This window comes from Moritella sp. (assembly GCF_013215705.1).
Lineage (GTDB): Bacteria > Pseudomonadota > Gammaproteobacteria > Enterobacterales > Moritellaceae > Moritella.
In genome coordinates, this window is sequence record NZ_JABSQR010000029.1 from 1 (window position 1) to 57,671 (window position 57,671).

54 protein-coding genes, 3 pseudogenes and 1 riboswitch (1 of these 58 running past the window's edge) are annotated in these 57,671 nt (G+C 39.0%); of the genes and pseudogenes, 33 read left to right on the top strand and 24 right to left on the bottom strand.

Going from position 1 to position 57,671, the window contains the following annotated elements; translation table 11 throughout:
- Positions 1 to 525: transposase (locus HRT96_RS17250; protein ID WP_293159203.1), on the top strand; the 525-nt coding region annotated here is incomplete at its 5' end.
- 321 nt (positions 526 to 846) lie between these two features.
- Here the strand turns inward: HRT96_RS17250 and HRT96_RS21995 are convergent.
- The 6 genes and pseudogenes from HRT96_RS21995 to HRT96_RS17270 all read right to left on the bottom strand — a co-directional run bounded on the left by HRT96_RS21995 (position 847) and on the right by HRT96_RS17270 (position 5,392).
- Positions 847 to 1,044: a transposase domain-containing protein gene (locus HRT96_RS21995; protein WP_366931184.1), complete on the bottom strand. Its 198-nt coding sequence runs from the start codon at positions 1,042 to 1,044 to the stop codon at positions 847 to 849.
- 9 nt (positions 1,045 to 1,053) lie between these two features.
- Positions 1,054 to 1,859: pseudogene (locus HRT96_RS22000) on the bottom strand (IS66 family transposase); the annotation flags it as partial.
- 11 nt (positions 1,860 to 1,870) lie between these two features.
- A complete protein-coding gene (locus HRT96_RS22005; RefSeq protein ID WP_366931183.1) occupies positions 1,871 to 2,389 on the bottom strand; it encodes an IS66 family transposase zinc-finger binding domain-containing protein in 519 nt (172 codons plus the stop codon).
- Positions 2,390 to 2,497: 108 nt separating this feature from the next.
- The gene (gene tnpB, locus HRT96_RS17260; RefSeq protein WP_112712075.1) at positions 2,498 to 2,845 is read right to left on the bottom strand and encodes an IS66 family insertion sequence element accessory protein TnpB; all 348 of its coding nucleotides are present in this window, start codon (positions 2,843 to 2,845) and stop codon (positions 2,498 to 2,500) included.
- Positions 2,845 to 3,144, bottom strand: a complete 300-nt coding sequence (locus HRT96_RS17265; protein ID WP_293159208.1) for an IS66 family insertion sequence element accessory protein TnpB — start codon at positions 3,142 to 3,144, stop codon at positions 2,845 to 2,847. Before HRT96_RS17265 ends, tnpB begins: the two co-directional genes overlap by 1 nt.
- A 244-nt stretch (positions 3,145 to 3,388) precedes the next feature.
- Positions 3,389 to 5,392, bottom strand: coding sequence for a DUF2971 domain-containing protein (locus HRT96_RS17270; RefSeq protein ID WP_293159210.1), 2,004 nt, complete (start codon positions 5,390 to 5,392; stop codon positions 3,389 to 3,391).
- Positions 5,393 to 5,723: 331 nt separating this feature from the next.
- On the opposite strand from HRT96_RS17270, the gene HRT96_RS17275 reads away from it, so the two are divergent.
- Entirely contained in the window at positions 5,724 to 5,978 is a 255-nt protein-coding gene (locus tag HRT96_RS17275; protein ID WP_293159212.1) for a PapB/FocB family fimbrial expression transcriptional regulator, read from the top strand.
- 111 nt (positions 5,979 to 6,089) lie between these two features.
- Positions 6,090 to 6,380 (top strand): hypothetical protein, encoded by a 291-nt coding sequence (locus HRT96_RS17280; RefSeq protein WP_293159214.1) that lies wholly within the window; start codon positions 6,090 to 6,092, stop codon positions 6,378 to 6,380.
- A 22-nt stretch (positions 6,381 to 6,402) separates the two neighbouring features.
- Here the strand turns inward: HRT96_RS17280 and HRT96_RS17285 are convergent.
- The 5 genes and pseudogenes from HRT96_RS17285 to HRT96_RS17305 form a co-directional block, all read right to left on the bottom strand.
- Positions 6,403 to 7,601, bottom strand: a pseudogene (locus HRT96_RS17285) (IS256 family transposase).
- Positions 7,602 to 7,776: 175 nt separating this feature from the next.
- The gene (locus HRT96_RS17290) at positions 7,777 to 8,226 is read right to left on the bottom strand and encodes a hypothetical protein (RefSeq protein WP_293159216.1); all 450 of its coding nucleotides are present in this window, start codon (positions 8,224 to 8,226) and stop codon (positions 7,777 to 7,779) included.
- Positions 8,223 to 8,546, bottom strand: coding sequence for a phage holin family protein (locus HRT96_RS17295; RefSeq protein ID WP_293159218.1), 324 nt, complete (start codon positions 8,544 to 8,546; stop codon positions 8,223 to 8,225). The genes HRT96_RS17290 and HRT96_RS17295 overlap by 4 nt, the downstream gene beginning before the upstream one ends.
- Positions 8,546 to 9,586: a phage portal protein gene (locus HRT96_RS17300; RefSeq protein ID WP_006032002.1), complete on the bottom strand. Its 1,041-nt coding sequence runs from the start codon at positions 9,584 to 9,586 to the stop codon at positions 8,546 to 8,548. Before HRT96_RS17300 ends, HRT96_RS17295 begins: the two co-directional genes overlap by 1 nt.
- Positions 9,586 to 11,385 (bottom strand): terminase family protein, encoded by a 1,800-nt coding sequence (locus HRT96_RS17305; protein WP_293159221.1) that lies wholly within the window; start codon positions 11,383 to 11,385, stop codon positions 9,586 to 9,588. Before HRT96_RS17305 ends, HRT96_RS17300 begins: the two co-directional genes overlap by 1 nt.
- Before the next feature lie 190 nt (positions 11,386 to 11,575).
- On the opposite strand from HRT96_RS17305, the pseudogene HRT96_RS17310 reads away from it, so the two are divergent.
- The 7 genes and pseudogenes from HRT96_RS17310 to HRT96_RS17340 all read left to right on the top strand — a co-directional run.
- A pseudogene (locus HRT96_RS17310) lies at positions 11,576 to 12,281 on the top strand (GPO family capsid scaffolding protein); the annotation flags it as partial.
- A gap of 1,598 nt (positions 12,282 to 13,879) precedes the next feature.
- Positions 13,880 to 14,215 carry an STAS domain-containing protein gene (locus HRT96_RS17315; RefSeq protein ID WP_293159223.1) on the top strand — a complete coding sequence of 112 codons (336 nt, stop codon included), beginning with the start codon at positions 13,880 to 13,882 and terminating at the stop codon, positions 14,213 to 14,215.
- A gap of 21 nt (positions 14,216 to 14,236) precedes the next feature.
- The gene (locus HRT96_RS17320; RefSeq protein ID WP_293159225.1) at positions 14,237 to 15,361 is read left to right on the top strand and encodes a hypothetical protein; all 1,125 of its coding nucleotides are present in this window, start codon (positions 14,237 to 14,239) and stop codon (positions 15,359 to 15,361) included.
- Positions 15,358 to 17,463 carry an SLBB domain-containing protein gene (locus tag HRT96_RS17325; protein WP_293159227.1) on the top strand — a complete coding sequence of 702 codons (2,106 nt, stop codon included), beginning with the start codon at positions 15,358 to 15,360 and terminating at the stop codon, positions 17,461 to 17,463. The genes HRT96_RS17320 and HRT96_RS17325 overlap by 4 nt, the downstream gene beginning before the upstream one ends.
- Entirely contained in the window at positions 17,460 to 18,179 is a 720-nt protein-coding gene (locus HRT96_RS17330; RefSeq protein ID WP_293159229.1) for a chromosome partitioning protein, read from the top strand. The genes HRT96_RS17325 and HRT96_RS17330 overlap by 4 nt, the downstream gene beginning before the upstream one ends.
- Positions 18,179 to 19,669, top strand: a complete 1,491-nt coding sequence (locus HRT96_RS17335; RefSeq protein ID WP_293159231.1) for a SpoIIE family protein phosphatase — start codon at positions 18,179 to 18,181, stop codon at positions 19,667 to 19,669. The genes HRT96_RS17330 and HRT96_RS17335 overlap by 1 nt, the downstream gene beginning before the upstream one ends.
- A 36-nt stretch (positions 19,670 to 19,705) precedes the next feature.
- The gene (locus tag HRT96_RS17340) at positions 19,706 to 20,050 is read left to right on the top strand and encodes an Hpt domain-containing protein (protein ID WP_293135465.1); all 345 of its coding nucleotides are present in this window, start codon (positions 19,706 to 19,708) and stop codon (positions 20,048 to 20,050) included.
- Here the strand turns inward: HRT96_RS17340 and yvcK are convergent.
- From yvcK to narQ, 4 genes are all read right to left on the bottom strand, one after another.
- The gene (gene yvcK, locus HRT96_RS17345; RefSeq protein WP_293159233.1) at positions 20,022 to 20,933 is read right to left on the bottom strand and encodes a uridine diphosphate-N-acetylglucosamine-binding protein YvcK; all 912 of its coding nucleotides are present in this window, start codon (positions 20,931 to 20,933) and stop codon (positions 20,022 to 20,024) included. The two genes, HRT96_RS17340 and yvcK, sit on opposite strands and share 29 nt — an antisense overlap.
- A gap of 149 nt (positions 20,934 to 21,082) precedes the next feature.
- Positions 21,083 to 21,658, bottom strand: coding sequence for an LON peptidase substrate-binding domain-containing protein (locus HRT96_RS17350; protein ID WP_293159235.1), 576 nt, complete (start codon positions 21,656 to 21,658; stop codon positions 21,083 to 21,085).
- 133 nt (positions 21,659 to 21,791) lie between these two features.
- Positions 21,792 to 22,439 carry a two-component system response regulator NarL gene (gene narL / locus HRT96_RS17355; RefSeq protein WP_293159237.1) on the bottom strand — a complete coding sequence of 216 codons (648 nt, stop codon included), beginning with the start codon at positions 22,437 to 22,439 and terminating at the stop codon, positions 21,792 to 21,794.
- The gene (gene narQ, locus HRT96_RS17360; protein ID WP_293159239.1) at positions 22,432 to 24,150 is read right to left on the bottom strand and encodes a nitrate/nitrite two-component system sensor histidine kinase NarQ; all 1,719 of its coding nucleotides are present in this window, start codon (positions 24,148 to 24,150) and stop codon (positions 22,432 to 22,434) included. The genes narL and narQ overlap by 8 nt, the downstream gene beginning before the upstream one ends.
- Positions 24,151 to 24,308: 158 nt before the next feature.
- Positions 24,309 to 24,456, top strand: a riboswitch (molybdenum cofactor riboswitch).
- Here narQ and moaA point away from each other — a divergent pair.
- The 12 genes from moaA to moaE all read left to right on the top strand — a co-directional run bounded on the left by moaA (position 24,444) and on the right by moaE (position 32,929).
- A complete protein-coding gene (moaA, locus tag HRT96_RS17365) occupies positions 24,444 to 25,421 on the top strand; it encodes a GTP 3',8-cyclase MoaA (protein WP_366051692.1) in 978 nt (325 codons plus the stop codon). It overlaps the preceding riboswitch by 13 nt.
- 353 nt (positions 25,422 to 25,774) lie before the next feature.
- Entirely contained in the window at positions 25,775 to 26,257 is a 483-nt protein-coding gene (gene napF, locus HRT96_RS17370) for a ferredoxin-type protein NapF (protein ID WP_293159243.1), read from the top strand.
- A gap of 46 nt (positions 26,258 to 26,303) precedes the next feature.
- Positions 26,304 to 26,576, top strand: a complete 273-nt coding sequence (locus tag HRT96_RS17375) for a chaperone NapD (RefSeq protein ID WP_006031963.1) — start codon at positions 26,304 to 26,306, stop codon at positions 26,574 to 26,576.
- Positions 26,573 to 29,059, top strand: a complete 2,487-nt coding sequence (gene napA, locus HRT96_RS17380) for a periplasmic nitrate reductase subunit alpha (RefSeq protein WP_293159247.1) — start codon at positions 26,573 to 26,575, stop codon at positions 29,057 to 29,059. The genes HRT96_RS17375 and napA overlap by 4 nt, the downstream gene beginning before the upstream one ends.
- A gap of 89 nt (positions 29,060 to 29,148) precedes the next feature.
- Positions 29,149 to 29,616 (top strand): nitrate reductase cytochrome c-type subunit, encoded by a 468-nt coding sequence (locus HRT96_RS17385; RefSeq protein ID WP_293159249.1) that lies wholly within the window; start codon positions 29,149 to 29,151, stop codon positions 29,614 to 29,616.
- A 30-nt stretch (positions 29,617 to 29,646) separates the two neighbouring features.
- Positions 29,647 to 30,219, top strand: coding sequence for a NapC/NirT family cytochrome c (locus HRT96_RS17390; protein ID WP_293159251.1), 573 nt, complete (start codon positions 29,647 to 29,649; stop codon positions 30,217 to 30,219).
- A 21-nt stretch (positions 30,220 to 30,240) separates the two neighbouring features.
- Positions 30,241 to 30,375 (top strand): TIGR02808 family protein, encoded by a 135-nt coding sequence (locus HRT96_RS17395; RefSeq protein WP_293159253.1) that lies wholly within the window; start codon positions 30,241 to 30,243, stop codon positions 30,373 to 30,375.
- A 149-nt stretch (positions 30,376 to 30,524) separates the two neighbouring features.
- On the top strand, positions 30,525 to 31,049 hold the full coding sequence (locus HRT96_RS17400) for an RNA methyltransferase (protein WP_293159255.1): 525 nt from the start codon (positions 30,525 to 30,527) through the stop codon (positions 31,047 to 31,049).
- A 161-nt stretch (positions 31,050 to 31,210) separates the two neighbouring features.
- Positions 31,211 to 31,717 (top strand): molybdenum cofactor biosynthesis protein B, encoded by a 507-nt coding sequence (gene moaB / locus HRT96_RS17405; protein WP_293159257.1) that lies wholly within the window; start codon positions 31,211 to 31,213, stop codon positions 31,715 to 31,717.
- Between the two features lie 15 nt (positions 31,718 to 31,732).
- Positions 31,733 to 32,209 carry a cyclic pyranopterin monophosphate synthase MoaC gene (gene moaC / locus HRT96_RS17410; RefSeq protein WP_293159259.1) on the top strand — a complete coding sequence of 159 codons (477 nt, stop codon included), beginning with the start codon at positions 31,733 to 31,735 and terminating at the stop codon, positions 32,207 to 32,209.
- An 18-nt stretch (positions 32,210 to 32,227) separates the two neighbouring features.
- Positions 32,228 to 32,473 (top strand): molybdopterin synthase sulfur carrier subunit, encoded by a 246-nt coding sequence (gene moaD, locus HRT96_RS17415; protein ID WP_293159261.1) that lies wholly within the window; start codon positions 32,228 to 32,230, stop codon positions 32,471 to 32,473.
- Positions 32,474 to 32,929 carry a molybdopterin synthase catalytic subunit MoaE gene (moaE, locus tag HRT96_RS17420; protein WP_293159263.1) on the top strand — a complete coding sequence of 152 codons (456 nt, stop codon included), beginning with the start codon at positions 32,474 to 32,476 and terminating at the stop codon, positions 32,927 to 32,929. It abuts the gene before it with no gap.
- A gap of 143 nt (positions 32,930 to 33,072) precedes the next feature.
- On the opposite strand, the gene HRT96_RS17425 is transcribed toward moaE, so the two are convergent.
- Positions 33,073 to 34,413: a DEAD/DEAH box helicase gene (locus HRT96_RS17425; RefSeq protein ID WP_293159265.1), complete on the bottom strand. Its 1,341-nt coding sequence runs from the start codon at positions 34,411 to 34,413 to the stop codon at positions 33,073 to 33,075.
- Positions 34,414 to 34,621: 208 nt separating this feature from the next.
- Here HRT96_RS17425 and HRT96_RS17430 point away from each other — a divergent pair, with 208 nt between their 5' ends.
- The 3 genes from HRT96_RS17430 to HRT96_RS17440 all read left to right on the top strand — a co-directional run bounded on the left by HRT96_RS17430 (position 34,622) and on the right by HRT96_RS17440 (position 40,976).
- On the top strand, positions 34,622 to 35,260 hold the full coding sequence (locus tag HRT96_RS17430) for a deoxynucleoside kinase (RefSeq protein ID WP_293159267.1): 639 nt from the start codon (positions 34,622 to 34,624) through the stop codon (positions 35,258 to 35,260).
- A 203-nt stretch (positions 35,261 to 35,463) separates the two neighbouring features.
- The gene (locus HRT96_RS17435; RefSeq protein WP_293159269.1) at positions 35,464 to 37,197 is read left to right on the top strand and encodes an autotransporter assembly complex family protein; all 1,734 of its coding nucleotides are present in this window, start codon (positions 35,464 to 35,466) and stop codon (positions 37,195 to 37,197) included.
- Positions 37,197 to 40,976, top strand: coding sequence for a translocation/assembly module TamB domain-containing protein (locus tag HRT96_RS17440; protein ID WP_293159271.1), 3,780 nt, complete (start codon positions 37,197 to 37,199; stop codon positions 40,974 to 40,976). The genes HRT96_RS17435 and HRT96_RS17440 overlap by 1 nt, the downstream gene beginning before the upstream one ends.
- A 67-nt stretch (positions 40,977 to 41,043) precedes the next feature.
- Here the strand turns inward: HRT96_RS17440 and cspD are convergent, their stop codons facing one another.
- Positions 41,044 to 41,265 carry a cold shock domain-containing protein CspD gene (cspD, locus tag HRT96_RS17445; protein WP_198435395.1) on the bottom strand — a complete coding sequence of 74 codons (222 nt, stop codon included), beginning with the start codon at positions 41,263 to 41,265 and terminating at the stop codon, positions 41,044 to 41,046.
- A gap of 264 nt (positions 41,266 to 41,529) precedes the next feature.
- Between cspD and clpS the strand changes: the two genes are divergently transcribed.
- From clpS to HRT96_RS17460, 3 genes are all read left to right on the top strand, one after another.
- Positions 41,530 to 41,844, top strand: a complete 315-nt coding sequence (gene clpS, locus HRT96_RS17450) for an ATP-dependent Clp protease adapter ClpS (RefSeq protein ID WP_293138647.1) — start codon at positions 41,530 to 41,532, stop codon at positions 41,842 to 41,844.
- A 42-nt stretch (positions 41,845 to 41,886) separates the two neighbouring features.
- A complete protein-coding gene (gene clpA / locus HRT96_RS17455) occupies positions 41,887 to 44,160 on the top strand; it encodes an ATP-dependent Clp protease ATP-binding subunit ClpA (protein ID WP_293159273.1) in 2,274 nt (757 codons plus the stop codon).
- Between the two features lie 82 nt (positions 44,161 to 44,242).
- Positions 44,243 to 44,608, top strand: coding sequence for a hypothetical protein (locus tag HRT96_RS17460; protein ID WP_006031941.1), 366 nt, complete (start codon positions 44,243 to 44,245; stop codon positions 44,606 to 44,608).
- Between the two features lie 131 nt (positions 44,609 to 44,739).
- Here HRT96_RS17460 and HRT96_RS17465 read toward each other — a convergent pair whose 3' ends face one another.
- A complete protein-coding gene (locus HRT96_RS17465) occupies positions 44,740 to 45,588 on the bottom strand; it encodes a S1-like domain-containing RNA-binding protein (RefSeq protein WP_006031940.1) in 849 nt (282 codons plus the stop codon).
- A gap of 262 nt (positions 45,589 to 45,850) precedes the next feature.
- Here HRT96_RS17465 and rluF point away from each other — a divergent pair, with 262 nt between their 5' ends.
- Both rluF and HRT96_RS17475 read left to right on the top strand, forming a co-directional pair.
- On the top strand, positions 45,851 to 47,086 hold the full coding sequence (gene rluF / locus HRT96_RS17470; RefSeq protein ID WP_293159275.1) for a 23S rRNA pseudouridine(2604) synthase RluF: 1,236 nt from the start codon (positions 45,851 to 45,853) through the stop codon (positions 47,084 to 47,086).
- A 9-nt stretch (positions 47,087 to 47,095) separates the two neighbouring features.
- The gene (locus HRT96_RS17475; RefSeq protein WP_293159277.1) at positions 47,096 to 47,758 is read left to right on the top strand and encodes a hypothetical protein; all 663 of its coding nucleotides are present in this window, start codon (positions 47,096 to 47,098) and stop codon (positions 47,756 to 47,758) included.
- 65 nt (positions 47,759 to 47,823) lie between these two features.
- Here the strand turns inward: HRT96_RS17475 and HRT96_RS17480 are convergent, their stop codons facing one another.
- Both HRT96_RS17480 and HRT96_RS17485 read right to left on the bottom strand, forming a co-directional pair.
- Positions 47,824 to 48,876, bottom strand: coding sequence for a hypothetical protein (locus HRT96_RS17480; RefSeq protein WP_293159279.1), 1,053 nt, complete (start codon positions 48,874 to 48,876; stop codon positions 47,824 to 47,826).
- A gap of 3 nt (positions 48,877 to 48,879) precedes the next feature.
- Entirely contained in the window at positions 48,880 to 49,359 is a 480-nt protein-coding gene (locus tag HRT96_RS17485; RefSeq protein ID WP_293159281.1) for a hypothetical protein, read from the bottom strand.
- 95 nt (positions 49,360 to 49,454) lie between these two features.
- Between HRT96_RS17485 and HRT96_RS17490 the strand changes: the two genes are divergently transcribed.
- Entirely contained in the window at positions 49,455 to 52,166 is a 2,712-nt protein-coding gene (locus tag HRT96_RS17490) for an ATP-binding protein (protein WP_293159283.1), read from the top strand.
- Between the two features lie 18 nt (positions 52,167 to 52,184).
- Here the strand turns inward: HRT96_RS17490 and HRT96_RS17495 are convergent, their stop codons facing one another.
- Positions 52,185 to 52,976 (bottom strand): ion transporter, encoded by a 792-nt coding sequence (locus tag HRT96_RS17495; RefSeq protein WP_293159285.1) that lies wholly within the window; start codon positions 52,974 to 52,976, stop codon positions 52,185 to 52,187.
- A 111-nt stretch (positions 52,977 to 53,087) separates the two neighbouring features.
- On the opposite strand from HRT96_RS17495, the gene HRT96_RS17500 reads away from it, so the two are divergent.
- Positions 53,088 to 53,411: an NGG1p interacting factor NIF3 gene (locus HRT96_RS17500; RefSeq protein WP_293159287.1), complete on the top strand. Its 324-nt coding sequence runs from the start codon at positions 53,088 to 53,090 to the stop codon at positions 53,409 to 53,411.
- A 52-nt stretch (positions 53,412 to 53,463) separates the two neighbouring features.
- On the opposite strand, the gene HRT96_RS17505 is transcribed toward HRT96_RS17500, so the two are convergent.
- From HRT96_RS17505 to HRT96_RS17515, 3 genes are all read right to left on the bottom strand, one after another.
- The gene (locus HRT96_RS17505; RefSeq protein ID WP_293159289.1) at positions 53,464 to 54,201 is read right to left on the bottom strand and encodes a copper homeostasis protein CutC; all 738 of its coding nucleotides are present in this window, start codon (positions 54,199 to 54,201) and stop codon (positions 53,464 to 53,466) included.
- 237 nt (positions 54,202 to 54,438) lie between these two features.
- The gene (locus HRT96_RS17510) at positions 54,439 to 56,121 is read right to left on the bottom strand and encodes a long-chain-acyl-CoA synthetase (protein ID WP_293159291.1); all 1,683 of its coding nucleotides are present in this window, start codon (positions 56,119 to 56,121) and stop codon (positions 54,439 to 54,441) included.
- A 3-nt stretch (positions 56,122 to 56,124) separates the two neighbouring features.
- Entirely contained in the window at positions 56,125 to 56,577 is a 453-nt protein-coding gene (locus HRT96_RS17515; RefSeq protein WP_293159314.1) for a hypothetical protein, read from the bottom strand.
- Between the two features lie 83 nt (positions 56,578 to 56,660).
- On the opposite strand from HRT96_RS17515, the gene HRT96_RS17520 reads away from it, so the two are divergent.
- Positions 56,661 to 57,671, top strand: the 5' portion of a protein-coding gene (locus HRT96_RS17520) for an AraC family transcriptional regulator (protein ID WP_293159293.1). It continues 99 nt past the right edge of the window; only the first 1,011 of its 1,110 coding nucleotides appear in the window; it begins with the start codon at positions 56,661 to 56,663; the stop codon falls past the right edge of the window.

Consider the following 57,671-nt stretch of genomic DNA (forward strand, 5'->3'; position numbering starts at 1 on the left):
ATTCAAATTGGTATCAAATATAGCCCACCGAAGTCCCTAGAACAGCAGGCTATGCAATCTTTGGAAAGCAGCCGTCGCTTCCTATCTCGAAATTTAGTTTCACTTGGTCAGCACATTAGAGGGTCACTCTTGGGTTACGGAGTTGCTAACCCCAAGGGTGAAAAAGGGTTGAAAGCATCAGTTCAAACTGTTTCAGATGGAGAAACAAATATCCCTGCTAATGTCATCGGTGTGATGGCTATCCTTTGGGAGCAATACAAGCAGCTTAAAAATGAGTTGAAGGATTTTGAAAAAGAAAAAAATGCTTTAACGCGACAAATTGAACCGTGCAAAAGGTTGATGAAAATTGAAGGTGTTGGCGAGGCCATTGCAGCTATGCTTTACACAACGTTAGGAGATGGGAAACAGTTTAAAAATGGCCGTCAAGCTTCTGCGTTTGTTGGGCTTACACCGAAGCAACATAGTTCGGGTGGCAAAGTATTCATGATTGGTATTGATAAGAATTACGGTCTCTGCTGTATCTAGGCGCAATGTCGCATCTTGGAAGGTTACCTGAAAAACCGAGAACGCAAAAAGATGCTTGGCTGCGTCAGATCGTTGAACGGATTGGCTTCAAGAAAACGTGTATAGCACTGGCTAACAAAATTGTTAGAACTGCATGGGCAATACTTCGATATGAAACTGAATATAAACCTATTTTACTCGCAGCATAATGACCATAATAATTTAAAATTTTACAAAATGATGATGCATAAAAGGTAAGACCAACCTACTGAAAACCTGGCCAAAGTGTAATGCTAGAAAAGCTGTTAAGCCGATAGGACGTAAGCGTCTGGGCAACACCACCTAGCTACGCTTAATATTCCATGGCAGTAATGCGTCAATATCATTCGGGTTTTCAGCAATCTGCTGTAAGCAGCTTGCGATATAATCATGCACGATGAGATTATTCGCTTTCGCTGTTTCAACCAAACTATATAAAATGGCACTCGCGTTAGCACCTGTATTGGTGTACGAGAATAACCAGGCCTTACGCCCTATCACAAAGGGCTTTACTGCACGTTCTGCGCGATTATTGTCAATGCTCAATCGACCATCTTCAAGATAGCGCTGGAATTTTTCAAATTGGTTTAAGCTGTAGCTAATCGCTTCGCCAAGTTTGCTTTTGGGTGGGATTTTTCTTTGTGCTCGATGAGCCAGTCATATAATATTTTTACAATCGGCTTGGCTTGTGATTGCCGAATGGTAAATTTGTCTTCGACTGATTTTCCTTTAATGCGTTTTTCTATTCCATATAACTTACCAATTAAATTTAATGCGACATCCACTTTCCCTGTTTTCTTTTTGCTTTGTACCTTTTTAACATCGATGAATTTACGGCGGATATGCGCAAGACAGGCAACCAATGTTGCTTGCGTTGATTCATAAGCTTTATATCCATCAACGTGCATGTAACCTTGGTAACCATCAAGAAAATCGATCGTACATTGGGCTCTACGACTATTGTGATAATCGAATAACACTATATTGGTGTTACTGCCTAATGCATCTGTTCCACAGCAATATACCCACATATAGCTTGTCGCTTTTTCTGCTTTGATTACTTTTAGTGGCGTCTCGTCCGCATGTATACTTGGCTCTGCGATCAATGTTTTTTTCAAGCGCATGTATAAAGGTTCAAGTAATGTTGCGGAACGTAATATCCAGCTCGACATTGTTTGCCGACTCAACGTGATGCCGATGTCACTCAACATTGTTTCTTGTCGATAAAGCGGTAAACCAAATTGATATTTACAGGTGATGATTTGGCTCAACAAGCTCGCGGTAGCAATACTTTTAGGGATTGGTGTCGCTGGCATCGGGGCCGTTTTCACATCACTTTCAATCCCATTTTTTCACAATGTCGGCAGGTATACTTCGGGCGAATGGTTTTGATAACTTTAATATGAGCGGGGACAAATTCAAGGCTTTCGCTGCTACTTTCGCCCATTTTATGTAAAGGATTTCTGCAACAATCACATATTTTATCCGTGTCATCAATATCAATGATAACGTCTTTTCGTGGGAGTTCTGGCGGTAGTGGTTTACGCTTTGGTTTTACTTTTTTTTCTGTTTCGCTCTCGGGTGTGACGCTTGTTAATATTTGGTTGTCTTGTTCATCAAGCGTGACTTCGGCTTCATTGAAAATTTCATCGGCACCAGGCATTTTTTCTGATTTTTTGCCGTATTCGTTAGCCAGTTTTATATTATAACGTTCGAGTAATTCTTGATAAATAGCGTCTTTTTCATTGAGCTCTTCATCTTTTTTGATGATGACAGCCTGCAACTCAAGCAGCATTTTCTTGAGTTGTTCAGGGTCGTCTGGTAATAAGTTCGCATCAAGTTTCATCTGCTCATTTTAGCAAATTTATCAAAATGATACCGCATTTGACGGTAATGAGTATAAAGGGGGTGCGTCAACGATCGTTGACTACTAGATATGACAATTTCAATCGCGTTAGATCATCGATTGATACTGTAACTCTTGGTGACCAAGCACATCAAATCCTGATAGCAGCCACTTAAATTGTTCATCCGTTAATTCAAATTCATTGCAATCGATGTTACTCGGCCATTTGAACTTTTGCTTTTCGAGGCGTTTATACCAAAGCGCAAAACCAGTCTTATCCCAATACAATATTTTTAGTTTGTCTTTGGCTTTATTGCAAAATACAAACAGTTCTCCCGTGTAAGCGTTACGATTAAGCTCATCTTCAACAATGGCTGCTAACCCATTTATTGATTTACGAAAATCGACGAAATCACGATGTAAAAAAACGGCGGATGGTTTAATAAAGAGTTTCATTAGCTTAACTCACGCAGTATTTGAGCCAAGTATGTCGCGGGTGTTGCTGCAGGAAAACTGACGTTTGCCTTACCAACCGTGAGTGTGATTGATGGCTGCTGCTCTTCAATAAATTCTATCTGCTGGGTCACTTTAGCGCGAACAAAGCTGTTGGATGTTAAGCCTAGTTTTTTCTTGAAAGCGTAGAAACTGGAGCTTGGCAATTGATGTTGTTGGCAGTAATCGGATATCGTTAAACCACTGGTTTGTTGATTTTGTATTAGGGTCTGCCATTGTGTTTCGTTACGCGTTATTTTCATTGTTATTTCCTTTTGTTTGACTTGGAAGTAACATAACTGAGATCAGAAATTAGATGAAGGTGTTGTTGGCCAGACGCTTACAGTGTTCGGGTGCCAAGTGTGGCTACACGTTCATTGTTGATCTGTTATTGATTGGACGAGTTCGGAAAATGCTAGTGGAAAGACAGTGAGAATTGTTTGGATAGGCCTGATGGAAGAGGTTAGTTAGGCATATTGACTTGAGAGCAATATGCCTAGTGTTCACTTATCGATAGTTGACGTCAGAAAATACAACGCTTGTTGTGTCTCCAAAGCCATTTTTCTTCAACCGATATCTCAAATTCCATAATGCAACCCGCCTATCTTGTACTTTAGGACCAATAACAATTTTTGATGACGCATTTTTAAATAAGAATGGTGTTGTTTCACAATATAGTCGCCCAGGCTTTCTCTCGTCTAGTTTTACGTCATCTAAAGACATTGCTTGAATTACACGGACTTCTCTTTCTGTTGAATATTGTTCATCCTTATATAGATACATAACTTCTAACAAAGTGGCATATAATACGTAATAGATTTCATTTTTAGCCACTTCATTAAGTTTTGATAATTTATCCTCAATTTTTTTTAAGGGGATATTTAATCTTTCAATTGTTTTTAATTTATTTTTATCGTCATAGAAAACATGGAATAAAATAGGAGGTGTATTTGGTTGAGTATTAAGGTGATTTTTTTGTATATCATTCATATCTATATGTTTTGCAAAGGTATCTAGAGTTTGCCGGCTAGAAATTTCTTCTATACCACCGCTTGGGAAAGTCGTGACAATACTAAAGCCGTCACCGTCATTACCATATGCGCGCCATAGGTCTAAACGGTCAGATGATTCAGTAAAATAAAGTGAGTAGATAGATGGAGGCACTGAATTAATTGTGTTCGTTTCATTTGAAAAGATGGTATTTTCAAAAATATCATTTAAAAATACATTAGAGTTTTCTGAACTAGTACTTTTGACATTCATCAATGAACGTCCTTCAGTTGGGTCATTCATATAATCTACATTATACAGTCTTAGTACATTATTTTCTTTAGCTGTTTCCGGGATAATATTTTCAATAGCAGGCCACGAGGTAAAATGAGCTAGAGGAGACTTTTTAGTGTAAATATGACGTTCTTTGATAGCCCTAATGGTATCTTCTAATTCTAAGAAGTTGTCTTCTAATTTATCTAATTTATCTAATTTATTAAATAATTGGGCGATTAATTTATGCGGCATATGCAAAGCAGCCCTAGCATGACCTTTACCTGCAGCTTCAGTAAATAAGCTTATTGATTTTTTTCTGTCTTTAAGAATATCGTCATGGCTATATATTAGGGCAAGGTTATAAATGGCATCTAAATTATCTAAGGTGCTGGCTTGCTGTAATAAATCAACAGCTTGATCCATGTTTTTAATTACGCCATTACCATTTCTATACATTCCGGCAAGAGTATTCATGGCATTTGAATTACCTAACTTGACGGCTTGCTGGAATAACTTTACAGCTTTCTTTAGATCCTTTGAGATGCCGTCACCATTTTTATACATCACAGCAAGGTTATTTGTGGCATTTGAATTATTTAATTTTGCACCTTGCTGGCACAGAGCGAATGCTTTGTCTAGATTCTGCTCAACACCCTCACCATCCTTATACATCATGGCGAGGTTATTTATGGCTTCGTCATAACCTAAGTCCATAGATTTTTGGTAAAATACGGCCGCCTGTTGTAAGTCTTGCTCGAAGTAATCCCCAGTTTGATACATCACAGCAAGATTATAAGCAGCTTTTGCATTACCTAGGTCCACTGATTTTTGGAGCAGAATGGCTGCTTTTTGCTTATTTTTTTCAATGTGTATGCCGTCATAATTCATTAAAGCAAGGTTATACGCTGCGGTTGGATGATTAGCATCAACGGATTGCTGTAATAATTGAGCTGATTTTTTCATGTCTAACGGTACACTATCTGCTTTAAAGTACATTTCAGCCAGATCGTAAGCTGCATTTCCATTACCTGCATCAGCAGCTTGTTGTAATAGCATAACTGCTTTTTCCGTGTCTTTTTTGACCCCATCACCATTTTTATACATAAAAGCAAGATTATTAATGGCAAATTTATAGCCTGCGTTAGCAGCTTCCTCAAATAACTCGGCTGCCTTTTCCTTATTTTTCTTGACGTCAGTACCGAAGTAGTAATTTATAGCAAGATCAAAAATTTCTTTTGCACTCATGTTACTGGTTCCATTACCACTCATTCTTTATATCATCCGATGTATAATTTTAATTTTATTTCAATAGCTTGAATTATATATTAAATGTGTTCGCGCACCAATAGGATTCACTCCTCTTCGCCTACCGCGTTTTCGCAATTTTTTTGCGTTTTTGACATGACGATGGACACGCTGATATTGCTCAAGCCTTATTTATAAAGGATCTTAACGATCATTTAAGGATCGCTAATGTCAAAGTTGTGACATTGTTTGCCACTAAATGACAGACCACTCAGGTTTATCTAAGCGATAAACATTAATTTGCCCCAATCAGTTAAGTGATGTTAATTTTATGAAGTTTTTAACGAAAGGTTTAGAGCCTGAAAAACGAATCAATCTGCTTTTACAGTTAACCAAAATTGGTAGTGAAAATATTAAAAGTGCATTGGTTGACCATCTAACTAAAGGATTAGCTGAAAATGATGCAGCCATGTTGAATGATGTATCACAACAGAACTTTAACCGGGCATTAAAGCGATTGAATGGTGTTGCTGGTGTTGTTGAGCAGATTAAAGAGATGGATTGGAATGATAAAGTAAACGCTTGATTTATTATTAAAAATAATTATAGTTGCAGGGTCGCAAAAACGATTTAGATCACTCGGCCTTTATCAGGGCGAGTGACATCCTTATAAAGGCCATTTTATGAGGACAGTACGATGCTTGAAGTAGTAAACAACTCACCATATTCAAAAAAAGCCTATAGTGAAAAAATAATAGAATGGCTATTTAAAGAAAAGAGAATATCAGGGCCCACTAAAATACATGGTTCTAAGTTATTTTCAGGTGTGAGAGCTCAACTAAACTGTAATTATCATTATTTGTTTATTGCAAGTAATGGCGATTACCTTTTTTTTCATAAAGATAGGATAAAAGAAGTTTTTAGTGACGATATTTATTGGCAGATAAATCATAAAGAAACTGGATATGAGTATTCATCGGCCCTGTAAATGATTCTGTGTAATTACAGTTTTAGAGATGATCTTTTAATCGGTCTTCAAATTCAATGATAAAACGATTCATCGCTGCTTTCCAGTTATGGATCGGCATTGACCATTTTTTTGAAGCTGAACGGATCGCCAAATACACTACTTTTTTAGCTGAATCATCGCTTGGAAATACCTTCCTGTTCTTAACTGCTTTACGAATAACGCTATTGAGCGATTCAATGGCATTCGTTGTGTAAATTGCTTTTCTGATATCCTTAGGATATCTGAAAAACGTATTTAGATTCTCCCAATTACTAATCCATGACTTTGATATTTATCATCCCAACGTTCTGAAAATGCATCTCGTTCCATTAAGGCTATATCTTCAGTATCTGCCTGATAAATTCGCTTAAGATTTGCGGTTACTGCTTTATAGTCTTTCCAGGATACAAATCTAAGTGAATTTCTAATCATATGTACGATACAAAGCTGAATATGGGTTTCTGGATAAACTGTGTTAATTGCATCTGGAAAGCCTTTCAGGCCATCTACACACGCGATTAGGATATCCTCAACACCACGATTTTGTAATTCTGTTAATACATTCAGCCAAAATTTAGCGCCTTCATTCTCAGCGAACCACAAGCCTAACAGTTCTTTTTCACCGTCAAGATTGATGGCTAAAGCGAGAAATACGGCTTTGTTAATGACGCGATTGTCTTGACGTATTTTAACTACAATACAATCTAAATAAACGATAGGATAGATGCTATCTAGCGGTCGATTTTGCCACTCGTTAACTTCTTCCATTACAGCGTTGGTTACTTTGGATATCAGGGTTGGAGAAATCTCTGCGTTGTACATTTCTTTAAAGGAATCAACAATATCGCGGGTTGTCATCCCTCGGGCGTAAAGGCTCAGGATCTTATCATCCATCGACGTAAAACGTGTTTGGTTTTTCTTCACCAGCTGAGGTTCGAAGCTACCTTCACGGTCTCTTGGCGTATCAAGTTGAAATTGACCATCTTCAGTTTTTAGCGTCTTGGAAGTATGACCATTCCTATAATTTATTGAAGAGTCTTTTTGGTTTTTTTCATAACCAAGGTGCTCGTCTAACTCTGCATTGAGCGCTGCTTCAACGGTGATCTTAGTTAACATTTGACTAAAATCGAGTAGATCTTGTTGGGATTTCAAGCCTTTTGCGGCTTCCTTTGCAAAGGCTTCAAGTTCTTGCTTTGTCATAATTACCTATCCTTAATATGATTAAGTTAATAATAGGTAATTACACAGATTTCGGGACAGGGCCTATTCATCGTTTTCACCACGTTATCTTAGGTTGCATACAAAAATTGATCAAGCGTGTTTTAGTTTAGTTAATTAAATTAAACGACAGCACTGCCCAACGCAGTGCTGTGTACTAACCCTTAACCTTGTCTCCCTTCATCCCCCAGAACGCCCTAAACAATCGCATTAACCCCAGCGTTGAAACAGCAATCCCCACAATTACAAATTCAAAGTACCAGGGCGCGCCTTTATAACCCATCGCCTGCCAACCATCAGCCATATACGGCTGCAGCTGTGGCACAAAGTGGGCAATGAATAATCCTAAAAACACCGTAATAATAATTTCATCCATTATCGATTCGCGCCGGTTCTTCAACACCTGCAGATCATAATCAGCGTCGTTACCTTCCTGGTTAGCCAAGCGTTTAGCTTCCGCATCCAACTTGGCCAACTTAAGGTTACCTTCTGCAGTCGCAATCGATGCCGCCATTTCTGCCGCAATACGTTTACGCTCGCGATAGCTCCCCGACAAATCTGCAATCGGTGCCGAAATAAAACTAAATAACGAAGTAAGCCAACTCATGATTTATTCCTCATAATAATATCCAAAAAGTGCTTAGGGTCTTTTGATACGGCTTTAGCCAGTGCATTTAAGCCGGTTAAAATATGCGGCGCAACATACGCCGCAATGCCAATAATCCCCGTTTTTAAATCATCATTCAGACCAAGCCAAGTGCAAAAGATTTCCGCAATGTAAGCTGACAAAATGGCCATCAGCACCGACATAAAATAATGAAAAAAGGTAATACGGGTACCAGACATATACATTTGCGTTGCCGCGGCCAGTAACGACAACAAACACAGCTGCCCCCACTGACGAATAAAAATAATCAGTTCTTCCATCAGTCTTCACTCCTCGGGTTTAAGTCGGAATACTCTGGCACTGAAAATTCAATATGCAGTGCCGCGGGTAAATACTCGTTAATCTCCATCATATCTTGCTGCATAGGCACCACTTCATTGTTGTAATACGCGCGAGTGATTTTATCTAGGTCACCAAAGCCCGGACTATCACCGGATGTTTGCCCGCTTAATGCTTCTTGGGCGCGATGCATACTCAACATATCGTTTAACGTCATCTTCTTAATGCGCTCAAATTCATCCTTGGTCGATATATCACCCACCGGAATAATCTTAATTGCCTTCTCTGCATCAGCCTTACCACTGCGGTTATTAATAAACAGACTGCGGAAATTACCCACACCGCGAGAATCTTTGATCGCTGCTTTCAAATCATCTTCATCTTCGGTCGATAAATTGGGATCCGCCATCGAAAAGATAAACCCCATGTGTGCGCCGTTCTTGTAATACTTACGGCGGAACAGGGTGGCATCTTCATTCAATAACGCAGACTGAATACCGCCATAATATTGAGGGATTCCATAGATACCCTGGTTCGGGTCGTATTCTTTTAGGTGGATAACTTCGCCTTTCTTAAAACGCAGGACCTTGCCATTACTTAACCGTTGCGCATAAACACCAGGTGTCGAGGTATAGCGCATAGATAGCGCAGGTAAATGCCTTAATTTAATGACGTTACCGAATGCATTTTTAATGATCTGCAAATATGCATTCGCCGCCCAACAATAATCAAACGCAAACTTCTTAAAGGTGCGCTGCGTTAATAGCGCATTAGGCTTAAACCATTTCAAAATCATATTGCGTTTAAAATATAAAATAGGGCCATGTTGGGCATTTACCCGTAGCAATTTAATCAAGCCGGCTAAACTCACGGGCGGTGAATATAACCCATCCATATCTGCGTAAAGCCCGATGTATTCGGTCATGCGATTGTCTAAACACGGCTCAGGGTCACCAAAGCTAAAGGTGTCGATAGATTTGCTTTTAACCGGTTCAGTGGTCGTACTCTTAGTTGAATTCATTATGCGGCATCTAATCCTATTGATGTTCTGGTGCTCGAGCTGTCACCAGATAATGGTTCGTAAATCATGGCGTGCATGATTGCCCAGGCAATATCAGCATGGCCTGTGGCGGCGGTGCGGTTGGTTGCATAGCTGATTTGGTCACCAACCACTTTCTTGCGAATGTTAATAAAACTGCTGGCAACCATTACTGAGCCTTCATCGAATTCAAAACGCTTCTTGCCAATGACATTAAGCGCCTTAATCACCATCTTGTTTTTATTGTGTGGGTTGTAATGGATTGGCATCGCCAGCGGGAAGAATTTTTGAATGAGTTCAAACACACCCAAGCCCATACCGGTGGTATCAACCCCGATATGCACAACATGGTATTTAAGGGTGAGTTCTTTAATTTCACTGGCCATGGTTTCAAAATCGTTACCACTTAAATTAAGTGATTCCAACAACCTGAATTTATCATCAGGTCCAAGCGGTAAACTTAAGACCACCACCGAGGCAATGTCTCGCGTTCGCGCAGGGTCAAAACCAATAACAACTGGCTTCATGGCATAAGGGCGTGACCAAGTTGGGTCAAAGTCAGTCCATTTCTTACTATTACCCACGCAAGCCATCAGCTGCTTAAGGCTAAACGCACTGTGGGCATCATCAATAAACTTGCACATAAAGAGATTATCAAACTCTTCTTTGGAGTATTCATTCTCCAGCATGCTGATATCAATGCGGTCAAAGCCTTGTTCCACCACATCATAAACATTGAGCTTTTGACGCCAGATACCATCATCACAAAGCAAGCCATGTTTTAAGGTTTTGCGGCTAACATCGATGGCAAATTCGGGATCATTACAGGCTTTTGTTTTTCGGTACCAGCGACCATTCCACAAGTCATAAGCTTCATGGCTGGTTACCGATGGGGTACTGAAATAGGTAATACGAAAATCTTTGTGGGTCGCCATTGCCTGGGCAAGACTGCGTAACTCTTTAAACTTCGGGATCCAAAACACTTCATCAATATACAAGTCGCCAGATGCCGATTGTGCAGTCCTGGCATTGGTTGATTTGAAATACAGTGTTGTTGTCTTGCCTTTGTTACGCATGGTCAGTGGTGAGCCGCTTAGCTCAATACCAAACTGTTCACGACATAAGGCAATAATATTGGCTTTGAATATCTCCGCCTGGTCCCGCGATGCTGAAATGAAGATCTTATTACGACCATTCACCACCGCATCATAAAACGCTTCAAACGCAAAATAGAAAGTCGCGCCGATTTGGCGTGGTTTAAGAATAAAGCGGCTACGATAATCTTGATGTTCAAACCAGTGTAATTGGTGTGGGTAGAGCAGGTTGTCTTTGAGTTCGTCCAGCATTTCTTTGGTGATACTAGATACATCATTTTTAATCTTCTTCTGGCGCCTCTTACTTTTACTGGTTCGCTCACTGGTTTGTTCATGTTGGGGAGCCGCAGGCGCATTACCGTATTTTTTCGTTATACCGGCACTGGGCAAGCGAGACTGATTTAACGCACATTGCTGTTTGGTCAGAAAATCCAGTTCTTTATAATCCGCTTCACTCTTATCGTCACGATCTGCCAATAACACAATACGTCGTGCAATCGCTGTCTCGGCATTAAGCGACGGGCACAACTCATTCCAACTGCCATCATCCGCCCAACGTCGTAATGACCTTGCACTCGGCATACCTTCAATTTGTGAAATTTCATCAAACGTCAGCCCACCAAAAATATAATGGTCGCGCGCCGTTTTAATAATTTCGGTTGTATATCGGGGAGTCCTCGGTTTCATAACTGGCCTGTTGGTAAGAACAAGCGCCAAGTTTATAACCCTAAAACACGTAATTCTTTAAGAAAATTTCCGCGTTATTCCGCTTTCGCCAAGATCGGAATAACGCGGATTTAATGTGATGGATTAAGGCCTGTTCTGCGGGCAAAATTGATTTCACTTAGTTCAACTTTGACATTAAACAGGAAACAACATGGCTCAATTACGCACTATTCCACTTGCCATTGCCGCCATGGGGTTAACGGTAGATGGTCGTGAAATATCAGAAAAAGATATCGACGATATTGTTACCACCTACAACTATAAAAAGTACGGCGCACGCATCAATTTAGACCACGAATGTAATTGGTCAGGTTGGACTGCGAAGAACCTCAGCAACCTTGATATTAAGGGCGGTATGTTGGGTGATGTGATCGGATTAAGCACAGGTGAAAATGAAGACGGTATTAAAGTGCTATACGCCGAACGCGTCATTTGTTCAGTTGAACCAGGCTGTGTATTTCAGCATTGAGATTGACCGTGATTTTATGAAGTCAGGACAAACCTATTTAACGGGGCTTGCCGTAACGGATTATCCCGCGAGTACCTACACCGACCGCATTCACTTTGGTCAAAAAGACAACACTAATCATACACCCTCAGATACTGACCTATTAAAGGTGTCATTAGCGTTAGAAGAAGCGGCCAAACCCACCAAGAGCCTGTTTAAAAAACTCTTTAATTTTAATAAGGATGATGACGACATGAACCGCGAAGAATTTGCCGCCGCAATGACCGATGCGCTCGGTGGCCCATTGCTGAAATTTAGCCAAGCGCTCGAAGCCAATACCCAAGCAACGCAAGTGCTCTTTGCTAAACAAGGCACTGCGTCAGCACTGTTAGATGATGTGAATACCGACAAGTTGACCGACAAAAATGTTGATAAACCAACTAATGTATTTATTTTTGGTATTAGCCCCAATTTATCAGATTATTATTTACAAGTTGAATTTTTATTAGAATTAATTAATGGGATAGAGTCATTTGAAATAAAAGATCTTGAAAATAGAAAATCGTTCTATCATTTGATGTATTTTGAGAAATACCTTTATTAAAGATAATCTTGATGATATGGCGCAGGAAGACGTGTTTGATGATTTTAAACTTAAGTACAGATATAGTCTGTAAGCCCATCTAGTTGGAAAGAGTCTACATAAAGATGTTAATTATTTTTCGTTGATATAAGGTCGCTAGTGAAAAATTATATTATGCAAATACGTCCCTTCAACAAATAGCCTCAAAATCTAGGGAGTGACATCAACCACGATATTCCACTCATTAGTATCCAATAAAATACAAACCGCCATGACACCGCCATGATATATTTTCTAGAGAGCTCTATGTGTAACTCAAAGGGATATTTGAGATAAACGGGATAGAGCGATGCTGCGATAGAAAGTATGATTATGCTTAAGGTGACAATGAAAAACATGAACGTACCTATTTTAGCTGGAGTGAAATAGAACTAGAAGAATTAATAAAAGAACTTAGAGACCAGTCAGTTGTTCAGGCACCTGGATTGTTAGTGCTTAACTAACCTGAAGACTGGAAGGTAATGCAAGTTTCAAAACTTAATAATAGTGGATACCCATTATTGAAATGTTGGTTTAATACTAAAGACTATGCCGAGAAAAATAGGGGGCGTGTTGTTTTTGGTTGGGTAATATTTAAAGAATAGGACTTTCTTCAGGCGCAACACCACGCGATATGGACTGATGATAATGGCCAGTATTTAGATGTTACACCTGATAATATCGATATAGACGAAATATACTTTTTAGCCGACGGTCGTACCCCATTCGATTATACAAACCATGTAGGTCCAGTTAGTTTTTGGTTCAATCCTAGCTCTAAGGAAGGCTTATGAAGAGCTAATGAGCAGCGAGTTAAGTTTAAGGTTTTGGAATGTTAATCACAGTCTGGCATTGTAAGAAATAGCTAAGCACTAGCTTGAAAACACTTAACAAGAAAATAAAAGATCGCCCACAAAGACGCGTGTGCTGGACCGTCGCTGCGCTCCGGCCCTTTATTTTGGCGTTAATTCATTTCTCTTAGCTCTATTAAACATAATGACAGACTGAACTGAGGCGATTAAATGATGGCCAACTGGTGACTATACACAACCACATGTGGATATGTGCGAAGAAGGGGGAATTCAATAAGTCACCCACAATTAGCTAAAATAGGTAAATATAAGCTAATAAAAAGACCTCAATGAGGCCTTATTTTTAGCTTGCTAAACGTACATGAGGTCGACATGTGAGCACGGATAAATAATAAGTAAGTACATTTAAGTGCTTGAATCTAATGTGAAAATACCTTCTGGTGATTTTTTTATTTATGCATTTTCCAGTTTAATTGTCTATATTATTAATAACGAGGTTGAAAATATTAAGATCTTATCTTCGCTAATAATTCGCCCTCAGGATCAATTCTGTATTATCTAGGAGCATTAGTGATGGAAATGTTACGACCTCATAATGGAATCATAATTTTAAAGATACCTACCGATCTTGATACTGAAAACGTTGTTAGCTTACAGCCGAGGTTGGAAGCATTAGTTGATAAACATGCTGAAAATATAATTTTAGATTTTACCAATGTTTCCTTTATCGACTCAACAGGTATTGGTGCTATTGTTTTTTTATTTAAAAGACTTACCTCACAACGCCGTACGCTCTCCTTACTCAAAGTATCTGGCCAGCCCTATAAATTAATGACCATGTTACGTGTTGAAAATGCAATTCCTTTTATCGAAAATATTACTGAATGTGAGAGTAATCGCTCGGCATAATTAAATGCCGTAAGGTATTGAATGAAACAACTATTGCTATGGATAGCTATTTGTATGTCTTTATCGGCATGCACAAATTGGCCTAAAGAGGGCTATTTTGATAATGTAGCAAGACATACAAAGGAACGAATATATTTTAAACAGCATTATGATTATTTGAATCTACATTTTTCAGTGGCCAAATTACGAGGCGCAAAAACGTGTATTCCGGCATATGTAAAAAAAGTAGAAAGAATTAATAGTCGTGTGGATAAATCAATTTCGATTGAAGATCTGAAACATGTAAAAGTCGAAATTGCCATTCTAGAACAACATATTACTGATGTAATTGTTCATCTAAATAGTACTAGTAGTAATACCAATTGTGCACTGCCCCCTCAATTATTGACGTCTAATTTTGTTCACCCTTTGATTTATCAACTTGATCTTTTGTTATATTGCGCTCCACAATTTGAAGAGGGTAACGCAATTATGACTGAATTGTACAAAGTGTGCCTTCGGCAAGTCAGTTTTTTACTGTTAGATAATCCTAAAATTATTATTCAATATACTAAGTATAAGTTACTTAAAGAGCCCACAAGTCCAAACATAGATGCGTTAACAATTAATTACAGCAAAAATATTCTTGTTCATAACGTCGATACCATTATAGATAGATCGAGTGAAGTGATAGCTGTTTCAGCTAAGAGTAATGATGAAGATTATGATGATATAATGCGTCAGTATTTACTCTTTGATCAGGTACCAAGCGTGAACGTTCAGCTATTATCTCAATCACAGTTAATCATTGAACAACAACATACTCCAGCTCAAATTCATGAAATTCGTATATCTAATACCAAGCCTAATAATTATGCCGAGGGGGAATTCGCTACCAGTTTAGGTAATGTTGAATTACTTAATTTACGCACAGATGTGATCCTCAATTATGTCTCTAGTCTAGCTGCGAACCCAAATCAAAACAAAGTTGCATACGAAGAACTAAGACTTGGTGCGATACCACCATTAGCGCCAGTAATTAGCACGCTTATCTGGCAATCAAAGAATAATAAAGAGGTAGACCATAAAGTTAAAAACTGGCGGTTTTTGTTGAACAGTGGTGAATTATTTAGTGATGCGGCGTTGCCTAAAGGGATCACTTTATGAAATTATTCTGCTGTCTTATGTTGTGCTTTACTTTTTTGTCTGCATCATCAATAGCGTTTTCCCAAAGTGAGATTATCGATTCGGGAGATCAACTGTTTATTTTTATGCCGGGTGAAAAAGAGTTCGAAAAACCGTTTCAAGTAGATGCAAGTGGATTTATTCAACTCCCCGAAGTCGGGCGAATACATGTAAAAGGTAAAAAATTAACGGTAGTATTAGAAGAGTTAAAGCAATCTTTAAGTGTGGTATTTCGTGATATATCAAAGCTGTATATTGAATTTAGAGCACGAGAAAAACTAGTGACAGTATTAGGTTATGTAAATGACCCGCGTGAGGTTGTGCTGCCCGAACTTGGGAATGTACAGATGGCGTTAAATAAAGCTGGCGGGATGTTAGCTGGTGCTCAACTCGATAACATGCAGTTACAACGCGGTGGTAACATTATCATCTTTAACTTTAAGCGTTATCTGGAAACAGGCGATGAAACGCTACTTCCGGCACTCAGGTCTGGGGATATTATCTTTGTACCTTCGTCACCATTGACTGGCAATGTGCAGATGATTTTTGATGCAAGGTCATTAAAACTAGGTGGCGACGCAAGTGATACTCAAAAAGCGGTGACTGTTTTCGGTGAGGTGAATGCGCCCGGCACATTTTCCTATGTACCAGGAATGTCTATCATCGAAAGTTTGATGAAAGCAAATGGTGTGACACGATATGCCAACGTTGGTAAAATCAGAATTATAGGGTCTAAAGAACCACAGGTCTTCGACTTAAAACATTATCTAGATACTGGGGATATCTCTAAACTACCGAAAATAAAACCCGGTACGACTATTTTCGTGCCTATTCAGGTCGAAGATATCAAAGTTGGTTTGCAAGTTGTTTACGTCATGGGGCAAGTCAACAAGCCGGGGGCTTATGAAGGCCGTGAGGGTATTACCTTTATGGATATGCTCGCCAATGCAGGTGGTCCTAATCGATATGCCGATACACAGCAAATTCGAGTGCTTAAAGTGAATGGTGAAACATTCCGTTTTGATCTAAAAAAATATTCCGATGATCCTGCAAACAACCCTTTTCCAGACATTGGCGGTGGGGATGTTATTTTCTTACCTGAAAAAGCCGATATGATTGAGAAATCATGGTTAATTGAAGCACATAATGAAGCAATTAAAATCATTGGTGCAGTGAAAAATCCCGGTCGTTATCAATGGGATGATGATATGACATTTCTTGATCTATTAGGACACGCTGAAGGCCCAACTGAAAAGGCAGACTTAGCAAAGATTATTATTATTGGCAATGATGGTCTAGGTAAACGGCAAATTTTTGATTTAGAGCAATTCATGAAAGTGGGTGGTGACTATTTAACTCTGCCACAGTTATCGGCTGGTGACACTGTCATGTTCACAGAACTTCCGGATGATCCAACTGATAATAAATCGAAATGGATTAAGCAAGAATCTGAATCTTCTATTTACATTCTTGGCGCGGTTGGCTCGCCTGGGCGGTATGCTTTTAACCGTCGGTTAGACTTTTTAGATTTATTATCTGCTGCGGATGGCCCGACCAATGATGCTGATATTAAACACATTAAAATAACGCATCGAAATAGAGTATATGCTAAAACATCAACACTTGATCTTGATATGTACTTTGAGACGGGTGATGAAACGCTATTACCACAAATATTACCTGGGGACACGATTTATATTCCTGCTAAGAGTCAGCAAGGGGTCATAAATAATACGACTAATATAGTGCAGGTATTAGGCGCTGTGCATAATCCTGGTCGTTACAAATATGATCCTTCACTCGATATAGTTGGCATATTAACCATGGCCGGAGGTCCTACTACAGAAGCTTATATCGATCGCATTGTCATTGTTACTAAAAATGGGGAAATGCAACACACGGCGCGTACGTTTAATATGAAGCATTATTTTATCCAGCCTAACTATCGTTATATTCCAATCATACATGCAGGTGATACCATTTATATTCCGAATGAAAAAGAGTCTAATTGGAGTCAGTTAATGGATATATTAGGTAGTGCCTTGAGTGTCGTTACACTCTTTATCGTAGGCTCTTCGTTATGAATATATTACCGGAAACATTTATAGAAATAGAACAAATATATCAGTTGATTATGAATGAAAATATTAAGTCTTTAGCGGTAAATTGCGCTCAAGGAAAGGAGGGTACTACTGAGTTAGTTTTAGCGCTTGCTCGGCGTCATAAAGTGTCAGGCAGTAAAGTTCTAATTGTCGATCTCAATACATTCAAACCAGCAATCACTAATGAATATGTTAAAGCAAAGCAGCCATGGTCCCTTGATGAATCTGATTTACCAAAGGCCCGCATAACTGAATTTTCGGCCAATATCGATATTTTACCCGCCCCAGAAAGTGGACAAGATCAAAATATTAGCTTCCGAGATGAAATAAAGCTCAAAAATGCGATCAAATTTTGGTTACAACACTATAATTTTATTATATTTGATACATGTGCAATTACTCGGACAAATTTTTCGAATATACCTGGAGAAGTTATTGCTAGGGGCTGTGATGCGAGTTTACTGGTTATCGCACCTGGTATTTCGCTCGAGAGTCACGTATTAAAAACAATTGATATTTTTAAGCACAATCATGTGAAATTACTTGGGGCCGTGATCAATGATGTTAAGTGCCCACCGCTCGATATGCAATTAAGAAACTCAGTGCGTAGGCGACTAAAACGTTTCCCGATGCTTAAACAATGGTTGCTTAATCGAATTTCTAATATTGATTTACTAAAAGGAAAATTTGGCCGTTGATGAAAACACAACTATTCGCCAAGCAATATCCATTAAAGCTTGATTCAATTAGTGAGGTTCGACGTCTGTTATCCACATTGTGTCACCAACTCGCTTTGGAACAAGCTGAAATTGATCGAGTGACGTTAGTGTTAGCTGAGTACCTCTCGAACCTTTATTTCCATAACCAAGGTTCTGCTAATTGGTTTCGCATTCAGCTCGCAGGTATGAAAGGAAATTGGTATTTTGCAGTTTCTGATAGTGGTGATAGTTTTAACCCCTATAAGGTGGATGTTAATGACATCTTCAACGGTCAGTTATTCACTGGCGGTATGGGATTAGCATTAATTCAAAAGAATAACCGTGCTGGTTGTTATACGAGTAATGATGGGATTAATGAGTTTATTTGTCCATTAACAGAACAAACAAAAAAATTAACCGTGGTTGTTGTTGATGATGATCGAATCCTATTGTGTGCATATCGAAGTTTTCTGCAACATGAATTTGTGGTGCATATATTTTCGGAGGCTGTTCTGGCGCTTAAATTCATTGAACATGAAGACTGTGACCTCATTATTGCAGATATTCATATGCCTGAAATGTCCGGATTTGAATTTCGGCTTAAAGTTGAATCCTTTGATAAGGGGGTTTTAACGCCATTTGTGTTTTTAACTGGCGATGATAATGTATTAATACAAGAGCAGGCCGCTGAGGTATCGATTGATGGATATTTAATTAAACCAATAACTAAAACTGCATTATTAACAGTTTGCACTCGTGTGATAAGGCGAACCAATCAGCTGGCACTACATTATCAACAACGCGTGGTGGAATTACTTAGTCGGCCATTCAAACCCTCATTACCATCAACGGCTGATGATTGGCATTTTTCATTAGCCCATACACCAGCGAGTGAAGGTGGGGGGGATTTTGTATTCTTTCATGATTATGGCGATAGTAAGTTACTTATTTTAGGTGATATTATGGGGCATGGGCCTGTCGCTAAGTTCCATAGTTTTGCGATTATGGGCTACTTAGAAGGTCTAATTACATCAACGCCTAAATCGCCCTCTGAATTATTGTCGGGTTTGTCAAAGAGGTTATTTCTAAATCAGCTACTAGAGAGCAGTATGCTTACGTGTATTGTTGTAAAATTAACTGGGAATCAATGCGAAATCGCGACCGCAGGGCATCCTCAACCCTACTTGTTACACAAAACGGGTTATGACGTAATTGATTGTAAAGGTACTGTATTAGGACTTTTGCCAAACGAAGAATATTCAGCTGTTACGATACAATTAGAACCAGATGAAAAACTTTTTTTCTATTCAGATGGTATTTTTGAAAATATAGATAGAAATTGTGATGGTATTGACAGCATACTCACTGGCATCAAAGGCACAACCGCTCAGAATATTCTGGATCAGCTATGGTTAAGATTTGAATCTCTGTCACCAGAACCGCTTAAGGACGATGCAACGGCAATCGTCATTGAGCTAAATAATAACTAAGTTATAAGTGTAAATATCAAAATATGAGGTAGTGAAATGGAAAACACAATTATAAATGAATCCGTATTCTCTCAATTACTCGTTGATGTAGGCGAAGACATGTTACCAGCGCTCGTTGCTGTGTTTAATGAAGAAACAACAGAACGAATTTCAGACTTACAAGCTTTAATGGTGAATATCGATAATAATAAAGTTGCGCAGAGTTGCCACAGCATAAAGAGTAGTGCAGGTACATATGGTGCGTTAATCGTGCAACAGCATGCTGAAGAATTAGAAGTAATGGCAAAATCAAATAGTACTGGTGAAGTACAAGTGAAATTACCATTATTAATTAGTAGTCTACAAGATGCAATTAATGCACTGGCGTTAAGATGCGATTAACAACCGATTCAATTGCCTCTTTTAATTTTACCCGGTCGTGATAGTTTTTGTTCACGTGTTCACGTAAGTCGTGAACATAGGTAGGGTAAGTCAACGCTGATTGTTTATCTATATCTTGTATTACGGCATGAATGAGTGGAAAGCCTAGCATGGTTTCGCACCATTGTAAGCGTTCTTGTAACGAGATGGTTGATGCCGGTCCTATCTCATGCTCTAAGTTACCTATGTAAATTACTTTTGCATTTGTTCTGCGTAAGGCTTTTTGTATATCTTTAAGCAAAAGTGGTGGCATGATACTGGTTAGAAATGAGCCTGGACCCAATAATATCAATTCCGCTTTCTCAATTGCCTGTACAGCCTCTAATGTTGCCGCAACATTAGGTTGAACGGTTAAATGATTGGGGAATGCCTGCATTTTATCAACGGATACTTCCCCATGAACGTTATTACCACAAGGTGTGACCGCGATTAAGTCACTAGGCTGTTCTGACATTGGGATAAGTTGGCATTCTACATGTAACATATTACGAATGAGGTTAACGGCGTCTAGTGGCCGTACACAGAGATTATCTAAAGCGACTAACATTAGATTGCCTAGGTTATGGTTTTTTAACTCACCTTCGTTTTGAAAGCGATATTCAAACAACAAAGAACCAATATCAGGCTGAGTGACTAACTGATTAATACAATTGCGGAGATCACCCCAAGCGATACAATTCTCAGAGTGCCTGAGTCGACCTGTCGAGCCGCCATTATCGGTTGTGGTAACAATACCAGTCAATCTTGGACCCAGAAATGAAAGTGAAGAAAGTACGCGGCCTAGTCCGTGACCACCGCCAATAGCGACAACTTTATCAAGGTCTGAAAGTGATTTTTGCAACATATGATGGATCAAACTTAAGTGAATTAGATGACATCATATCTTTAAAATAAATATTTTGGTATGACGTTATCTAGATTTGTTTACTTAACACGCAACCTTTTAAAAGAATAAATTATTTTGAGTTATCGAGCATATTTTTATCAATACGTTTATGTTGGCATTAATTCTTTAAGTATTGCCACGGTGCTGTTGCAATCAGACTGTTGCAATAAAAGTTGTTTCTCTGTTACTGAAAGTGGTAATAATTCTAACCATCGTTGCGAAACCCAGCTTATATTCTCCATTTCTTTTAATGCGTGGAGTTGGTTTATATCTGCGTGTTGTACATATATCTCTGCCAATTTGTCAGCTAAATAATATTCTTTTGGTGTTATCTCTTGATCTGGCCAGTTGCTAATGTAGTGAACGTTGGCGGTTTGTAACCCATCAGATTCAGTCTTTATGACGTCAATAATAAATCGCTTGATACCTTCGACATTAATGCCGAGAAATCCGTCGTCTAATGTATAAAAATCAATGATTTTAACGAAAGTACCAATCGGCGATATCCGTCCTAATGGTCCGTCTTGATTGGGATCTATCATGACAATGCCAAATCCAGTCATCGCTTGTGCGCTTTCTTTAATCATGCGAATGTAACGAGCTTCAATAATACGTAAAGGAAGCCTACCGTTAGGTAAAATATGAGAGGGCAGTGGGAATAGTGCGATTTGAGTAGATTGCAAGAGTGGACCATTCGTCATTGGAAGTATAACTAATAATAGTCTTGTTTAAATACTCTGCATCTTGGATTTTAAATTGGATTGAAAATAGAAGTAAAAACATAATGAGATCTATATTTTTACTTCTAATATTGGATTATGCGCTAGTTTGATTAAATTCAAGATACATTACAGCAGCTTCTACACGCGAACTTGCTTCTAGTTTCTTTAATAAACTCTTAACGTGAACCTTTACTGTACCTTCAGATATATGTAGGTTACTGGCAACATGCTTGTTGCTATAGCCTTTTGAAATTTCGAGTAAAATTTGGTTTTCACGTTTAGTTAGCTTAGCCAGTTTCTCTTCAAAGTTATTATCTTCATGCAGGCAATCTAAATAGCCTATCAAGCTTTCAGAAAGTGCTTGTTGTCCAGATAATACATCTTGTAGTTGCTCTAGTAGCAGATCAGGTTCTGAATCTTTTAATAAATAACCATCTGCGCCCGCATTGATTAATTTAATCACGTCTTGTTTGTTATCAGAAACCGTTAAAATAACAACGCGAGAGCTTAATTCTTCTGCGCGAAGTGCTTTTAAGGTATCTAAGCCTGACATTCCTTTCATGTTCAAATCGAGTAATACAAGATCAGGTTCATGTTGTTTGGCAAGAGTGATCGCTTCCACGCCATCGCTGGCTTCACCAATTACATTAAATTTTTCTTCTAATGTAAGCAGTTGAACGATTCCTTTACGCATTAGTGGATGGTCATCAACAACTAAAATTGTGTAACTTTTGTCAAGCATGTTTGTTTTCCCTATCGAAGGTAAGTAATACCGAGGTGCCTTTTATTATATTGTTTTTAATTTCTAGCTTAGCACCCAGTTTTGAAGCGCGTTCATCCATTATCGTTAAGCCATAATGGTTGGATTTAGTTGGATCAGCAGGTATGCCGTCACCATCGTCCGAAATAGATACTTCAATAGTACCATTTTTATTCGTGCCACAGTCAATCATTATTTCGTTTGAATTCGCATGTTTGATGGAATTTAGTACAGCTTCTCTAATTATTTGTAATATATGTATGTGTTGGTTGGGTTTAAATAAATGTTCTTCTAATTTGTAGCTTAGATGAATTTTGGATTTTGTGCGTTGACGTAGTTGTGCGAGCATGATTGAAATGGCTTCTGAAAGGTTCGCATCATCAAGTGTCAAACGGAATGTATTTAATAATTCTCTCAGTTGTGTATAAGATACTTTTAGGTTGACATCGATTTCTTCCACTATTTCATTCGTGGTTGGCGTGACATCTTGATTTTTTAAATGCCGCTTCAATAAGGCAACTTGTATTTTTAAGTACGAGAGGGCTTGTGCGAGTGAGTCGTGTAACTCACGGGCAATAACGGCGCGTTCTTCCATCAATAATGAACGTTGTGCTTCTAAATTACTTTGAGAACGATGCTGTGCTCGCGAAATAATACGGCAATAACTGCGTAAGTGTTCTTGATCATTTGCTTCACGTTTTAGCACGGTTAACGTACCAAAGGATTGTTCTTCGAGTTCTAATTTTAAATCAATTGTGGGCTCACCGTTATCGGCACCCGCATTGAGGTAAATAGTCTCTACTTCTGAGCCCGTTAGTATAAGTTTATAAAAACTAAGGCCATTAAGCTCTGAGACACTCTGCAATGTTTGCTCGAGCATGTCTGCATTGAGATGAGTGACATGTAATTTTTGAGATGTTGTATATAAAAAATTAATTTTATCTTTTGCTTCTTTCAACTGCTTTGTTTTAGCATCGACCTGTTGTTCTAGCGTACTGTATAGTTGGTTTAAATCATTAGCCATATGCGAAATATTACTCGCTAAAGATCCTATTTCATTCTCATAAAAAAAATCAAACGAGACATCAAACTCACCTTTCCTAATACGATTAGATGCAGCAAATATTTGTTGTAATGGTTTTAATACCTGCACTTGCATCAAGCGAATTGTAATAATGCAGACCGCAAAAATTAGACCGATACCCAGTCCTTTAATAAGGGTGATAATTTTAACTTTATATTCAGAGTGGTTTTGTAGATTTTGGACAAAATTATCAATTTTTGATACAAATTCATCAACATACAGTAAAAATCGCTCAGGATTATCACTATGGAGAATGTCTGATTGTTTTTGCCATTGGGTCTCTACTATCATGAACTCTTGTTTTAATTTAGATGAGATATCCCAATTATCGACAATATTGTTCTTAATATGTGCAAGTGATTGATTGAAAGTATCAATATGGCCCTGACGCATGAGTTCAGAGTCACCACGGGACAAATTATAAGCAATTTGATAGCTTTGCATTCTTAATGCACCCGCTTTATTGATCGATGATGCATCTGAAAGGCTGAGTGATAACGCCACTAAGGAAATAAAAGTTAGCATTGAGGCCAGCGCTAATATACTAAACATACCACGGCCGATTAAAATGATAATAGACTGATGGGAAGGGATTATATTTTTTATCATAGAGTTTTTTCTATTTGATTAACTAAGCCGTGAATAGGTCTATAATTTACAGGGCAATTTAATTTCGATCAATGATTTATCATTTTCTACTACAATTACTTTACCTATGCCTTTAAGTTTACTAAAAAATAGTTTAAGTTTAGCGACCATAAAAATTAATATTAATCAAACTCCGATCCTTAACGATCTAAATTTATAAAATTAAATATGATCTTAAGGACTCATAGCATTTGAAATTTGCTATAAGGGTTTAATCAGAAATGATTAGGCCTCCCGTATTTGGAAAGGTGTTTATGCAACTTCAAGATCAGTTTTCGCGTAAATTTTATTATTTACGCTTATCAATTACAGACGTCTGTAATTTCAAATGTAACTACTGCCTACCGGATGGTTATAAAGCCGAAGGTAAACCTGAATTTCTAGAGCGTAATGAATTACGACGTATCGTGACAGGGTTTGCTGAAATGGGTACTGAAAAGGTCCGTATTACTGGTGGTGAACCCTCGTTAAGAAAAGACTTCACGGATATAATATCGGATATCGCCGCGATCCCCAAAATTAATAAAGTGGCCACGACAACAAATGGTTTTAACCTCGAAAAATATGCTCAACAATGGCGTGATGCGGGGTTAGACGCATTAAATGTCAGTATTGATAGTTTAGACCCTCGCATGTTCCGTCAAATTACCGGTAAAAATATGTTCCATAAAGTAATGGCGGGTCTTGATGCCGCTTTTACTGCCGGGTTTGAAACCGTAAAAGTCAATACGGTGCTAATGCGTAATTTAAATGATATTGAGCTTGGTGATTTTTTGAATTGGATCAAAACGAGACCAATTCAATTACGCTTTATTGAATTAATGCAAACGGGTGATAATCAGGCATTGTTTGATAAACACCACGTATCTGGTGTCAGTATTCGTGACAAATTAAAGCGACAAGGCTGGGTTGGTAAAGTAAGAGGCAAGGCGGACGGCCCCGCACAAGTATTCGTACATCCTGATTATGTTGGCGAAATTGGCTTGATTATGCCATACGAGAAAGACTTCTGTGCAACTTGCAACCGCTTACGCGTGTCGACTAAAGGCCGGTTACATTTATGCCTGTTTGGTGAAGAGGGTGTTGAATTACGAGACTTACTACAAGAAGACAGTCAACAACCCGCACTGATTGCGCGTGTTTTTGAACATATGTCAGATAAGAAGTCGACTCATTTTCTACAGCAAGGTATTACTGCAAGTACCCCTCATTTAGCGTCTATTGGCGGCTAAAATCCGAATATATACAAAGTTATCCTTTCTTTAAATCTCTTTTTAATTTTTCAAATATAGCGTAATACAAGCTTACGCTATATTTAACCCCCATAATAAAGGCGAATATTACAACTGTTAGCTATAATTTTAAGCATTTCTCGACTTAAGTTGTCTTAAGTTGACTTAAGTTGACTTAAGTTGTCTTAAATTCGGCTGTAATTATTGATCTAAATTAAGTTTTGTTCATATTACCCATTAGTGAGTATGTTGAGCTGTCGCTATTTGTATCATCATGAATCCAATATCTTTATAAACTGATGTGCGCCTTCATTTTTTCACATTAGCAAAGTTATTTTCATAAGGTAGTTTTGATGAGTATTAACCTAGCACGACGTGCGTTATTTCGTCGTAAAGAACAAGACAATGTTGTACGTCTACCTTGGTTAAAAGCAGACTTAGACTTTACAGATAAATGTACACGCTGTGGTGATTGTACTGCCGCTTGCCCAGAGCAAATTATAATAGTGGGGGACGGTGGATTCCCTGAGATTGATTTTAGCGTATCTGAATGCAGTTTTTGTAAAGAATGTGTAAATCACTGTAAAGAAGATTTATTTGATTTAGCCCAAACACAAGCATGGCCAAATAAAGCAATCATTTCAAATAGCTGCTTAAATATTGGGTCTGTATATTGCAGAAGTTGTGCGGAATCATGCGAATTCGAAGCTTTAGCATTTAATTTTACGACTACAACGTTTGTGAGTCCTGATGTTGTATTAGATGATTGTAACGGTTGTGGTGCGTGTGTATCGAGTTGCCCTGTAAATGCAATTACGGTGAGTGCTAACCGTTAAATCGAGTTATTAAGAATATGTTTTATAATAATTATAAGGTCATAAAATGGCAGAACAAGAAGTTCATATATCGAGTTTAATTATTCACGTAAAACCAGAATTTTTGGAAATCGTGAAAAATAAAATCGCAGCGATCCCAGACGCTGAAATTTACGGTGATAGTGAAGAGGGAAAAATTATCACTGTATTAGAAACCACTAATCAGAAATTTGTTACCGATATTATTGATAAAATCAATAATTTCGAACATGTCTTAAGTACTTCTCTTGTTTTTCATCAAATTGAAACTATTGATCCATCATGTGAGGATGATCTATGAAATTAACCAGACGTGCATTTGTTAAGGCAAATGCTGCAGTCGCTGCGGCTTCAATTGCTGGCGTTACTCTTCCTACTAGCGCAACAAATTTGATTGCAAGTAGTGATGAAACAAAAATCAAATGGGACAAAGCCCCATGCCGTTTCTGCGGTACCGGTTGTTCTGTATTAGTCGGTACCCAAGGCGGTCGAGTTGTTGCGACTCAGGGTGATCCTGAAGCGCCGGTAAACAAAGGCCTTAACTGTGTTAAAGGTTATTTCTTATCTAAAATCATGTACGGTAAAGATCGTTTAACAACGCCGCTACTTCGTATGAGAGATGGTAAATTCGCTAAAGATGGTGAATTTGCACCAATTTCATGGGATCAAGCGTTTGATATCATGGCAGAGAAGTGGAAAGCATCGTTAAAAGCAAATGGCCCTGAATCTGTTGGTATGTTCGGTTCAGGCCAATGGACCGTAATGGAAGGCTACGCAGCGGTTAAATTAATGAAAGCTGGCTTCCGTTCAAATAACATTGATCCAAATGCGCGTCACTGTATGGCTTCTGCGGTAGGCGGTTTCATGCGTACCTTTGGTATTGATGAGCCGATGGGTTGTTATGATGACTTCGAAAATGCAGACTCGTTTGTACTTTGGGGTTCAAACATGGCTGAAATGCATCCTATTCTTTGGACGCGTATTACAGACCATCGTTTAAGCAATCAGCATGTTAAAGTAAATGTATTATCTACTTATAAGCATCGTTCTTTTGAGCTTGCTGATATGGGAATTATTTTCCATCCTCAATCTGATTTAGCAATGGCTAACTTCATTGCTAACTACATTATCCAAAATGATGCAGTAAACTGGGATTTTGTTAACAAGCATACTCACTTTAAACGTACTGCAACTGATATCGGTTATGGCTTACGTGACGAACATCCAATGCAGGCAAAAGCGAAGAATCCTAACTCGGGTAAATTGTCGGCAATGACATTTGACGAGTACAAAGCGTCTGTTGCTGAATACACTGTTGAAAAAACGTCTGAAATTTCAGGTGTACCGGCTGAAAAACTGATTGCGCTAGCGAAGCAATATGCCGATCCAAACATCAAAGTAATGTCTTTATGGACAATGGGTATGAATCAACATACTCGCGGTGTATGGATGAACAGCCTTGTTTACAACATCCATTTACTTGTTGGTAAAATATCACAACCGGGTAATGGTCCATTCTCGTTAACGGGTCAACCATCGGCGTGTGGTACAGCACGTGAGGTGGGTGTATTTTCACACCGTCTGCCAGCCGATCTTGTGGTTAAAAATCCTAAGCATCGTGCTATTGCAGAGAAAATTTGGAAACTTCCCGAAGGTACTATTCCTGCGAAACCTGGGTTACATGCCGTTGCACAAGGCCGTGCACTTAAGGATGGTACGTTAAATGCGTATTGGACTATGTGTAATAACAACATGCAAGCTGCACCTAATATGATGGAAGAAGGGTTACCGGGTTACCGTAATCCAGCTAACTTCATTATTTGTTCTGACCCGTACCCAACAGTAACAGCGCAAGCATCAGATCTTATTTTACCAACGGCAATGTGGGTAGAAAAAGAAGGTGCTTATGGTAATGCTGAACGTCGTACGCAAGCTTGGTATCAACAAGTTAAATCGATTGAAGGCGCTAAGTCGGATCTGTGGCAGTTAATGGAATTCTCTAAACGTTTCAAAATTGAAGAAGTTTGGGGTGAAGATCTATTAGCTAAGATGCCAGAGCATCGTGGCAAGACGATGTACGATGTATTGTACAAAAATGGTAACGTTGATGCATTTCCACTTAGCGAAGCGCAAGAACTAAATGACGATGCACAAGATCAAGGCTTCTATGTGCAAAAAGGCCTATTTGAAGAGTATGCAAGCTTTGGTCGCGGTCATGGCCATGATTTAGCCCCTTATGATGTTTATCATACTGTACGTGGTTTACGTTGGCCTGTGGTTAATGGTGTTGAAACAAAATGGCGTTTTGCTGAAGGCAGTGATCCGTATGTAGGTAAAGGTAAAGGTTTTGAGTTCTATGGTAAACCTGATGGTAAAGCGAATATTATTTTTGCACCCTATGAAGCGCCACCTGAAATGCCGAATGAAGAATATGATATGTGGTTATGTACTGGTCGTGTTCTAGAGCATTGGCATTCAGGTTCGATGACAGCGCGTGTTCCAGAACTTTACCGTGCAATGCCGGATGCGCTTTGTTACATCCATCCTGATGATGCGAAAAAACGTAATGTTCGTCGTGGTGATGAAGTTCTGATTGAATCTGTTCGTGGTGAAGTACGTTGTCGTGTGGAAACGCGTGGCCGTAACCGTCCACCGGTAGGCTTAGTATTTGTTCCTTGGTTTGATGCGCGAGTATTAATCAACAAGGTATGTCTAGATGCTACCGATCCGTTATCAAAACAAACGGATTATAAAAAATGTGCGGTCAAAATTACCAAAGTGTAACGATCAACAGCATATTTTAGCTAACCATTTTGCCAGCACGTTATGCTGGCAAATAACAGATTTATTTGCCAATTGGCGGAGAACATAATATGAGAAAATTATTGGCTGTGCTGCTAACTGCGGGGATTTTATTCTCTGTATCGGCACAAAGCACCGAAACGACGAAAATTGAAAATGTAAACAACGGTGGTGTTGCATCACTGCGTGGTATTACTGAGTTAGATATCACACGTAAAGCGGATGAGTTAAAACGTGTGATCAAAGATCGTAGTCCCATCGATCGCGATTACGTATATCAACCGCCACTTATTCCGCATCAAACACGCCATTATGAAGTGTCTTTAAATGCGAACAAATGTCTGTCATGTCACAGCTGGAAATACGCGGGTGAAATGGGTGCGACTAAGATCAGTGTCACGCACTATCAATCACGTGAAGGCGAAGTATTATCAGACGTCTCACCACGTCGTTACTTCTGCTTGCAGTGCCATGTGACACAAGCAGACGCATCACCGTTAATCGACAATGATTTTAAACGTGTAGATTCATTGCGTTGATTTATCTCAAATGAAAGGTGAGGCGATAAAATGAAACTAATTTTAAAATTTTGGCGTACATTAACGACACCAAGTAAAGCGGCGGTTGGGACTGTCTTAGCGATGGGCTTTATCGGTGGTATTATTTTTTGGGGTGCGTTTAACATGGGTATGGAGGCGACAAATACAGAAGAATTTTGTTCTGCTTGTCACGCGCCTATTGTTAAAGAATTAAGAGAAACAATCCACTACTCGAATCGTTCGGGTGTTCGTGCAATCTGTTCTGATTGTCACGTACCACATAACTGGACGGATAAAATTGTACGTAAAGTACAAGCGAGTAAGGAAATTGCAGCATTCTTAATGGGGACGATTTCAACTCAAGAAAAATTTGAGGCTCGCCGTAAGCATCTGGCGTTACGTGAATGGCAACGTATGAAAGAAAATGATTCACAAGAATGTCGTAATTGTCATAACTTTGAGTACATGGATTTCTCTGAGCAAGGCCCGCGTAGTAGAAAGCAACACTCTACAGCATTGGCGAGTGGCGAAAAAACATGTGTAGATTGCCATAAAGGTATTGCCCATCAACTACCAGATATGTCTGACGTACCTGGTTGGTAGATAGAAAAAGGAAACACGATTATGAGTACGTTAGAATACGTTATTTGGCATATCCTAGGTTACACGGCAATACCGGTTATTTTACTCGCTGGTTTTCTTGGCGTAGCAGGGTTTTCGGTATGGGCATTGTCTTTTACTGCGGATAAAAATAAATAATCGCTACGTAAACTAAATAAGTAATGTTAAGGCCGTATTTATATAAATACGGCCTTTTTTGTTCTCCAGTGTAGCCTTGAGGTAGACCTCATATCCCTGTATTATAACCCCTACAAGATCCCGTTTATTATTGATAAAATAAGCATTGAATGAAAAATAAAAATGTATCGATTGGTTTAACCAATCCTAAAAGTCCTACTAATGTTGGCGCGGTCATGCGCGCTGCTGGCTGTTATCAAGCGGATGCGGTTTATTATACCGGCGTAAGATACGATCGTGCTTCAGCCTTTCAAACCGACACCCAGAATATCGCGGCTAAAACACCATTAACGGGTGTTGATAACTGGCTTGATAGTATTCCAGAATCAACCAATATTGTTTGTGTTGAATTAGCGGAAGGCGCAATTCCGTTACCCGCGTTTGAGCATCCTGATAATGTTATCTATATCTTTGGTCCTGAAGACGGCACCATAGATCAAAAAGTAATTGATCGTGCATCTGCGGTTGTTTATGTGCCTACCGTTGGCTGTATGAACCTTGCAGCAACTGTGAATGTACTTTTATACGATCGTCTTGCCAAATCTGCAGATACCATCGCCAATGATGCATTGATTCGAGACAGTCGCGACAATAACAACAAAGTAAAAGTAAAAGTGACTGTAAATAGTAAATAACAAATAGTAACGACGTGTGATGGTCATTTTCAGCGTTGAGCTTGTTTAATTATGCTGCTGCTAACACTTACGTTATTTACTAGCTGATCAAGATCAACGACCGATGAACTCAATGTCTTATAATTGTTTAATTAACATGACTGAATTGAAAAGGAAAAATAATGAGCCATGCTGAATCAGGGTTTAAAGCCGCAAAGCTTGCTGTATTAACCGTATCCGATACCCGTAATGAAGACACAGATACTTCAGGGCGCTTTCTTGCTGAAGCTCTTGTTGCTGACGGTCATATTTTAATAGATAAAAAGATCGTCATTGATGATAAATATAAGATCCGTGCGATTGTATCTCAATGGATTGCTGATGAAGATATTCAAGGTGTACTAATTACCGGTGGCACTGGCTTTACTGCACGGGATACAACGCCTGAAGCGGTACAACCATTATTTGATAAAGCGATCGAAGGCTTTGGTGAATTATTCCGTGCTGTTTCATATGATGAGATCGGAACCTCGACAATTCAAAGCCGCGCAGTGGGTGGCTTTGCCAATAAAACGGTTATTTTTTGTATGCCGGGTTCAACGGGTGCATGTAAAACGGGCTGGAATAAGATCTTACGTGAGCAGTTAAATAGTTCTCATCATCCATGCAATTTTATGCCACATATTTAAGTAATAGGAATTCTAATGTCTCAACAATTTACTCATGTAAATGCTTCTGGTGAAGCAAATATGGTTGATGTTACTGAAAAAGAAGTAACGCAACGTGAAGCAAGAGCGGAAGCTATTGTGCGTATGTCGGCAGAAACACTCGCGCTAATCATGTCGGGCGACCACCATAAAGGTGACGTATTTGCGACTGCTCGTATTGCAGGCATCCAAGCCGCGAAAAAAACGTCTGATATTATTCCGCTTTGTCATCCGCTTATGCTGACTAAAGTGACGGTTGAATTAACGCCGGAGCCAGAAAACAACCTTGTACGCATCGAAACGTGTTGCAAGCTTTCGGGTAAAACTGGCGTTGAAATGGAAGCGTTAACAGCCGCATCCGTTGCTGCATTAACGATTTATGATATGTGTAAAGCGGTTCAAAAAGATATTATTATTGATGGTATTAAGCTACTTGAGAAGACGGGTGGCAAGTCAGGCCATTTTAAAGTTTAGATTACACAGGGTATTGTAATGATTAAAGTATTATTTTTTGCACAAATTAGAGAATTGGTTGAATGCGCGGAATTAGACGTGACGGGCCAATTTGAATCAGTGAATGCATTACGTGCAGTACTCGCTGCTAAAGGCGATAAGTGGGCGCTGGCGCTTGATTCTGATAAATTGCTGGTGGCTATTGACCAAGAAATCTGTAGTTTAGACTCGCCGCTTAACGACGGTGTCGAGGTGGCATTTTTCCCACCCGTTACTGGAGGTTAAATGAATACAGATACTATTCAAATTCAAACTGAAGATTTTGATTTAGCGACTGAATATGCGGCGTTAGGTAAAAGCCACAGTACTGGTGCAGTCGTTACTTTTATCGGTAAGGTTCGTGATTTCAACCAGGGTGATAGCGTATCAGGTTTAACGCTTGAGCATTATCCAGGCATGACTGAAAAGTCACTGGCTAAGATTTTGATTGAAGCAGAAACACGTTGGTCAATTCAAGGTGTTAAAGTGATCCACCGTATTGGTGAGTTAGCGTTAGGTGACCAGATTGTGTTCGTTGGTGTGGCCAGTATGCACCGTGGTGATGCTTTTCAAGCATGCGAATTCATTATGGACTATTTAAAGACCCAAGCACCATTCTGGAAAAAAGAAGCAACTGAAAACGGCTCTCATTGGGTCGATGCCCGAGAAACGGATACGACAGCAGCCGACCGTTGGAAGTAATTGCTGAATAGCTGCAATGTTCCTGCAGACACTGTTTTTGTAAATAATGTTTTGTAAATAATAAAAAAGGCCCTATTAAAAAAACCAAATGAGGTTATTTAATAGGGCCTACTATCTTTACGTAATAATAGCTAAGCTAGCTTTTATTTTTGTTTTGGCGCCAAAACATTACCTTTACGGTGTAACTTAGCACTTGTTTTACGATGTTTACCTTTGCTTGCTTTTTTCGTTGGCGCCGTTGTTTTTGGCTTGTGTTCAATGTTTTCTTCACCAACAGCTTTGTTACGACGAGGTTGACGACGCTCATGCGCAGCGCGGCCACTGATATCAGCAATCAGACGATCACGGTTACTTACTTCATAACCTTTTACTACTTGACGTTCAATCTTATAACCGATCATCGCTTCGATGTCAGCCAGACCATGTTCTTCTTCACGACATACAAATGATACTGCATTACCCGTTTCTCCCGCGCGGCCTGTACGACCGATACGGTGAATATAATCTTCAGCTAAGAAAGGTAAATCATAGTTAACTACATACTTAAGACCTTGAACATCAAGACCACGTGCAGCCACATCTGTTGCAACAAGTGCGCGGATTTTACCTTCTTTAAATTCAGTTAATGCACGACGACGTGCGCCTTGACCTTTATCACCGTGACAAACGTCAGCTTTAATACCATCAAGTTTTAATTCCTTAACGATGTTATTAGCTGCTTCTTTGGTGTTAACAAAAACTAATACTTGTTTCCAGTTTTTAGTACCGATTAACTCAGAAAGTAATTCTTGTTTACGGCGCTGCTCAACAGGGTGAATAACGTGTTTAATGGTTGACGCTGTCGAGTTTTCTTTTGACGCTGAAACAATCACTGGGCTAGTCAGTAATTCATTTGCTAGGTGCTTCATTTGTTGAGATAACGTTGCCGAGAAAAGCATTGTTTGGAAATCATTCGATATAGATTCTAAGATCTTACGAATATCGGTGATGAAACCCATATCTAGCATACGATCGGCTTCGTCTAGTACTAAGTGTTCAACGTTAGCAAGGTTGGTATGGTTAAGTTGTAGGTGTTCTAATAAACGGCCAGGTGTAGCGACTAAAATATCAACACCTTGTTTAAGCTGTTTAGTTTGCGTTTCCATTTTAACGCCACCGTATACGCTCACTACGTTAAGTTCCATGAATTGGCTATACGCTTGAATGTTATCTGTTACTTGTGCTGCTAGCTCACGTGTCGGTACTAAGATTAGTGCGCGTACGCTGCCTGAGTGGATGTCTTTTGGCGTATCTGCGATTTGTTGCAAGATAGGTAAAGCAAACGCGGCTGTTTTACCAGTACCGGTTTGTGCGTTCGCTAGAATATCTTTACCGCGACCAGCTGCTGGAATAGCTTGCTGTTGTACAGGCGTCATTTGGTCATAATTACAAGCATCTAGCGCGCGTAAAATTTCGGGAGTAAAACTATATGATGAAAATTTCATTGGATATCCTAGCAACTGGGCAATATGCCTCATTAAGGCGGCATATTATACAGTAATAAATAACTTAGGTGAATGTATCATTTACGTTAACGGATAAATAAATCAGACTTAATTTATTAAGTTGCTTAGTATTTAAACATGCTTGAGCTTGGATAGCACTGACGATATGTTATAATCTTCCGCTTATATTAGCATCCTAGGTTTTATAATGAGCAATGAGCAAACGTTTAAACTAGTCGCAATTGAAGGCAATATCGGTGTCGGTAAATCAACATTGCTCCCTTTGTTGGCTAAAGAATTAACAGAACATGATAATGCTGACTGGCAATTAATTTTAGAAGACGTGGATTCAGATCCAGAGTTTAAACGATTGTTACAAGCGTTTACGGTAGACTCGACACGTCGCATTGAATTTCAACGCTACATTACCAATAAAAGAGCGGATATCTGTAAAGATTTAGATCCTGCGTTTAATTATATTATTGAACGTTCATTATTCTCTGACCTAGTGTTCTGCCAAGCGAATCTAGCAGAAGCTTGCCGCCCTGATGGCAAAGATCTTGATTATTATTACGATATCCAAACTAAACTAGTCGATTACCCGCGTGTATCGGCTGTTGTATATCTACGTTGTGACACTGAAACGGCTTATACACGTATGCTTTCACGCGCTCGTGATGCGGAGCAAGGTACACCACGTGAATATCTGCAATTAATTTCTGATTGTCATGACACATTTTTACCGCACATTTGCCGTAAATATGACACCGTGCTACTGACTGAAGATTGGACTGAGTTTGGTTGCCCAACAACCTTAGCTAAGCGCATTATTAGCGAAGGCCTTTAGTTAATATACCCAAACTACTTCATAAGCTATATCAGAGCTTTGCTGATTGCACTGCTCGACGTAGCGTGGGTGTATACAATGGTGTAGTAAATACCACGCCATTGTTTTTTTCTACTAATTAGACTAATCTGTTACTTTCCATTTTCCTTTACATTGGAAGTACGATTCTATATTTGAACTGTGCTAAGTTAAGGCCTGAGTTAGTGAAATTATCAGCTCCATTCACATTTATTCTATTGTTATATTCTTCAGTTTTTTCTCTTTCTGCGTTTGCTGTCTCAAGTGTTGATTTCGAAATTAAAGGTGTCTCCGGTGCTATCGAAGATAACGTCAATTCTTATTTGTCGACAATATCTACACCGAAAGGTAATAACTACAGTTATTTTGAATCTAAAGTCCGAAAAAATATCATTGAATCTCTTCAAGTATTCGGTTTTTATCATTCAGAAACGACGGTTAACCTGACGCTAGATGATGATGAACTCATTGCATTTATCGACATCAAACTTGGTGACAGAATTAAACTTGCAAAGATTAATATTCGGATCAACGGTGAAGCGGGTAATGATCCTGCTTTTTCAGAACTGCTTAGTACTGTGCCGCTTAAGTCCGGTGATTATTTATCGCATCAAGATTATGACCAATTTAAAGCTGGAATTACAAAATTAGCATTAGCACGGGGTTACTTTGACGGTAAGTGGGTGCAAAGTGAAGTGCGGGTTAGTATTAAGAAGAATAGTGCGGATGTAGATCTTATTTTCGACAGTAAGCAGCGATATGTATTTGGTGATTCGGTGTTATCTAATCAAACCAAGTCTGAGACTGTCGTCACTGAATTAGCAACCTTTCAGTTAGGGCAAGCCTATGAGTCGCATTTAGTTGCCGAGTATAGTTTAGCATTGTTCAACAGTCGTTATTTCCACTCGGCCTCTGTCGTGCCTGACATTAACGCCAGGAAAGACGGTAAAGTCCCAATCGTGATCACTGTGATTAACCATCCCAGTAATACTTATGAGCTTGGTGTTGGTTATTTGAGTGATGTCGGTTTCAGAGGGACGTTAGGCTGGAAGAAACCTTGGATCAACAATCGCGGTGACAGTGTTTCTGCAGAATTTGAGTATTCGACAGTACAGCAAGAATTTACCTTTAACTATGATATTCCCATTGAAGATCCAATCACTAACATCGCTAAAATTCAATTTGGTTATCAACGTAAAGACAATGAAGATACCGAAAGTAAACTGTTTACGTTACAGTTACAGCGTCAATTTGAACTAGAATCAAAATGGTTACGTACTTGGTTTGTCAAATTTGAACAAGAAGATTTTACTCAAGCGAGTCAAGTTGGTAGTAGCATTATGGTGTTACCAGGTGTTAGTTTTGCACGAACAAAACAACGCGGTGGTGTCGATCCGTATTGGGGTAATCAACAACTTTTTAGTTTTGAAGTGGCTAGTCGTTATTGGGGCGCTGACATTAACATGGCTAAAGTACAAAGCAGAACGAAGTATTTACGCTCTCTTGATCGAACCCACTTTTTTACTACGCGACTTGATCTTGGTGCTATCTATGTCGATGAAATTGAAAGTGTGCCTGCTTCAATGCGTTTTTTTGCTGGTGGTAGCCAGAGTATCCGTGGTTATCAATATGAAACGGTTACGCCTGTTGATGCGACAGATGCCTATATCGGTGGTCGATATCTAACTGCGGGTTCGTTTGAGTACGGTTATCAGTTTGCTGAGAAATGGCGAATTGGCCTTTTTGTGGATGCAGGTACTTCAACCAATGACTTTTCTGAACCGGTTAGTATTGGTGTGGGTACAGGTATTCGTTGGATGACACCGATCGGCCCTGTTAAAGTTGACTTTGCGGTGCCGGTTAATTCTGATACGGATACTAAGTATACTTTTCACTTGTATATTGGACCTGAATTGTAATGCGTTTTCTTCAAATCACGTTTGTCTTACTGATTTTCATGCTGGCCAGCATTACCGCGTTGCTTGGTAGCCATGCTGGTAACCAATACCTTGTTGAGAAACTAAATAACGCAGGGTTACCACTGCATCTTGAACTTGATAGCGGCACTGTATTTAATCAAGCGCGCTGGACAAAAATAGATTGGCAAGGCGATTTACTTCAACTCTCAATTATTGATTTAGATTACGATATTGATTTATCTTGTTTATTCGGTGGTGAGCTTTGTGTCAATTCGCTTAATGCTGCTACCGTCAGCTATTCGATGGCCCTTACAAAAGAACGTAACGTACTTTTAGGCATAGATTTAGGTGATGCCTTAACACGTATTGCTGAACTTGATGATCAAATTAGCAATAATGACTGGCAGCTAGACATCCCTATTTTTATTCGTGTTGCCAACATTGATATTCATCATATCAATGTTGTTATCGCCAATACCAAAATAACCGCCGATCGGCTTGAAGGAGCGGTGAATTTATCAGGACGAGATATCTCGGTTACCCAAGTTAAAACGACAAATGTATTTGTTCAAGTGCTGACGGCTGAACAAAGCAACGCGCTAGCAAGCACTAAACAAGCTATCGCTCGCGTTGAAAATAATAAACACTTAGATACTGTGTCAGCACTATTAAATGAATTTGAGCTTTATCAGGTATCAATTCCATTACGTGTCGATGTGCATGACGCTAAATTGATGCAATCTAAACTTCAGATTAACGACTTATTTCTTGATTTTAATGCAATCGATTTAATCGGATTTATTGATGCCGGAGAGGTGAACATTGAAAAACTTGTCGTTGATATGCCCCAGGCTGATACCAGCATAAAAGGAAGTATTGTATTACAGCAAGGTTATCCTTTGTATGTAAATGCCCGCACGACATTCAAACAGCCAGCATTATTAAATCACCTTGTTATTGACGTAAAAGCGGGCGGTAACCTTGATAAAATCAACTTGGCGATTAAGACCTCCGGACTGTTCAATACCCACATAGATGCCTCATTATCGCCATTACAGCCTGCTTTACCATTTACGATCCAGGCTAATTGGCAGCATTTAGGCTGGCCATTATTGTCACCTGCTTATATAGAGGCAAAAGACGGTTCGTTATCATTACAAGGCGATTTAGATGACTATAATATCGTTTTTTCCGGATCCCTAGACATTGATAATGCACCGTTGATTAATCTAGATGCAGAGGGGAAGGGCAGTTTACAAGGGTTATTGTTTTCTACCATAAACGCTCAGACTTTGGGCGGGACTGTCGTTGCATCAGCACAACTAGATTGGGTTGATGGTATTAAGGTTAGCAGTGACATAGCAACGAAAGGCGTACAGTTAGATAAATACTGGCCAGAAGTGAAACTCAGGCCCAATGGTGATGCGAAAATCGATTTTAAACTCGAATCAGATAATGATTGGCGTGTAGATATACATGATATTAATGTTGCTGCGGATATGGCTGGTTATCCATTAACGTTACAAGGGAAACTCACGTTAAATCAAGATCTTTATTGGCATTTGAATGGTTTTGCTCTTTCCCATGGTGACGATTCTATTCGACTCGACGGTATCATCAATGAGCAATTTAAGTTAGGCGGCGAAGTCGAGGTAAAATCATTAGCCCCCTATCTTGCTGGAAGTAAAGGCAGTGCGTTTGGTTATTTTACTGTTATTGGTCATAAATCCAAACCTTGGCTAAATTTCGATTTGTTCGCAGATCATCTGGCATTGGAAAATAATAAATTATCACGCGCAGATCTAAATGGTCGAATCAGTTTGACGGAACGTCCAGAGGGCGTGATCGCACTGTCGGGCGAAGAATTGAACATTGGTGAACAGCTGATTAGTAAGGTCGCAGTCGAATACAAAGCCGGCAATGGTAGTAATAGTATTAGTTTAAATATTGAAAATGAAAAAAACAACGCGGAATTGAAGGTCGCTGGTTCTTGGCTGGGTGAGGTTTGGCGAGGCAAAGTGACGAAAGGACGTATTAACTCTGAATACGGAAATTGGATAGTTGATCCTAATGTCGAACTTTCGTTCTCTGATAAAAACTATTACCTTTCTGTTGAACAACATTGTTGGAATGAAAAACAAGCAAAATTATGTTTAGGTTTTGACGGTAAATTTGAAGATGCGGATAAGTTTGAGTTTCAATTACATGACTATGATATTAATAAACTGGGTTTAGAAACCGCCAATAACCTTGAAATTGAAGGTTTACTGAATATTGTTAGTCAAGTGACTTGGGGTAAAGGACAACCGTTACAGCTAAATTCGGAAGTGAGTATCACTGATGGCTCGGCACTTATTTATAATGAAGAAGAAAGTAGTACCGCAAATTTTGACACCCTAACAATGCAGGTTCGGTTAGACGAGTTTAGTGTAAGCGTAACAACTAATATTCAATCCCGTGAGCTGGGTGGGATGACAAGTGATATTCGTATCGATGATCTCTTTGATAGCCGAGAATTGAGTGGTGATATAAATATCACTGACATTGACCTCGCATTTATTGAACCGTTGATTTATCAGGTCGATGTACTTAATGGTGTTGTCTCCGGTGCCTGTATCGTTGGTGGTACATTAGATAAGCCTGAGGTTATTGGTCAGTTTAATGTCAATAATGGCTATTTAGCGGGGGACGAATTACCTGTTACGTTGGAAAATTTTCAATTCAGTATCGAGTCCAGTGGGGAAAGAGCCAGTATTACAGGTAGCGCTAATTCAGGTAAGGGCTTGGCAATGATCACGGGTAGCCTTGCGTGGGGGGACGAATTCAACTACCGAATGTTGTTACACGGTGACAATTTCGAATTTGACGATAATAAGGGCTTAAAGCTTCATTTTAGCCCTGAAATTATAGTTGAAGGTGATGATAAAGGGGCGAAAGTAACGGGCGATATTGTCATAACTTATGCGCTAATTAAAGTTGAAAAATTACCGCAAAATGCGATCCAAGTTTCTAATGATGTCATTATTATTGATTCAGATGATTTTACTGTAAAACAAACTTACCCACTTGATGTTCAAGTGAACATCAAGCTGTTAGATAACGTTAAAATTGATTCTTTTGGTTTAGAATCTAATGTTACCGGAGCAATAAGCATTGTGCTTGATGAAGATGGCAATTTGTTTTCTGATGGTATGTTGCAGTTTGAAAACGGTCGTTATCGTTCGTTTGGACAAGACCTCTATATTCGTAAAGGTCAGGTTGTTTTCTCTGGCTCGGTTGAAAACCCATATATTAATGTTGAAGCAATACGTAATACAGAGCTAACCGCAGATAATGTGATTGTTGGTATTCGCTTAATTGGACCAGTAAAAAAACCTGTTTTTACGATATTTTCAGAACCGGAAATGCAGCAGACCAGAATGATTTCGTATTTATTGCGTGGTCGCGATATAAACTCGGAAGACGAAACCAGTCAGGATGTTGTTATTACCACAATGCTCATAGGCTCCAGTCTAGGCCAAGGTAAAGACGTTATCGGTTTCTTAGGTGATACATTAGGTGTTAAAGACTTTACTATTGATACGCGAGGACAGGGTGACGATACTCGGGTTGAAGTAAGTGGTTATGTATTACCTGGTGTTCAGATCCGCTACGGCATTGGTTTATTTTCGGACTTAAGTGAAGTTGTTGTACGGTACGAGATTATACCAAAGCTGTATATAGAGTTAGTGACAGGTGTCGATAGTGCCGTCGATTTATATTACAAGTTTAGTCGTTAATATGAATGATCAAAAGACAGGTAAAATAAAAGCAGCTAAGCTGCTTTGTATCACGGTAGAAGACCTGTTATTTTATTTCGCTTGTCTCATGCGCTGAAATGGAAATAGCGTGAGAGCCTTTTGGTCCTTCATCTATTTCATAATCCACGAGTTGCCCTGCTTTTAATGTGCGGTATCCATCCATTTGTATGATAGAAAAATGCGCGAACACATCATCACCACCAGATTCAGGACAAATGAAGCCGAATCCTTTCGCGTTATTGAACCATTTAACCGTACCGGTTGCCATACTTCTGCATCCTTTCTGTAATTGCAAATTGTTTGATTACTGAATTGTCTTTCCCCCTATTGATCAGAAGGGTGATAGATGTATATAACGATTAACATAATAGGTTGCTAGAATGTTAACATTATAATGCATCTTGTTAATAAATTTAGTTTATTCGCAACTATAGTCAAGTTAATATTCCTAATAATGGTTAAAATGGGGTAAACTTAGTCGAAAGGTTGAAAGTTATTAGCCCAAATCTCTGATAGGTACTAAGATAGAATTATGAGTAAGTTAGATGAACTGATTGATTTCAAAACAAGTATAGAAAGTGAACTAGAACTCAAACCACCTTCGTTTTACAAAGTGTTTTTGAATAATGATGACTATACTCCAATGGATTTCGTTGTAGATGTACTACAAAGGTTTTTTTCTATGGATATAGATAAGGCTAACCAGATCATGTTAACTGTTCATTATCGGGGCAGGGGTGTTTGTGGTGTATTTACGGCTGAGATAGCCGAGACAAAAGTATCACAGGTGATGCAATATGCGAAAGATAACGAACAGTCCTTATTATGTACCATGGAACAAGCGTAATGATAGTAATATTACGCAACACGTAGTTATAGGGAGATGCCTATGTTAAGCAAAGATCTTGAAATCACGCTAAATGAAGCGTTTAAAACTGCACGTGAAAATCGCCATGAGTTTATGACGGTCGAACACTTACTCGTTTCACTCTTAAGTAACAAATCGGCCTGCGAAGCAATCAAAGGCTGCTCTGGTGATATCGATGCTATTCGTGATGAACTACTGCTTTTTTTAGAACAGACAACACCTATTTTACCTGAGTCAGACGAAGACAGAGAAACACAACCGACGCTTGGTTTTCAGCGAGTATTACAACGTGCTGTGTTTCATGTGCAATCTTCAGGGAATAATGAAGTAACAGGTGCCAATGTGCTTGTCGCTATTTTCAGTGAACAAGAATCACAAGCTGCTTATATTTTGAAAAAGTCAGGCATGAGCCGTCTTGACGTGATTAATTTTATTTCACATGGTATTCGTAAAAACGACGAAGAACCAGGGATTGAAGATAATCAGGATGCATCAGAACAAGCGCTCAATGATAGTGACGATCAATCGACAAAACTTGAAAATTTCTCAGCGAATTTGAATAAATTGGTTGTTGAAGGGCGCATTGATCCATTAATTGGACGCGATGAAGAACTCACTCGTACGATTCAAATCTTATGTCGCCGTCGTAAAAACAACCCATTGTTAGTGGGTGAGGCTGGGGTAGGTAAAACAGCAATAGCTGAAGGTCTCGCATATCGTATTGTGAATAAAGAAGTGCCTGATATAATGAAAAATACTCAGGTATTTTCTCTTGACCTAGGTGCACTGCTTGCCGGTACCAAATATCGTGGTGACTTTGAAAAACGTTTTAAATCATTATTGAAACAGTTACAAAAACATGATGATGCTATTTTGTTCATTGATGAAATTCATACCATCATTGGTGCTGGTGCCGCATCTGGTGGACAACTTGATGCCGCTAACTTACTAAAGCCACTACTCAGTAATGGTTCATTACGTTGTATCGGTTCGACGACCTATTCTGAATATAGCCAGATTTTTGAAAAAGATAGTGCATTGGCGCGACGTTTCCAAAAAGTAGACATAGTGGAACCCTCTATTGATGATACGGTGAAGATCCTGCAAGGGTTGAAATCACGTTACGAAGAGCATCATGATGTACGCTATACCGCGAAAGCACTACGTGCTGCCACCGAATTATCTGCGAAGTATATTAACGAACGTCAACTGCCTGATAAAGCAATTGATGTAATGGATGAAGCCGGGGCGAAACAGCGTTTATTACCAGAGAATAAACGTAAGAAAACAATTGGTATCGGTGAAATTGAGTCTATTGTTGCAAAAATGGCTCGAATTCCTGAAAAATCAGTGTCATCAAACGATCGTGATGTGCTTAAAAACTTAGAACGTAACCTGAAGATGGTTGTGTTTGGTCAAGATCCTGCGATTGAAGTGCTCACTGATGCGATCCGTTTATCTCGTTCTGGTCTTGGTGCAGAGACTAAACCAATTGGTTCATTCTTATTTGCAGGTCCAACGGGTGTCGGTAAAACAGAGGTGACTCAACGCTTAGCTAAAATAATGGGTGTTGAGCTAATTCGTTTTGATATGTCTGAGTATATGGAACGTCATACTGTATCTCGTCTGATTGGTGCGCCTCCTGGCTATGTAGGTTATGATCAAGGTGGTTTATTAACGGATGCGGTTATCAAACAGCCACATGCAGTTGTGCTTTTAGATGAAATCGAAAAAGCGCATCCAGATGTGTTTAACTTGTTATTACAAGTCATGGATAACGGTACGCTAACGGATAATAATGGCCGTAAAGCGGACTTCCGTAATATTATACTGGTGATGACGACGAATGCGGGTGCAGCTGAAACCGTTCGCCAGTCAATCGGTTTTAAAGAGCAAGATAATAATAGTGATGCTCTTGGTGAGGTGAATAAAATATTCGCGCCTGAATTCCGTAACCGTCTTGATAATATTATTTGGTTTAATCACTTAAATATGGATGTTATTCATATGGTTGTGGATAAATTCTTAGTTGAGTTAGAAGCCCAACTTGATGACAAGCAAGTGACATTGAACGTATCAAACGATGCGCGTAAATGGTTAGCGAATAAAGGTTATGATAAAACCATGGGTGCAAGACCAATGGCGCGTGTTATTCAAGACAAAATTAAGCGCAACCTTGCTAATGAAATCTTGTTTGGCAAACTATCAAATGGTGGTGCGGTTGATATTCAATTGAAAGGTGATGAGTTAGCTTTTACATTTACGAATGCCAAGGTAACTGCAACAGAAACATAATACGTTGAATGCTGTATAAGCTTGTTTTTTTTCGAATTAGTGTTATTTTGTAACTATGCTTGACTTAAAGAGGGAATGCAATATGGATATTTCCGCATTAACTAGAGTCGAAATTAGTATCCCTGATGGGATTAATTTTGATTCACTAGAACTAGAACTGGATGATGACGGCAGTGTTTCCTTTGATATTGAAACATTGGAAGCGGTGGCATTAGAAAGTGGTATTGACGTAGCTTTATTAGATGAAGGTTATGTGTTACAAGTTTTACTGATTAGTTTTTATCAATGGCATCGAGTTCATGACGGTGACTTGAACCCTGTTATGGAAGATATTATCGAACAAGCTAACGACTTATCTGCTTACTCTGATGACGAGTTGATTATGATCTTAGGTTCTGCTGAAATGGATAAACAAGCTAACGTTGCCATTTTGCAAATTGTTCATTAATTCATAATTAAGCATTCAAATTACAGTGACGTAGAACAAAAAATGGAAGCCAATTGGCTTCCATTTTTATTATCATCAGTGTTAGTATTATCGGCGTTGATAGATAGGACTAAAACTATTTATAGCGTGTATTATTCACTGTCTTTAACTTGTAAACCAACGTTACCCGTCTTAACGATATCAATGATACCTTTCTTGAATAATTGGCCTACTGCGCTTTTGAATGTTTTTTTACTTACACCAAATAAACGCGCGATTGTTTCAGGGTCAGTTTTATCTGTCACTGGCATGAAACCACCATGTTTATTTAGTTCTGACAATAACACTTGGCTAAAGTCTGATACTTTACCGTGACCGGGTTCATTCAGTAAGATATCAATTTTACCGTCTTCACGTACTTTTTGAATGTACGCTTTTTGTTTTTCGCCACGGTTTAATTTCTTAAACATTTCATTTTTGTATACAACACCCCAATGGCTGTTATTTACAATGACTTTATAACCAAGATCAGTTGGATCAACAGGTGTAATTTCAACTTGTTCATGTATTTTGTATCGTGCTGGCGTATTGTCAACATGGCGATCTAGTTTTGTTGTTGCTGTAATACGACCATGAATACGATCTAAGTAAATAGCGACAAGATATTCGCGACCCACTTGTAATGGGGTGCGTTGTTCACTGTATGGTACTAACAGATCTTTGTCTAAGCCCCAATCAAGGAATGCACCCACATTGTTTACTTGTTTTACTTTTAGCATGACGAACTCGCCAACTGCACCCAGTACTTTTTGCGTTGTTGCAATGATACGGTCTTCTGAATCAAGGTAGATAAATACCTCAAGCTCATCACCGATATCTATATCCAATGGTGAGTTTGTAAAAGGTAACAGTATTTCACCTAATACACCGCCGTCCAGGTAGAAACCCGATCCAGTTTCTTTGATAATTTCTAAGGTATTTAACTTACCTAATTCTGCCATAGTGCTTTGCTCTGTCTTGAAATAATGAGGGTAATTATAGATCACCCAATAATGCGGGCAATGTACCACGAAGCGTGAAAAAAAACCAATATTTGCGGATGAATTAGTATTAATTACGTGAAAGGTTAAATATATACACTAATATTGCTTGATAATAATGCCTTCTGTTATACTCCGCGCACATAATTGCGGTCTTTCTGAAGTATAAATTCTCAAAACCTTTTCGCAATTCCCAATTCCCTTAATATTAGTATAAATTATCATGACGCAACAAGACATCAAACTAACACGACTTAATAAATATATCAGTGACACGGGTTATTGCTCTCGCCGTGAGGCAGACCGCTTAATTGAACAAGGTCGCGTAACCATTAATGGTAAAATTCCAGAAATGGGAACGAAAGTGTCAGATGGCGATATGGTTTCTGTAAATGGTAGACCCGTTAAAGAAAAACAAAAACGTATCTACATTGCCTTAAATAAACCTGCAGGCATCACGTGTACAACTGAGCGTCACATTCACGGTAATGTAATTGATTTGATTGACTACAGTACACGCATATTCCCAATTGGTCGTCTTGATAAACCCTCAGAAGGTCTTATCTTTTTAACTAATGACGGTGATATTGTTAATAAAATACTACGTGCCGGTAATGCGCACGAAAAAGAATATATTGTTAAAGTTGATAGCACGGTGACAGATAAATTCTTAACCGGTATGGCGCACGGTGTACCAATTTTAGACACGGTCACTAAACCCTGTAAAGTAACGCGTGAAGGTCGCTTTGAATTCAAAATAATTTTAACGCAAGGTCTAAATCAACAGATCCGACGTATGTGTGAGCATTTTGGTTTCCAAGTGAAATCACTCACGCGTACCCGTATTATGAACATTGATATTAAAGGTTTAGCGACTGGCCAGTGGCGTCTGCTAACAGATAATGAAATGACAGAAATAAACGCGATGGTTGAAGGTTCTAGCAGTACCGAAGAAGCGTCTGATTATGGTCAAGTTAAGCCTAAGGTAAAAGGCCAACATTCAAAACGTGGCGTTAACAGTGCCGCACGTCAGAAGCGTTTTGGCTACGGTGACTATGCAGCAACCCCTGGTCAAATTTTGAATGATGAAGCGAGTTCAGATTCTTGGGATCAAGATGAAACAGTCGTTGATCTAGATAAAGACGATCAACCGACGTCGAATTTTTGGACGCAAAATGAAAAATCGTCTGATGCTGATGTTTCATCTAATGTGTCTCCTGATATGTCTCCTGATATGTCTGCAGATTTAGTTCAGCAAGATAAATCGGCGTCTTATTCCGATGAACAAATTGCATCAAGAGCGCGTTTTAACTCGGCTGAAAAGAAAAAAGAACGAAAAAAACCTGCTACGCGTTTCAGTATTATTGCTGACCGTGAAAAAGCCAAGTTGGCTAATGCCACTAAAGCTAGTCCAGCTGCGCCTCGTGTTAAAGGTACTCTGTCGTTGAAAAAGAAGTAGTCCAATATAATGTCATTTGATTATTACCCTAAGATAGACATTCCGTTTGATGTCCGCTACACGTGTTTATTTTGTGGCGAGCCATCTAATAGTGATGTTAACATCCCATTTTCTGCCGATGATATACATAACGCGCCGCATGATCCTTTATCGGTGCCTGCGTGTACCGAATGTACGTCGGTTGTTAAAACGGCCCGTTGTCAGTCTATTTATCAATACCGCAATGCCGTAAAGGCAGCGTTAACGCGTAAATATCAAAAAGTGTTAAGCATTGGTTCAAATTGGACTGAGCAAGAGTTGCAAGAGTCTGAATTTGAAGGTGCGGCATTTGAAGGTTTTAAACGAAGCGCCTGGATGATGTTTACCATGACAAAAGAAAGGGTTAACTATGCAGGTTGGCCTTTGTGTGTTGACGGTATCCCGCTTGCTGCAGATGATGAGGCTGGTGGCTTTACCTTTGATGGTACCGACTTTGTCAGCGTTGAGCATGCAATCGAACATTACATAAAAACGTTTCATCTCGATGCAATATTATTACCAGAGTTGGTTAAAGCGCTGGGTAAAGATAAGTTTGGTTATGCTGTTCGTGTTAGTCGTCTTTATATCGGTATATCGGGCGCAGAGCGCATGCAGATTATTGCCGATATAGTCGAAGCTCAAACCGAAGCATGATGACATGAATAACGCTAGGTAATTAATGACCTAGCGTTATTCAATTATTTAATTGGACGGTTTATCTAAAAGATAAAATTAAGCATTAACGTATACAACTGCACATCAGTGTCACCATCAGTAGGCGCTGTAATTAACTCACCATTACTGCCACCGTTTGCATCAGTATATTTCCATTCAGCATTTAACGATACCGTTGTTGTTAACTCATAACGTAGTCCCAATAAAAGCGAGTTATTTTGTTGGGCGTGGTGTGATTCGGCATAAGTCACATACGGTGTAAACTTATCAATATTATAACTAATGCTGGAATACCAATTGAAATGCATCTTATCGATTAATACTTCAGTTGTTAACGTCAATTGATCCCAAGAGTTCTCAATACCTAAGGTATAAATATTGATACTGTCAGTAGCATAATGCTGGCTTCCAAGTGGCGTTGTTACATCAACAGCATATTTAAAGTGGGCATAATTAAACATAATTCGATAATCAAAGCCACTAATTTCACTGTGAAAACCTAGCGTTTTTTCGATATCAAAGTCATAGCTAACGACTCCTACATCCACAGTCCCATCACTTTCGATACTGGCATAAGGAGTAAGTGTTAAATAACTATCGTCGTTCAGTTCAATATCCCAAGTGCCAGAAATACCTTCATAAGACGTGATCCCTAAGACTGAGTTATATACTTCTTGTGATGGGCGAGCTGGGGTATAAGCTTGTCCGACATAGTAATACTCTGAACTTAGAAATAAAGGCAAACGTAGTCGACCAATCTTTAAATTAAAATCGGAAATGCTATAACCAATATATGCCCATTCTAACTCGGGTGACGACCAATCATCTTGAGGACGTTTAACAACTTGAATTGATGCATTAAAGCTATCGTTAAAGCGGATATCACCTTGTAAGCCTAACGTGGTATCACAATCGTAACAAGTGTCATCGGTGATCTCCCTGTTTACATATAATGGCGTGGAATTATTCGATTGAGTAATAGATGTCGAACCAAAACCACTCAAAGAAATATCATCAGTTAGGTTTATTCTTGCGTTGGTCGTAAATGTAGTCAGTGATAGTGTTGTTGCGATAAAGCAAATGTTTGATATTTTCATGCTTTATTCCTCCGGATCTAAAACGAATAAAACATTAACATGTTCTGGTAATGACTTGATGGTGGCGTAAGCGATACCATTTGGGTTTGCTTTCAACCAATTGAGTATAGAGGCAATATCATTATTTGATATTGTCACAGGTAGATTCCCCTTTCCTGAAAATGCTAAACTTGCTCGGTAACCATTCATTTGAGATAGCGATTTACCGAGTAATTTTTGGTAAAAATTGGCTTTATCATTGTTATCTTCAGTTAGATCTACAAGATCAATGTTTTCCTTGTTGATACGTTTTACTTTCCCCTTATAAATCATCCTGACTTTACTTTTACTCAGTACTGGAAAGGAATTGTTCAATGAAAATACGGCAAAACTTCGGCCTTCATCTTCATCCGTATCTGCATTAGCGGAGGCAGAAAATGGTGGGGAGAGTGAAATAATGAGTAGTCCGACGCAAAAAATGTGTAAGTTTAATCCTTTAAACATGTTTACCTGCTAATTTCGGTTTTATTACCTATCATTTAAGTTAGTAAGAATGAGAGCAAATAACAAATAAATTTTTACATGGAAGTCAAAAACTTATGCTTAATACGCTATCGATCAAAAAACGGCTGATAATCTTATTATTATGCCCATTATTATTACTCACGTTGTTGATTGGCGATCGAGTCAGTGAGTCTGTGTCTACGTTAGGTCAACTTGATAAGTTGAAATCGAGAATTGAATTATTGGCAGAGTCATTACAGTTTAATTCATTACTACATTCTTTAAGGGTGAGTAAGTTGTCAGCGAGTAATGTCATTAATGAAGAAAATCTTGGTGCATTTACTACTTCAATAAGAAAATTAAAAGTATTAGCTCCTTTAGCCCTACAAGATGATAGCAATGCAATGGATCTATTATTTGATTTAGAAGGGGTAGAGGAAGAGTTTGCCTTTTTGAGTGCTGAGGATATTAATGATTGGTCAAGTTGGATATCAGATTCGACAAGTCAATTACTGCTTATATTAGAAAGAAATCATCTTGAGCTTGATGATCAAGAAATACAAAATAATCTAGAAGTATTATATCAGCTGCAATGGCTTTATTTTTGGGCAAATGAAGAAAATTGGTATATAAATCTAATCGTTAGAGGTATAGAGGGCGATGCAAAAGTATTGTTACCGCCGATTGTAGAAAGACAACAACTTTTTATTGAACGTTTCATCGCGATAAGTGCCGATAATAATCAGATTTCTCTGTTACAGAGTACTTTTTCTGACCAGGCCTTTACCGATAGTTATGCATTACGTAATTTGATCCAGAATGGACATTTCCAAGCCAATGCGAGCGATTATGATATATCTGCGTTAGATAAGCGGTTAGCACTTATTAGCGAGGTTGTTGCTAATGTTGGGGGGCTCTTATCCGTTAAGATTAAAGCTAAAGTTGCTGAAGCAAAAATGCATGTTGTCGTATTTTCTATTTTTATTATTTCACTATTGATGTGTGCAAGTTATTTCGGCTGGATGTTAATACAACGTATTCTTGGTAATTTGAAAGAAATTATAACCACGTTAACCCGTATCGAAGAGAAACATGATTATTCATTAAAAATAAAAATAGACGGCAATGATGAGTTTAGTGCATTCGCAAAAATGTTGAATAATCTTATTGAAGAACGTTACATCAATGAAAAACAAATAATCCAAGCTAAGGAAGCTGCAGAACAAGCAAATGTGGCTAAGAGTTCATTTTTAGCCAATATGTCACATGAGATTAGAACACCGTTAAACGGCGTGATCGGTATGTCTAATATCTTGTCAAATACCAAATTGACACCATCTCAGCAAGACCACCTTGCCATTATTGAAAATTCATCGCAAACATTACTTATATTGATTAATGACATTCTGGATTTTTCTAAGATTGAATCCGGACACCTTGCGATAACGAATCATAGCTGTAATTTACGAGAAGTTATTTATGATACCGTGGCTATTATTACCCCGAGTGCCGCAGCTAAGAATCTCGATTTTAGTGTTAATATTCCCCCCGAACTGCCGAATGAGTTATTACTTGATGAACATAGATTACGTCAGGTATTGATGAATTTATTATCCAATGCCGTTAAGTTTACCGACAGCGGTCAAGTTAGCTTAACACTCGGTAGTAAATTAATTGAAAATTCCAGCGCTGAGTTGTATTTCTCAGTGACAGATACAGGTACTGGGATAGAAGAAGATAAACAACAGAAAATTTTCGAACCTTTTACACAAGAAGACGGTTCTATTACGCGTCAATTCGGCGGTACGGGGTTGGGTTTGGCGATTAGTACTCAGTTAGTTGAACTAATGGGTGGGGAAATTGGCGTTGATTCTGCCAAAGGGCAGGGAAGCAACTTTTATTTCACTATTGAAGCAGAATGTACTGCCGAAGTTCGGGTTCAGAAAATCGTCCCCACAAATACCAAGGTGACAATTATTAGTAATGAAATGGTTTTCAGTGACGTTATATGCGCAGAATTATCTCGTAATAATATAACTGATATAACGACGGTGGCCTATACGCAAGATTTATTTAACAGCCGAGCGATAAATAATCGGGTAGAAGATCAAGATGCTAATCAGTTGCTCATATATTGCCAAAACAGTATTAAATTGACCTTAAAGGATATAGATTTTTTAAGTCAACGGGCCCTAAAATACAGCTTTTTGTTGGTACAATCACATGCCGATGATAAGTACGATTTCGACAGCCGGATTGATGGTGTAGTTACCATGCCATTACTTGGCCATCGATTATTAAAAGTAATGAATTTAGCGCTAGAAAATCAACGTGAGTCACAAACGAGTATTGCAGCTAGTTTGTCCGAAGAGGCGACTTTAGAGCAACATCTGCAGATGGAAAAGGATATAAGCATAACCGATAATTCGCTTATCTTGGTTGTCGAAGATAATTTAATAAATCAAAAAGTCGCGACATTACTGCTCAAACAGTGTGGGTACGATAGTCATGTTGCCAATAACGGTAAAGAAGCTGTCGAGATGGTATCTTCTGGACAGCATAAATATAAAGCAATCTTGATGGATTGTATGATGCCGATAATGGATGGCTTTACAGCAACAGAACAAATTCGAGAATGGGAAAAATTGTGTTCGCTTGGGCCAATACCGATCATAGCCCTTACTGCAAGCGTACTGGATGCGGATATTCAACGCTGTTTTGATGTTGGCATGAATGACTATGTCGCTAAACCTTTCAAGAAAGACGTACTCATCGACAAAATTGAGCGGCTAGCAAGCGCCGCCTAATCAGATACTGGGTGGTGTTTATTTAGAATCAAGGTTATGGGATTGCTGAACAATCAATATTTTGAGTTCGGCAATATCCTGCTTCAATTCAGAAATTTCGTCATGTAATACGTCGGTACTTGGCGCTCGAGGTCTTGTCGACAGGTCTCCACCATCAACAAACCATGACGAAATGAACCCGGTAAAGGTACCGAATAAACCGACACCAGCAGTCATTAATAGCGCTGCAATAATACGTCCGCCTGTTGTCACTGGGTAATAATCGCCATACCCAACCGTTGTTATCGTCACGAATGACCACCAAAGCGCATCGATACCGTTGTTGATGTTACTGCCTACTTGTCCTTGCTCTAATAATAAAATACCGATAGCACCAAAGGTCAGTAGGATAAATGATAATGCTGCTACTAATGAAAAGGTAGCTTTAAAGCGATGCTCAAAGATCATCTTGAACATGACTTTGGATGAGCGGATATTTTGGATAGATCTTAAAACTCGAGCAATTCGAATGATGCGAATAAATTGCAGCTGCTCGACCATTGGTATACTCGACAATAAGTCAATCCAGCCCCATTTCATAAACTGTAGTTTATTATCAGCTTGATAAAGGCGAATGATAAAATCAGTGAAAAAGAATAAACAAATAGTGTTGTCCACACTTGTTAATATTTCGTTCACGCTACTTGAAAAGGTAAAGATTAGTTGCAGTAGAGATGAGACCACAACATGCAGTGATAAGATCAGCATAAAAATCTGGAAGGGGTTTACATCACTATTACTTTCAACGTCAGTTTTGATTTTGGTTTCCACAAGTTAGCGCCTCGGTTCATTGATTTTATTAATATAAACGTAACTAGGCAGCAAAACAAAATTTTTTTATAATAGCTTAGTGAATAGGTGTCGTTACAGTAGGATATATTTATGTTCGTGATTGTTTTTTATGTGCCGCAAGTAAATGTGCAGAGGGTGAAAGAAGCGCTCTTTAAAGCGGGTGCTGGAACTATTGGTGATTATGATAGTTGTGCTTGGCAATGTTTAGGTACTGGTCAGTTTAAGCCCTTACAGGGTAGTCAACCGCATATAGGTAAGCTTGATGAGATTGAATTAGTCGATGAGTTTCGGGTTGAAATGGTGTGTGGTACTGAGAATATAAGGGCTGCAATTACCGCGTTAATTTCTGCTCACCCTTATGAAGAACCTGCTTATCATATCCTGCAAACATTTAATCTTGATGATTTACTTTAGGATATGATTGATCTAACGACATTTCTGAAGTTATGGCATTAGCGTCGAGCGTTTAATTATTAACCACATTGACTAGTTCAGAAATTGTTTTTGCACAAGTAATCGATATTAAACTATCGGCCTCAGCTTTGGTTCCCATTTGAACTGCTGAATTAAGTTTCATTGCGCTTTTTCTAGTGGTTTTTCCTGATAAGTGCAGTTCTTTCACTTGCGTGAGCGCGATGATTTTTTTAGCATTTTTGGGGTTAACGCCTGCGCCGGGCATGATACTAATTCTGCCATCAGCCTGAGCTACTAATTGTTTGATCAACTCACAGCCTTGTTCTGCTTTAGCTTGTTGTCCTGAAGTTAAGATTCGTTCACAGCCCGCGTTTATTAAGATCTCCAAGGCTTGTTTAGGATCATTACACAAATCAAATGCACGATGGAAAGTGACGCCAATATCTCGAGATGCTGACATTAAGCGTTTTAATGCCGCTTCATCAATATCTCCATCTGAGGTTAGTGCACCGATGACAACGCCCTCGATACCAAGTAGCTTCATGAATTTGATGTCGGAAACCATAATATCAATTTCTTGTTCGCTATATACAAAATCTCCCGCGCGAGGACGAATGATGGTGTAAAGAGGGATTGTCGTCAGATCAATCGATTTTTGAACAAAGCCTGCATTGGGAGTTAATCCCCCCAGCGCTAATGCTGAGCACAACTCAATACGGTTAGCACCAGATTGTTGAGCCGTAAGCAGTGACTCTATATTATCGACACATACCTCTATTGTAATCGTCATATGTTTCTCGTTATCAAAAATAATTTAACAAGCATAGGTAGTTGTATATAATATGGAAGCGTAAAAGACGACTTAGGTCGCCTAGATCAATGATTACGAGTAAATATTGCTAGAAAGACAGTTGCTTTTGCTCAATTGCATCTATCGCGTTGTTATCTAAAGTCGTGTAGCAGTTCTGCCCCGGATGTTTTATGAGAATAATTTCTTCGGCAGTGTTAGGTCGGTATGATTCCTTTTTTAACTCTGTTTTTTGTATTTAAAGGTACCTGTCATGTCTTGCTGTGTGCGTAGACGTACAAATATAGGTTGCGCGTAGCTTGGCAGTACAGAAATGACATGCTGATAGAATTTAGACGCTGAAAATGCTTCAATTGGGCAATTTAAAGTAAGCGCGACCATTCCTGCTCGACCATCATGATGAGGAAGTTCAACCCCATAGGCTACGCTCTGTTCGATCTGATTAAAATCATTGATTTGGCCTTCGACTTGCGTCGTCGCGACATTTTCACCCTTCCATCGGAATGTATCACCTAATCTATCGACAAAGGCGATATGGCGGAAACCTTGGTAATTGACCAGATCACCAGTGTTAAAATAGCAGTCGCCATCTTTTAGTACCGATTTAAATAATTTTTTATTACTTTCTTTTTCATTGGTATAGCCATCAAATGGTGAACGCTTCGTTATCTTCGTTAATAATAAACCGACGTCACCCGTTTTGACTTTGATCATTTTCCCTGCGCTATTATAAACGGGTTGGTCATTGTCAATATCATATTGCACCACGGTAAAAGCAAGTGGTGTAACCCCCGCGGTATGAGGTAAATTTAAGGCATTTGAGAATACTAGGTTGCATTCACTTGCCCCGTAGAATTCGTTGATATGCTCGATGCCAAAGCGCTGCTGGAATTCATCCCAAATCTCAGGGCGTAAACCATTACCAATGATTTTTTTAACGCCATGTTGTTTATCGTTATCTTGGGCGGGCACATTTAATAGATAGCGACAAAGCTCGCCGATATAGGTAAATGCAGTGGCTTTATGAGCCCGTATTTCATTCCAAAATCGACTTGAACTGAATTTTTCAGACAGAGCAAGTGTTGCCGCATTCCCCAATACTGCGCTTAATGAAACCGTAATCGCGTTGTTATGGTACAAGGGTAAGGATAGGTACAATACGTCGTCAGCGGTTAGGCGTAACGATGCCATGCCCATACCTGCCATCGATTTAAACCAGCGATGGTGACTCATTTTTGCTGCTTTTGGCAGCCCTGTTGTACCTGATGTGAAAATATAAAATGCAGAATCTTTAAGTTGAATCTTAGCCGTTGAGTCAGGGTTTAATACTGAATAATTGGCCACCTGCTTAGATATATCTCTAAACTCAACCGTGGTCTCTGATGCTGCTAATGCTGGAATATAAAATAGATTCTGTTGTAACGTCGAAGGTAAATTAGCTTTAATGTTATTGATGACCGGTATATATATTTCATCTGCGATAAGTAATTTCGTTTCGACAACGGCAAGACTATGCTCGAGGATCGCGTTGCGTTGAGAGGTATTAATCATACAAGCAATTGCACCAAGCTTTACAACGGCGAGCGCAATGATAATCGTTTCAGGGCGATTATCGAGCATTACTGCTACTTTGTCATTCTTGCTAATGCCGTATTCATGCAGAAAATGCGCATATTGATTTGCTTGTTTATTAAGTTCTTCATAGCTAAAACGTTGATCTTTGAACTGTATTGCGACTAAATCAGAGTTGTTAACCGCTTGTTTCTCTAGTAACAAACCAATAGACATGAATCGTTCTGGCTTTGCTTGCTGCAAGTGCCACAGACCTTTAATTATTGGCTTTGGCGTCTTTAATATATTGATTGTACTTTTGAATAATTGTTTGCCGGTTATAACAGTCATAAGCTAGTTCGTTTTATTAAGTCGAGGATAAATGACACCAGACAGATGGGTCACGCGATTATTTGCATTTATTAAACTAAATGTATTGTTCTGCGGTGATAATGCGACGTTTAAACAAACCTGAGAGGGTAAAAAAATAGCACTTTTAAATTGAACATCAATACTAATATGTTGAATATCAATAAACGTTTCTAACTGTGCAAGCACTCGAGCCTTCGCTAACATGCCATGTATAATTGTTGACTTAAATCCTGAAATTCGGTATCTGCAACATTGAATATAGCGTTGTAAATTATTGCTATTGATGGATTGACCACTCACGCTATATTGCTGGGTAAAAGGACCTGTTGACAAGGTGTTTGTCGCCGTTTTTATGATCGAATTGAGCACTGCTTTAGCGTATAACAGCGGGATAAAAGGTTGTTTGTTTAAGTGTATGATCTGGTTAGTGCTCATCAATAAATAAACCCTTAAACAAATGTAATGGTTATGTTAATGAATTGAGGTGGAAGTTAAATTGGCGAATGAATAATCGGTTTATGGCAGTTCGGTCAAATACTTCGGCTAAACTGGTTACTCAAACGTTTGATAGTGTTAAAGTGATTGTTCTGAATGAAGATTTAATGCTAAGAAGTGGAATAATTATGCAAGATGCGGGTGTGTTGTTACGCATTGCTTATGAGGCAATGAAAGAGTTAGATATCGATGTAGTCGAAGTACTCTCTCGTTGTAACATTAGTGAAGATGTGTTGAATGATAAAGATTTGCGTACCCCTAATCATGCGCAAGCACATTTCTGGCAAGTCCTCGAAGATGTAACAAAAGATCCGAATATAGGTATTTCACTTAGTAAGCGCATGCCAGTGTTTACAGGTCAGGTGCTACAGTATCTTTTTCTGAGCAGCCCAACATTCGGTACCGGCTGGGAGCGCGCAACAAAATACTTTAGGCTGATTAGCGATGCGGCAAGTGTTTCAATTAAAATTGAAGGCGATGTGGCGAGGTTGTCTGTTAATTTAGATGGGGTGACTGAAGATGCTAATCGTCATTTGAATGATTGTTTGATTATTGGTATGTTTAAATTTTGCCAGCACGTAACTGATGGCGAATTCCAAGCCAATAAAATAGCCTTTGCTCATTCAAGCCCTGAGGACTTAACTGCATATACTAGCGTATTCCCGTGTCCACTTGAGTTTTCTGCTGCTGACAATTATATTTATTTCGAGGCTGATTTACTTGATCGCCCTTCATCACATGCAGAACCTGAACTGTTTGCACTACATGAGCAGTTAGCAAGTCGCAAAATTGCCAAGTTAGAACTGCAAGATATTGTGGATAAGGTTCGCCGTGTGATCGCGCAACAGCTTGAATCCGGTGTTGTAACGTTAGAAAGTGTCGCCACTGAGCTTGATATGAAACCACGCATGTTAAGAGCTAAGTTAGCTGATATTGAATATAACTTTAACCAAATATTAGCTGATTTTCGTTGTGAGTTATCAAAAAAACTGTTGGCGAATACGGATGAATCAATCGATCAGATTGTATATCTA

Bases quoted from the DNA above. Each gene is read 5' to 3' on its own strand.
- HRT96_RS22005 (WP_366931183.1), bottom strand. From the start codon at position 2,389: ATGAAACTTGATGCGAACTTATTACCAGACGACCCTGAACAACTCAAG.
- tnpB (WP_112712075.1), bottom strand. From the start codon at position 2,845: ATGAAACTCTTTATTAAACCATCCGCCGTTTTTTTACATCGTGATTTC.
- HRT96_RS17265 (WP_293159208.1), bottom strand. From the start codon at position 3,144: ATGAAAATAACGCGTAACGAAACACAATGGCAGACCCTAATACAAAAT.
- HRT96_RS17270 (WP_293159210.1), bottom strand. From the start codon at position 5,392: ATGAGTGCAAAAGAAATTTTTGATCTTGCTATAAATTACTACTTCGGT.
- HRT96_RS17275 (WP_293159212.1), top strand. From the start codon at position 5,724: ATGAAGTTTTTAACGAAAGGTTTAGAGCCTGAAAAACGAATCAATCTG.
- HRT96_RS17280 (WP_293159214.1), top strand. From the start codon at position 6,090: ATGCTTGAAGTAGTAAACAACTCACCATATTCAAAAAAAGCCTATAGT.
- HRT96_RS17290 (WP_293159216.1), bottom strand. From the start codon at position 8,226: ATGAGTTGGCTTACTTCGTTATTTAGTTTTATTTCGGCACCGATTGCA.
- HRT96_RS17295 (WP_293159218.1), bottom strand. From the start codon at position 8,546: ATGGAAGAACTGATTATTTTTATTCGTCAGTGGGGGCAGCTGTGTTTG.
- HRT96_RS17300 (WP_006032002.1), bottom strand. From the start codon at position 9,586: ATGAATTCAACTAAGAGTACGACCACTGAACCGGTTAAAAGCAAATCT.
- HRT96_RS17305 (WP_293159221.1), bottom strand. From the start codon at position 11,385: ATGAAACCGAGGACTCCCCGATATACAACCGAAATTATTAAAACGGCG.
- HRT96_RS17315 (WP_293159223.1), top strand. From the start codon at position 13,880: ATGGAAATGTTACGACCTCATAATGGAATCATAATTTTAAAGATACCT.
- HRT96_RS17320 (WP_293159225.1), top strand. From the start codon at position 14,237: ATGAAACAACTATTGCTATGGATAGCTATTTGTATGTCTTTATCGGCA.
- HRT96_RS17325 (WP_293159227.1), top strand. From the start codon at position 15,358: ATGAAATTATTCTGCTGTCTTATGTTGTGCTTTACTTTTTTGTCTGCA.
- HRT96_RS17330 (WP_293159229.1), top strand. From the start codon at position 17,460: ATGAATATATTACCGGAAACATTTATAGAAATAGAACAAATATATCAG.
- HRT96_RS17335 (WP_293159231.1), top strand. From the start codon at position 18,179: ATGAAAACACAACTATTCGCCAAGCAATATCCATTAAAGCTTGATTCA.
- HRT96_RS17340 (WP_293135465.1), top strand. From the start codon at position 19,706: ATGGAAAACACAATTATAAATGAATCCGTATTCTCTCAATTACTCGTT.
- yvcK (WP_293159233.1), bottom strand. From the start codon at position 20,933: ATGTTGCAAAAATCACTTTCAGACCTTGATAAAGTTGTCGCTATTGGC.
- narL (WP_293159237.1), bottom strand. From the start codon at position 22,439: ATGCTTGACAAAAGTTACACAATTTTAGTTGTTGATGACCATCCACTA.
- narQ (WP_293159239.1), bottom strand. From the start codon at position 24,150: ATGATAAAAAATATAATCCCTTCCCATCAGTCTATTATCATTTTAATC.
- moaA (WP_366051692.1), top strand. From the start codon at position 24,444: ATGCAACTTCAAGATCAGTTTTCGCGTAAATTTTATTATTTACGCTTA.
- napF (WP_293159243.1), top strand. From the start codon at position 25,775: ATGAGTATTAACCTAGCACGACGTGCGTTATTTCGTCGTAAAGAACAA.
- HRT96_RS17375 (WP_006031963.1), top strand. From the start codon at position 26,304: ATGGCAGAACAAGAAGTTCATATATCGAGTTTAATTATTCACGTAAAA.
- napA (WP_293159247.1), top strand. From the start codon at position 26,573: ATGAAATTAACCAGACGTGCATTTGTTAAGGCAAATGCTGCAGTCGCT.
- HRT96_RS17385 (WP_293159249.1), top strand. From the start codon at position 29,149: ATGAGAAAATTATTGGCTGTGCTGCTAACTGCGGGGATTTTATTCTCT.
- HRT96_RS17390 (WP_293159251.1), top strand. From the start codon at position 29,647: ATGAAACTAATTTTAAAATTTTGGCGTACATTAACGACACCAAGTAAA.
- HRT96_RS17395 (WP_293159253.1), top strand. From the start codon at position 30,241: ATGAGTACGTTAGAATACGTTATTTGGCATATCCTAGGTTACACGGCA.
- HRT96_RS17400 (WP_293159255.1), top strand. From the start codon at position 30,525: ATGAAAAATAAAAATGTATCGATTGGTTTAACCAATCCTAAAAGTCCT.
- moaB (WP_293159257.1), top strand. From the start codon at position 31,211: ATGAGCCATGCTGAATCAGGGTTTAAAGCCGCAAAGCTTGCTGTATTA.
- moaC (WP_293159259.1), top strand. From the start codon at position 31,733: ATGTCTCAACAATTTACTCATGTAAATGCTTCTGGTGAAGCAAATATG.
- moaD (WP_293159261.1), top strand. From the start codon at position 32,228: ATGATTAAAGTATTATTTTTTGCACAAATTAGAGAATTGGTTGAATGC.
- moaE (WP_293159263.1), top strand. From the start codon at position 32,474: ATGAATACAGATACTATTCAAATTCAAACTGAAGATTTTGATTTAGCG.
- HRT96_RS17425 (WP_293159265.1), bottom strand. From the start codon at position 34,413: ATGAAATTTTCATCATATAGTTTTACTCCCGAAATTTTACGCGCGCTA.
- HRT96_RS17430 (WP_293159267.1), top strand. From the start codon at position 34,622: ATGAGCAATGAGCAAACGTTTAAACTAGTCGCAATTGAAGGCAATATC.
- HRT96_RS17440 (WP_293159271.1), top strand. From the start codon at position 37,197: ATGCGTTTTCTTCAAATCACGTTTGTCTTACTGATTTTCATGCTGGCC.
- cspD (WP_198435395.1), bottom strand. From the start codon at position 41,265: ATGGCAACCGGTACGGTTAAATGGTTCAATAACGCGAAAGGATTCGGC.
- clpS (WP_293138647.1), top strand. From the start codon at position 41,530: ATGAGTAAGTTAGATGAACTGATTGATTTCAAAACAAGTATAGAAAGT.
- clpA (WP_293159273.1), top strand. From the start codon at position 41,887: ATGTTAAGCAAAGATCTTGAAATCACGCTAAATGAAGCGTTTAAAACT.
- HRT96_RS17460 (WP_006031941.1), top strand. From the start codon at position 44,243: ATGGATATTTCCGCATTAACTAGAGTCGAAATTAGTATCCCTGATGGG.
- HRT96_RS17465 (WP_006031940.1), bottom strand. From the start codon at position 45,588: ATGGCAGAATTAGGTAAGTTAAATACCTTAGAAATTATCAAAGAAACT.
- rluF (WP_293159275.1), top strand. From the start codon at position 45,851: ATGACGCAACAAGACATCAAACTAACACGACTTAATAAATATATCAGT.
- HRT96_RS17475 (WP_293159277.1), top strand. From the start codon at position 47,096: ATGTCATTTGATTATTACCCTAAGATAGACATTCCGTTTGATGTCCGC.
- HRT96_RS17480 (WP_293159279.1), bottom strand. From the start codon at position 48,876: ATGAAAATATCAAACATTTGCTTTATCGCAACAACACTATCACTGACT.
- HRT96_RS17485 (WP_293159281.1), bottom strand. From the start codon at position 49,359: ATGTTTAAAGGATTAAACTTACACATTTTTTGCGTCGGACTACTCATT.
- HRT96_RS17490 (WP_293159283.1), top strand. From the start codon at position 49,455: ATGCTTAATACGCTATCGATCAAAAAACGGCTGATAATCTTATTATTA.
- HRT96_RS17500 (WP_293159287.1), top strand. From the start codon at position 53,088: ATGTTCGTGATTGTTTTTTATGTGCCGCAAGTAAATGTGCAGAGGGTG.
- HRT96_RS17505 (WP_293159289.1), bottom strand. From the start codon at position 54,201: ATGACGATTACAATAGAGGTATGTGTCGATAATATAGAGTCACTGCTT.
- HRT96_RS17510 (WP_293159291.1), bottom strand. From the start codon at position 56,121: ATGACTGTTATAACCGGCAAACAATTATTCAAAAGTACAATCAATATA.
- HRT96_RS17515 (WP_293159314.1), bottom strand. From the start codon at position 56,577: ATGAGCACTAACCAGATCATACACTTAAACAAACAACCTTTTATCCCG.